The 52,499-nt window shown below is 69.6% G+C and carries 44 protein-coding genes and 2 pseudogenes; 25 read left to right on the top strand and 21 right to left on the bottom strand.

Annotated features, from left to right (window positions below; translation table 11 throughout):
• Positions 1-29 precede the first annotated feature (29 nt).
• Positions 30-239: pseudogene (locus ABB34_RS15675) on the top strand (hypothetical protein); the annotation flags it as partial.
• On the opposite strand, the pseudogene ABB34_RS15205 reads toward ABB34_RS15675, so the two are convergent.
• A pseudogene (locus ABB34_RS15205) lies at positions 236-334 on the bottom strand (IS110-like element ISStma4 family transposase); the annotation flags it as partial. The pseudogenes ABB34_RS15675 and ABB34_RS15205 sit on opposite strands and share 4 nt — an antisense overlap.
• A 382-nt stretch (positions 335-716) precedes the next feature.
• On the opposite strand from ABB34_RS15205, the gene ABB34_RS06585 reads away from it, so the two are divergent.
• Together ABB34_RS06585 and ABB34_RS06580 are read left to right on the top strand one after the other, a co-directional pair.
• Entirely contained in the window at positions 717-1,829 is a 1,113-nt protein-coding gene (locus ABB34_RS06585; RefSeq protein WP_057640455.1) for a glycoside hydrolase family 18 protein, read from the top strand.
• A 67-nt stretch (positions 1,830-1,896) separates the two neighbouring features.
• Complete coding sequence (locus ABB34_RS06580; protein WP_057640454.1) at positions 1,897-2,910, top strand: TIGR00266 family protein; 1,014 nt, start codon at positions 1,897-1,899, stop codon at positions 2,908-2,910.
• Between the two features lie 30 nt (positions 2,911-2,940).
• Here the strand turns inward: ABB34_RS06580 and ABB34_RS06575 are convergent, their stop codons facing one another.
• Positions 2,941-3,498: a hypothetical protein gene (locus tag ABB34_RS06575; protein WP_152979537.1), complete on the bottom strand. Its 558-nt coding sequence runs from the start codon at positions 3,496-3,498 to the stop codon at positions 2,941-2,943.
• Between the two features lie 116 nt (positions 3,499-3,614).
• Between ABB34_RS06575 and ABB34_RS06570 the strand changes: the two genes are divergently transcribed.
• Positions 3,615-4,655: a patatin-like phospholipase family protein gene (locus ABB34_RS06570; protein WP_057640452.1), complete on the top strand. Its 1,041-nt coding sequence runs from the start codon at positions 3,615-3,617 to the stop codon at positions 4,653-4,655.
• 72 nt (positions 4,656-4,727) lie between these two features.
• Here ABB34_RS06570 and ABB34_RS06565 read toward each other — a convergent pair whose 3' ends face one another.
• Both ABB34_RS06565 and ABB34_RS06560 read right to left on the bottom strand, forming a co-directional pair.
• A complete protein-coding gene (locus ABB34_RS06565; RefSeq protein WP_057640451.1) occupies positions 4,728-5,957 on the bottom strand; it encodes an alginate export family protein in 1,230 nt (409 codons plus the stop codon).
• Between the two features lie 89 nt (positions 5,958-6,046).
• A complete protein-coding gene (locus ABB34_RS06560) occupies positions 6,047-6,532 on the bottom strand; it encodes an Lrp/AsnC family transcriptional regulator (protein WP_057640450.1) in 486 nt (161 codons plus the stop codon).
• Positions 6,533-6,662: 130 nt separating this feature from the next.
• On the opposite strand from ABB34_RS06560, the gene phhA reads away from it, so the two are divergent.
• Positions 6,663-7,553: a phenylalanine 4-monooxygenase gene (phhA, locus tag ABB34_RS06555; RefSeq protein WP_057640449.1), complete on the top strand. Its 891-nt coding sequence runs from the start codon at positions 6,663-6,665 to the stop codon at positions 7,551-7,553.
• Positions 7,554-7,640: 87 nt separating this feature from the next.
• Here phhA and ABB34_RS06550 read toward each other — a convergent pair whose 3' ends face one another.
• From ABB34_RS06550 to ABB34_RS06520, 7 genes are all read right to left on the bottom strand, one after another.
• Positions 7,641-9,197, bottom strand: coding sequence for a PepSY-associated TM helix domain-containing protein (locus ABB34_RS06550; RefSeq protein ID WP_057640448.1), 1,557 nt, complete (start codon positions 9,195-9,197; stop codon positions 7,641-7,643).
• Positions 9,198-9,207: 10 nt separating this feature from the next.
• Positions 9,208-9,513, bottom strand: coding sequence for a hypothetical protein (locus ABB34_RS06545; RefSeq protein ID WP_057640447.1), 306 nt, complete (start codon positions 9,511-9,513; stop codon positions 9,208-9,210).
• A complete protein-coding gene (locus ABB34_RS06540) occupies positions 9,510-9,800 on the bottom strand; it encodes a hypothetical protein (protein WP_057640446.1) in 291 nt (96 codons plus the stop codon). The genes ABB34_RS06545 and ABB34_RS06540 overlap by 4 nt, the downstream gene beginning before the upstream one ends.
• 69 nt (positions 9,801-9,869) lie before the next feature.
• Complete coding sequence (locus ABB34_RS06535; RefSeq protein ID WP_057640445.1) at positions 9,870-11,996, bottom strand: TonB-dependent siderophore receptor; 2,127 nt, start codon at positions 11,994-11,996, stop codon at positions 9,870-9,872.
• 1 nt (position 11,997) lies between these two features.
• Positions 11,998-13,722 (bottom strand): enterochelin esterase, encoded by a 1,725-nt coding sequence (gene fes / locus ABB34_RS06530; protein WP_083490092.1) that lies wholly within the window; start codon positions 13,720-13,722, stop codon positions 11,998-12,000.
• A gap of 19 nt (positions 13,723-13,741) precedes the next feature.
• Positions 13,742-14,707: an alpha/beta hydrolase gene (locus ABB34_RS06525; protein WP_057640443.1), complete on the bottom strand. Its 966-nt coding sequence runs from the start codon at positions 14,705-14,707 to the stop codon at positions 13,742-13,744.
• Positions 14,707-16,923, bottom strand: a complete 2,217-nt coding sequence (locus ABB34_RS06520; protein ID WP_245625413.1) for a TonB-dependent siderophore receptor — start codon at positions 16,921-16,923, stop codon at positions 14,707-14,709. Before ABB34_RS06520 ends, ABB34_RS06525 begins: the two co-directional genes overlap by 1 nt.
• A 197-nt stretch (positions 16,924-17,120) precedes the next feature.
• On the opposite strand from ABB34_RS06520, the gene ABB34_RS06515 reads away from it, so the two are divergent.
• From ABB34_RS06515 to ABB34_RS06480, 8 genes are all read left to right on the top strand, one after another.
• Positions 17,121-17,846, top strand: coding sequence for a DUF3348 domain-containing protein (locus ABB34_RS06515; RefSeq protein WP_057640441.1), 726 nt, complete (start codon positions 17,121-17,123; stop codon positions 17,844-17,846).
• 7 nt (positions 17,847-17,853) lie between these two features.
• Entirely contained in the window at positions 17,854-19,944 is a 2,091-nt protein-coding gene (locus ABB34_RS06510; protein WP_057640440.1) for a DUF802 domain-containing protein, read from the top strand.
• Complete coding sequence (locus tag ABB34_RS06505; RefSeq protein ID WP_057640439.1) at positions 19,941-20,588, top strand: OmpA family protein; 648 nt, start codon at positions 19,941-19,943, stop codon at positions 20,586-20,588. The genes ABB34_RS06510 and ABB34_RS06505 overlap by 4 nt, the downstream gene beginning before the upstream one ends.
• Complete coding sequence (locus ABB34_RS06500) at positions 20,578-21,225, top strand: DUF2894 domain-containing protein (RefSeq protein ID WP_057640438.1); 648 nt, start codon at positions 20,578-20,580, stop codon at positions 21,223-21,225. The genes ABB34_RS06505 and ABB34_RS06500 overlap by 11 nt, the downstream gene beginning before the upstream one ends.
• Before the next feature lie 85 nt (positions 21,226-21,310).
• The gene (locus ABB34_RS06495) at positions 21,311-21,685 is read left to right on the top strand and encodes a PadR family transcriptional regulator (protein ID WP_211258176.1); all 375 of its coding nucleotides are present in this window, start codon (positions 21,311-21,313) and stop codon (positions 21,683-21,685) included.
• Between the two features lies 1 nt (position 21,686).
• Complete coding sequence (locus ABB34_RS06490; protein ID WP_057640436.1) at positions 21,687-22,244, top strand: HAAS signaling domain-containing protein; 558 nt, start codon at positions 21,687-21,689, stop codon at positions 22,242-22,244.
• Positions 22,245-22,394: 150 nt separating this feature from the next.
• A complete protein-coding gene (locus tag ABB34_RS06485; protein ID WP_057640435.1) occupies positions 22,395-24,974 on the top strand; it encodes a metallophosphoesterase in 2,580 nt (859 codons plus the stop codon).
• 59 nt (positions 24,975-25,033) lie between these two features.
• Positions 25,034-26,125 carry a DNA glycosylase AlkZ-like family protein gene (locus ABB34_RS06480; RefSeq protein WP_057640434.1) on the top strand — a complete coding sequence of 364 codons (1,092 nt, stop codon included), beginning with the start codon at positions 25,034-25,036 and terminating at the stop codon, positions 26,123-26,125.
• A 99-nt stretch (positions 26,126-26,224) separates the two neighbouring features.
• Here the strand turns inward: ABB34_RS06480 and ABB34_RS06475 are convergent, their stop codons facing one another.
• Positions 26,225-26,680 (bottom strand): hypothetical protein, encoded by a 456-nt coding sequence (locus ABB34_RS06475; RefSeq protein WP_211258175.1) that lies wholly within the window; start codon positions 26,678-26,680, stop codon positions 26,225-26,227.
• 24 nt (positions 26,681-26,704) lie between these two features.
• The gene (locus ABB34_RS06470) at positions 26,705-27,409 is read right to left on the bottom strand and encodes a pirin family protein (RefSeq protein WP_057640458.1); all 705 of its coding nucleotides are present in this window, start codon (positions 27,407-27,409) and stop codon (positions 26,705-26,707) included.
• Between the two features lie 129 nt (positions 27,410-27,538).
• Here ABB34_RS06470 and ABB34_RS06465 point away from each other — a divergent pair, with 129 nt between their 5' ends.
• The 3 genes from ABB34_RS06465 to ABB34_RS06455 all read left to right on the top strand — a co-directional run bounded on the left by ABB34_RS06465 (position 27,539) and on the right by ABB34_RS06455 (position 29,934).
• Positions 27,539-28,471: a LysR family transcriptional regulator gene (locus ABB34_RS06465; protein WP_057640457.1), complete on the top strand. Its 933-nt coding sequence runs from the start codon at positions 27,539-27,541 to the stop codon at positions 28,469-28,471.
• 70 nt (positions 28,472-28,541) lie between these two features.
• Positions 28,542-29,573, top strand: coding sequence for a peptidoglycan recognition family protein (locus ABB34_RS14820; protein ID WP_152979536.1), 1,032 nt, complete (start codon positions 28,542-28,544; stop codon positions 29,571-29,573).
• A 70-nt stretch (positions 29,574-29,643) separates the two neighbouring features.
• On the top strand, positions 29,644-29,934 hold the full coding sequence (locus ABB34_RS06455) for a hypothetical protein (RefSeq protein ID WP_057640431.1): 291 nt from the start codon (positions 29,644-29,646) through the stop codon (positions 29,932-29,934).
• A 78-nt stretch (positions 29,935-30,012) separates the two neighbouring features.
• On the opposite strand, the gene ABB34_RS06450 is transcribed toward ABB34_RS06455, so the two are convergent.
• Genes ABB34_RS06450 through recC form a run of 4 tightly spaced genes read right to left on the bottom strand, consistent with a single transcriptional unit; the run spans position 30,013 to position 39,732 of the window.
• On the bottom strand, positions 30,013-30,765 hold the full coding sequence (locus tag ABB34_RS06450; RefSeq protein WP_057640430.1) for an SDR family NAD(P)-dependent oxidoreductase: 753 nt from the start codon (positions 30,763-30,765) through the stop codon (positions 30,013-30,015).
• Positions 30,762-32,702 carry an exodeoxyribonuclease V subunit alpha gene (gene recD / locus ABB34_RS06445; RefSeq protein ID WP_057640429.1) on the bottom strand — a complete coding sequence of 647 codons (1,941 nt, stop codon included), beginning with the start codon at positions 32,700-32,702 and terminating at the stop codon, positions 30,762-30,764. Before recD ends, ABB34_RS06450 begins: the two co-directional genes overlap by 4 nt.
• Positions 32,699-36,367: a UvrD-helicase domain-containing protein gene (locus ABB34_RS06440; RefSeq protein WP_057640428.1), complete on the bottom strand. Its 3,669-nt coding sequence runs from the start codon at positions 36,365-36,367 to the stop codon at positions 32,699-32,701. The genes recD and ABB34_RS06440 overlap by 4 nt, the downstream gene beginning before the upstream one ends.
• Positions 36,364-39,732 carry an exodeoxyribonuclease V subunit gamma gene (gene recC, locus ABB34_RS06435; protein ID WP_057640427.1) on the bottom strand — a complete coding sequence of 1,123 codons (3,369 nt, stop codon included), beginning with the start codon at positions 39,730-39,732 and terminating at the stop codon, positions 36,364-36,366. Before recC ends, ABB34_RS06440 begins: the two co-directional genes overlap by 4 nt.
• Positions 39,733-39,968: 236 nt before the next feature.
• Here recC and ABB34_RS06430 point away from each other — a divergent pair, with 236 nt between their 5' ends.
• The 6 genes from ABB34_RS06430 (at position 39,969) to ABB34_RS06405 (ending at position 44,110) form a co-directional block, all read left to right on the top strand.
• Positions 39,969-40,757 (top strand): ABC transporter ATP-binding protein, encoded by a 789-nt coding sequence (locus ABB34_RS06430; protein WP_057640426.1) that lies wholly within the window; start codon positions 39,969-39,971, stop codon positions 40,755-40,757.
• Positions 40,757-41,506, top strand: a complete 750-nt coding sequence (locus ABB34_RS06425) for an MlaE family lipid ABC transporter permease subunit (RefSeq protein ID WP_057640425.1) — start codon at positions 40,757-40,759, stop codon at positions 41,504-41,506. The genes ABB34_RS06430 and ABB34_RS06425 overlap by 1 nt, the downstream gene beginning before the upstream one ends.
• A 107-nt stretch (positions 41,507-41,613) precedes the next feature.
• Positions 41,614-42,141, top strand: a complete 528-nt coding sequence (mlaD, locus tag ABB34_RS06420; protein WP_057640424.1) for an outer membrane lipid asymmetry maintenance protein MlaD — start codon at positions 41,614-41,616, stop codon at positions 42,139-42,141.
• Positions 42,138-42,806, top strand: a complete 669-nt coding sequence (locus ABB34_RS06415) for an MlaC/ttg2D family ABC transporter substrate-binding protein (protein ID WP_057640423.1) — start codon at positions 42,138-42,140, stop codon at positions 42,804-42,806. Before mlaD ends, ABB34_RS06415 begins: the two co-directional genes overlap by 4 nt.
• Positions 42,796-43,104, top strand: a complete 309-nt coding sequence (locus ABB34_RS06410) for an STAS domain-containing protein (RefSeq protein ID WP_057640422.1) — start codon at positions 42,796-42,798, stop codon at positions 43,102-43,104. Before ABB34_RS06415 ends, ABB34_RS06410 begins: the two co-directional genes overlap by 11 nt.
• A 1-nt stretch (position 43,105) precedes the next feature.
• A complete protein-coding gene (locus tag ABB34_RS06405; RefSeq protein ID WP_057640421.1) occupies positions 43,106-44,110 on the top strand; it encodes an MlaA family lipoprotein in 1,005 nt (334 codons plus the stop codon).
• A gap of 217 nt (positions 44,111-44,327) precedes the next feature.
• Here ABB34_RS06405 and ABB34_RS06400 read toward each other — a convergent pair whose 3' ends face one another.
• Positions 44,328-44,870, bottom strand: coding sequence for a glutathione peroxidase (locus ABB34_RS06400; RefSeq protein WP_057640420.1), 543 nt, complete (start codon positions 44,868-44,870; stop codon positions 44,328-44,330).
• Between the two features lie 32 nt (positions 44,871-44,902).
• Positions 44,903-46,444, bottom strand: coding sequence for a DNA recombination protein RmuC (locus ABB34_RS06395; RefSeq protein WP_057640419.1), 1,542 nt, complete (start codon positions 46,442-46,444; stop codon positions 44,903-44,905).
• A 120-nt stretch (positions 46,445-46,564) separates the two neighbouring features.
• Between ABB34_RS06395 and ABB34_RS06390 the strand changes: the two genes are divergently transcribed.
• The gene (locus ABB34_RS06390; RefSeq protein WP_057640418.1) at positions 46,565-46,924 is read left to right on the top strand and encodes a DUF488 domain-containing protein; all 360 of its coding nucleotides are present in this window, start codon (positions 46,565-46,567) and stop codon (positions 46,922-46,924) included.
• Positions 46,925-47,151: 227 nt separating this feature from the next.
• Complete coding sequence (locus ABB34_RS06385; protein ID WP_057640417.1) at positions 47,152-48,585, top strand: amino acid permease; 1,434 nt, start codon at positions 47,152-47,154, stop codon at positions 48,583-48,585.
• A 111-nt stretch (positions 48,586-48,696) separates the two neighbouring features.
• On the opposite strand, the gene ABB34_RS06380 is transcribed toward ABB34_RS06385, so the two are convergent.
• Both ABB34_RS06380 and ABB34_RS06375 read right to left on the bottom strand, forming a co-directional pair.
• Positions 48,697-49,935, bottom strand: a complete 1,239-nt coding sequence (locus ABB34_RS06380; RefSeq protein WP_057640416.1) for a dipeptidase — start codon at positions 49,933-49,935, stop codon at positions 48,697-48,699.
• Positions 49,936-50,056: 121 nt separating this feature from the next.
• Complete coding sequence (locus ABB34_RS06375; protein WP_057640456.1) at positions 50,057-51,226, bottom strand: class I SAM-dependent rRNA methyltransferase; 1,170 nt, start codon at positions 51,224-51,226, stop codon at positions 50,057-50,059.
• 274 nt (positions 51,227-51,500) lie between these two features.
• On the opposite strand from ABB34_RS06375, the gene ABB34_RS06370 reads away from it, so the two are divergent.
• The gene (locus ABB34_RS06370; protein ID WP_057640415.1) at positions 51,501-52,460 is read left to right on the top strand and encodes a TerC family protein; all 960 of its coding nucleotides are present in this window, start codon (positions 51,501-51,503) and stop codon (positions 52,458-52,460) included.
• Positions 52,461-52,499 lie beyond the last annotated feature (39 nt).

The raw sequence follows: 52,499 nt of genomic DNA, 5'->3' as shown, positions 1-52,499 counted from the left end.
CCCCGCTTTTGTGAGAGCCAGTACGAACAATGGCAAGCCAGGCGGTCCAGGGATCCGGTTCTCCTGCAGGAGAGAGAGACAGGCAGGTGATAGGCACCGACGTGGGCAAGCCCACCTTCGACATCGCTCTGCCACTGTGGGAGGGCAAGTACCGCACCCGGGGGAAGCTCGGCGACACCGCCGCGGGTTGGGAACAACTGCTGGCCTGGAGACAGGCTCACGCCCCGGAAGCGGCGGTGTTGCCGAGCTTGCCCCGGGTGCGGTACTTGCCCTGCCCCAGTGGCAGAGCGATGTCGAAGGTGGCCTTGGCCACGTCGATGCCTATCACCTGCATGTCTCTGTCTCCTGCTGTCGAACCGGATCCAGTGACCGCCTGGCTTGCCCTTGTTCGTGCTGGCTCTCGCAAAAGCGGGCCGAAGATACCGTTCAAGCTCCAGGGCGGAAAAGGGTTCCGATGTGCCGGATCTACGGTGCGAGCTCGAAGGCTCAAGTGCGGAGACGGCATCATCGGAACCTCCCGGATCACTCCGGGGAAGTCTGCCTGATCGGGGCAGGCTTCAAGACACAAGATGCGGGGCTTGCCCCGCATGAAGCTTTCCCGGCAAAGCACCGTGCGGGGCAAGCCCCGCACCTACCGCAGGTTTCAGGCGTTACCTCGTGCGGCGACGGCCGCCCTGGCGGCTAGAGTGGGGCGCCCAGCTTCGTCGAGGTCTTCCATGCCCACCCCGCGCTTCCGCCTGCGTACGCTGCTGGCCGCCACCCTGCTCGCATTCACCGCCGCCGCACAGGCGCAGCCGCGCCTGATCGGCTACGTCATGGACAGCCCGGCGCCGCTGCAACTGACGGCCACCAAGTTGGACGTGGTGAACTTCGCCTTCGCCAAGGTCGCGGCGGACGGCCGCGTGTACCTGCCCGACACGGTCGATCCGGCGCGCCTGCACGCCGTCGTCGGCAAGCGCACGGACAACCCCGGGCTGAAGGTGCTGCTGTCCATCGGCGGCTGGGGCGCGGGCAACTTCTCCGAGGCCGCGGCTACCGTGGCCGCCCGCGCACGCTTCATCGACAGCGGCGTCGCGCTGGTGCACGAATTCGACCTCGACGGCCTGGACATCGACTGGGAGTACCCGACGCTGGGCGACGCCGACATCAGCCACGCCCCCGGCGACCGTCGCAACTTCACCCTGCTGCTGGAGCAACTGCGCGCGCGGCTGGACGGCGAGGGCAAAGGCCGGCGCCATTACCTGCTGACCATCGCCGCCGCCGAGGGCCGCTTCGCCGCGGGGCTGGAGCTGCCGCGCATCGCCCGGTCGCTGGACTGGATCAACCTGATGACCTACGACTTCCACGGCAGCCTGACCCCGACCACCGGCCACCATGCCGGCCTGTCGCGCTCGCCGCTGGCCGCACCGCAGGACCGCGACACCGAGGCAGCGGTGCGCTACTTCCTCGACGCCGGCGTGCCGGCGGACAAGATCAACGTCGGCGTGCCGTTCTACGGCCGCACCTTCGGCGACGTGGACCCGGCCAACGACGGCCTGTACCGCAGCTTCGCCAGCGACGGCGGTTTCATCACGTGGCAGCAGATCGTCCACACCCGCCTCGGCGCGCCGGGCTGGCAACGGCACTGGGACGACGCGGCGCAGGCGCCGTATTTGTGGAATCCGTCCGAGCGCCGCTTCATCACCTACGACGACCCGCAGTCGCTGGCGATCAAGGCCGGCTACGTCAAGCGCAACGGGCTGGGCGGCATCATGTACTGGGAGCAGCGCGGCGACGACAACGAGCAATTGCTGGACGTACTGCACGAGGCGCTGCACGGCGGTCGTTGAACCGTGCCGCATGCGGCCTCCGTCCTTCATTAGACTTGGCGCTCACCTCCCGCAGCAGGAACCCGCCATGAGCCAGTGGTACTTCCACAATCCCGGCCAGGCCGACCGCGTCGGTCCGCTCGACGACGAGGCCGCGCGCCGCCACGCGCAGGCGCACCGCAACGCACTGGCATGGCGCGAGGGCATGCGGGGCTGGCAGCCGGCCGCGTCGCTGCCGGAATTCGGCGGACAGGCGGCACCCCCACCGACGCCCCCGCCGGTGGGCGGGCACGGCAACCGCGCCGACGACATCGACTTCCGCATCGTCGGCCACGAGATGCAGTTCGTGGAGATCGAGCTGGACCCCGGCGAAAGCGCCATCGCCGAAGCCGGCGCGCTGATGTTCAAGGACGCGTCGGTGCAGATGGACACCGTGTTCGGCGACGGCTCGCATAGCGGCCAGGGCGGCGGCTTCATGGACAAGCTGCTGGCCGCCGGCAAGCGCGTGATCACCGGCGAGAGCCTGTTCGCCACGCTCTATACCCACGTCGGCCAGGGCAAGGCCAAGGTCGCCTTCGCCGCGCCCTACCCCGGCACGGTGATCCCGATGAAGCTGGACGAGCACGGCGGCACGCTGATCTGCCAGAAGGACAGCTTCCTGGCCGGCGCGCGCGGCGTGCAGGTGGGCGTGCACCTGCAACGCAAGGTGATGACCGGGCTGTTCGGCGGCGAGGGTTTCATCATGCAGAAGCTCGAAGGCGACGGCTGGGTGTTCGTGCATGCCGGCGGCTGCGTGGTCGAGCGCGAACTGGCCGCCGGCGAGCGCATCGACGTCGATACCGGCTGCGTGGTCGCCTACCACGCTGGCGTGGACATGGACGTGCGCCGCGTGGCCGGGCTGAAGAGCATGTTCTTCGGCGGCGAGGGCGTATTCCTGGCCACCCTCACCGGCCCCGGCAAGGTGTGGCTGCAATCGCTGCCGTTCTCGCGCCTGGCCGGGCGCATGTACGCGGCCGCGCCGCAGGGGGGCGGCCAGGGCCGTGGCGAGGGCTCGGTGCTGGGCGGGCTGGGACGCATCCTGGACGGCGACAACCGCTTCTGACGGCTGTCGCCGGGCCCTGCCGCGCCGGTTTCAGCGCAGCAGGGCGCGCGCCTCGCGCACGTTCCAGCGGCCGTTGAGCGCGAGCACCACGGCGATGTCGCCGCACAGCAGGACCTCGGCACGGTTGGCGGCGGCCACCGCGCGGTCCGCGCCGGGCAGCATCAGCACTTCCACGTCGCCGATGAAGTCGTGGCGGTCATGGTGCCGGCCACGCACGAGGATGCGGCAGGCGCCCTCCAGTTGCCGCACCACCGGCGCGCGGCCGGCCTCCCGCACCGCGGCCGCGAGGTCGATGACGCTGCCGCGCGGCGCCCGCCAGCTGATCCGCTGCGGTTGCCCGAACCACTCCAGCGCCGTCCGCTCGTGGCCATGCAGGGGCCGCAGCGGCGGTTGCCGCGCCAACACCCGCGCCGCCCGCCGCCGCCGGATCGCAACCCGCAGCATGCTCGCCGCCACCGCAAGCGCAGCGAGTACCGGCACCAGCAATACCAGCCCGAACCAGGCCGACGCATGCGGCACGGCGAACAGCGCCAGCAGGAAGCCGAAGAACAGGGCGAAGCGCCAGATGTCGTGCCGCGGTCCGCGCACGCGGCCTCCTGCCATGAAAACGGTGCCGCCACGCCGCATGTCGCGCCGTGGCCGTTGGCCGCGATTGTGCCAGTTGCGGGTATGCTCTCGCCCTTTCCCGAGCCCGCCGCCCGTCGATGAAACCGCTGCGTCCACGCCTGCTGCTGCCCCTTGCCCTGCTCGGCCTGCTGGCCGCCTGCGGCGGCGGGAACGTCAAGCCCGCCGCACCGGTTGCGACGCCGGTTGCCCCGGCCACGCCGGTCGCGCCGGTGAAGATCGGCGTGGCGCTGGGCGGCGGCGCGGCCAAGGGCTTCGCCCACATCGGCGTGATCAAGATGCTGGAGGCCAACGGCTTCGAGCCGGTGGTGGTGTCCGGCACCAGTGCCGGCAGCGTGGTCGGCGCGCTGTACGCCAGCGGCATGGACGCGTTCGAGATGCAGCAGAAGGCGGTGGCGCTGGACCAGACCAGCATCCGCGACGTGCGCCTGTTTTCCGGCGGGCTGATCGAAGGCCGCAAGCTGCAGGACTACGTCAACGCTCAGGTCGACAACAAACCGGCCGAACGCCTGAGCAAGCCGTTCGCGGCGGTGGCCACGCAGCTGGAGACCGGCGAGCGCGCGGTGTTCGTGCGCGGCAACGTCGGCCAGGCGGTGCGCGCATCCAGTTCGGTGCCGGGCGTGTTCGAGCCGGTCAGCATCGGCGGCAAGACCTACGTCGACGGCGGCGTGGTCAGCCCGGTGCCGGTGGACGCGGCGCGCCAACTCGGCGCCGAGTTCGTCATCGCCGTGGACATTTCCAGCAAGGCCAGCGGCCAGCGCCCGGACAGCCTGCTGGACACGGTCAACCAGTCCATCGCGATCATGGGCCAGCGCCTGGGCGAGCAGGAGCTGGCGCGCGCCGACGTGGTGATCCGCCCGCAGGTGCTGGACATCGGCGCGGCCGATTTCGAGCAGCGCGGCCGCGCCATCCTCGAAGGCGAGAAGGCGGCGATGGCGGCGATGCCGCAGATCCGCGCCGGCGTGCAGCGCTTGCAGCAGGCGCGCCTGCAACAGCTGCGCGACGCGCAGGCCCGCGCCAGCGCCGCCGCGGCCGAGGCGTACCAGCGCTGCCAGGACAGCCGTTCGCGGCTGGAGAAGCTGCGTGGCAAGGAAAAGGACTGCGCCGCGCCGGCACGTTGATTTTCCGTAGATGCGGGGCTTGCCCCGCATGGGGTCTTCCCGGCGCTCCTCCGTGCGGGGCAAGCCCCGCATCTACATCCGGCTGTATTGCACTTGCAGCCAGAGCTTGTCCGCGTCCTTGGTACGCAGGTCGTCACTGCTGCGGTAGCGTGCGGCCTTGAGCAGCACGCTCAGGCCCTTCAGCTGCGGGATGGCGCGCTCCCACGACAGGTCGAATTCGCGCCCGTAGCGGTAGCTGCCGCGGTCGCTGCGGAAGTCGTGGTACCACGCCTGCGCCTTGCCGCCGGCCAGCGGCAGCGCCATGCCGGCATAGGCATCGCGCAGGCCGTCGGCCGGGGTGGTGCCGAACTGGTCGGCCCAGCCCTGGAATGCGTGCTTGGTGGCCAGCGGCGTCTGGAAGGCGCCATTGGCGGCGGTGCCGTGGCCGGCACCCAGCACCTCGACACCGGCCGTGCCCTTGGCACGGGCGCCGGCGTAGCTGGCTTCGCCCAGCCAATAGTGGCTGTCCAGCGCCCACGGGTTGCCGTGGCCGTCCACCTGCCGTGCGTGCTCCAGCACGTAGCCGAGCGCGCCGCGGCCGCCCTGCAGGCGCAGGCCGGTGGTGTCGGCGGACAGGGTGCCGCGCGGTGCGGCGGCGGCCACGGCGATGTTCTCCAGGTCGAGCCGGTAGTGGTAGCCGGTGATCGCCAGCGCGTCGGCGGGCGCGAACGTCGCCTGCAGCAGGTGGCTGTCGCCGTGGATGTTGGCCGGCGCGGTGGCACTGGGCGTGGCCGGTTCGTCCGGGCCGAACACGGTATTGATGTTGGTGACGAAGGCGTAGGCCAGCTTCCATTGCGCGGCCGGCGTCCATTCGGCCAGCGCACCGTCGTAGGTCTGTTCGTTCTGGCGCCAGCCGGAGCCGCCGACGAAGCGCTGGTTGCCGAGGTTGATGCGCTGGCGGCCGAGCTGCACGTTGCCGTGCGCACCGTCGTAGCGCAGCAGCGCCTGGTTGAGTTCGGCGCCATCCGGGTCGGCCACCGTCGGGTATTGGCCGCGGCCGTTGCGGGTGTCGTTGAAGCGCCCGCCGCCGAGGTGGGCGACGCCATCGACCTCGCCCAGCGCCGACCAGCCGTGCCAGCGTACGGTGCGGTACCCCAGCCGCAGGCGCGCGGTGTGCGCATCGGCATCGCGGGCGATCCCGCCCTGCTCCACGTGCTCGTAGCGGTAGCGCAGGTCCAGCAGCGGCTTGCCGCCGTCATCGGCCGCGATGGCCGGCGCGGCGGCCAGCAACAGGGGCAGGACGGGGAGGAGGCGGATCGACATGGGGGTTTCTCGTTGGGGTGTGGCCGGCATGCTCCGCGCCTGCCGCCAGCGCCACCATGATGTCGATCAATCCGCGCGCCTGCTGCGGTTCAACTCCTCCCGAGCTGCGCCAGCGGCAGCGCGCGGAACTCCTTGACCGTGCGCAGCACGAAGCTGGAATTGACGTCGGCCACGCCGGCGGCGTTGAGCAGCTTGTCCAGCAGGAACGCGGAGAAGTGGTCGAGGTCGCGCACATAGACGTGCAGCAGGTAGTCCATGTCGCCGGTGAGCGCGTGGCAAGCCACCACCTCGTCCCACAGCTGCACCGCCTCGACGAAGTGGTCGATGGCCGCCTGCCCGTGCTTGGACAGCTGCACCCGCACGAACGCCTGCAGGCCCAGGCCGATCCGGCGCGGCTCCAGCCGCGCGCCGTAGCCGGCGATCACGCCCTCGGCCTCCAGCCGCTGCACCCGGCGCAGGCAGGCCGAGGGCGACAGGTTCACCCGCGCGGCCAGTTCGGCATTGGTGGCGCGGCCGTGTTGCTGGATCTCCGCCAGCAGGCGCAGATCCGTGCGGTCAAGCGCGATGGACTCCATTATTGTTGCCCCGCAACATCGAAACGACGCAACAATATTGCGCCACGGCGGCATATCGACGCAATTTCGCACACCTGTTGCGCGGCCGGCTTCCTACCATCGGGAATCCACTCCACCGGAAGGCCCCGTCATGGACACCGCCCCGCGCCGCGTCGAACACCAACAGACCGACAAGGGTTACGTGCCGGTCTACACCACCGCCGTGATCGAGCAGCCGTGGGATGGCTACAGCGCCGACGACCATGCCACCTGGAGCACGCTGTACCGCCGCCAGCGCGAGCTGCTGGTCGGCCGCGCCTGCCGCGAGTTCCTCGACGCGCAGGACGAGATGGGCATGAGCGAGCACATGATCCCGCGCTTCGACCAGCTCAACGAGGTGCTGGGCGCGGCCACCGGCTGGACCCTGGTGGGCGTGGAAGGGCTGCTGCCGGAACTGGATTTCTTCGAGCACCTGGCGCACCGCCGCTTCCCGGTGACGTGGTGGATCCGCCGCCCCGAGCAGATCGACTACATCGCCGAACCGGACCTGTTCCACGATCTGTTCGGCCACGTGCCGCTGCTGATGAACCCGGTGTTCGCCGACTACATGGCCGCCTACGGCCGCGGCGGGGTCAAGGCGCACGCGATCGGCCCCGAAGCCTTGCAGAACCTGACCCGGCTGTACTGGTACACGGTGGAATTCGGCCTGATGAACACCGCCGAGGGCCTGCGCATCTACGGCGCCGGCATCGTCTCGTCGAAGGGCGAATCGCTGCATTCGCTGGAATCGGCCGCGCCGAACCGGATTGGCTTCGACCTGGAGCGGATCATGCGCACCCGCTACCGCATCGACACCTTCCAGAAGACCTACTTCGTCATCGACGGCTTCGAGCAGCTGATGGCCGCCACCGCGCCGGACTTCACCCCGATCTACGCGAAGCTGGCGGCACGGGACCACGTCCCCGCCGGCGACGTGCAGGACGGCGACAACGTATTCCAGCGCGGCAGCGGCGAAGGCTGGGCCAGCGACGGCGACGTGTAGGGCACCCCGTAGGAGCGCACCTTGGTGCGCGATGGGGCTCTACCGGGAAAGCTTCATCGCGCACCAAGGTGCGCTCCTGCGGTTCGTTCATTGCGCCCAGACGCTGTCGTTGTGGCCTTGCCGCATGCGCCTGCGGGTGTGGCGTGCCAGATACAGCAGCACCGGCACCGCCAGCAGCGCGGTGGCGTCCACCGGCCAGCTGCCGGGGTGGCTCCACGTGCCGCCGATGTTCCAGTGGCCGGCCAAACTGGACAGGGGAATCAGCAAGGTCAACACCGCGCTGGCCACCAGCAGTTCCACCGCGCCGCGTGATGCGCCGCGCGCGAACGCCCACGCCACCGCCGCCACGAACACCGCGTAGTAGATGCCGGTGTGCCACGCCTTCAGGTCGCCCACCAGCGCCGGCAACCACTTGGCTGCGGCCAACGTGGCGGAAATGCCGGCCACGCAGCCCAGCGACACGCCGACGGTCAAACAGGCCAGCGCCCATGCCGAACGCTTCTGCACCGGCGTTTCCGCGCCCTTGCGCTTGCGCCGCCGCGATTCCACCCACAGCAGGTTGCCGCTGTAGAACAGCACCGCGCCGGCCAGGCCCATCAGCAGGTACAGCCAGCGCACCGGGTTGCCGCCGAAGCTGCCGAAATGCAGGGCGAAGAAGGCGTTGACCGCCTCGTCCCAGCCTTCCATGCGGCCCGGCAGGTCGTGCGGGTCGACCTCCCCGGTGTAGGGGTCGAGGTGGGTCTGCATGTAGGTGCGCGCGCGGGTGCCGCGGCGCACGTCAAGGCCGCTCACGCTGGCCTCGACGTGGCCCTCTTGGTCACGCTGGAAACCGAAGCCGTACACCTCGAAACCCGGCAGCTGCACCTCCACCCGGCGCAGCAGTTCGGCGGCCAGCAGCACGCGCCCACCGGCGGGCGCATCTTCATGCCCGCCCCACTGAATGCCATTGGGATACACCACCGCATCCTGCGCGTCGTAGAACTGGTCGTGGAAGGCGAACACCACGCTGGTCAACGCGATGACGACGTGGAATGGCAGGCTGAACAGGCCCAGCGCGTTGTGCACGTCCAGCCACAGGCGCTTGATGTTCTTGCCGATGCGCAGCGCGAACACGTCGCGGGCGATGGTCGGCAACAGCACGATCAGGCCGGACACCAGCGCCACCGCATAGGCCAGCGCCACCGCGCCCATGATCGGCCGCGCCACCGCGTCGGGGAACGGCAGGCCGACCAGCTGGTGCAGCGTGTCCACCAGCTGCGCCACCGGCGCCTTGCGGGTCTGCTCCACCTGCAGGCTGCCGTCGGCGGCGAAGCTGGCGCCGTACTCCTTGAACTCGCGGCGGCCCTTGCCGCGCTCCTGCCAGTACACGCGCGCCGGCTGGTCGGCGGCCGGTTGCACCGAGACGAAATAACGCGCCGCCGCCTGCGGGTGCGCGGCCAGAACCGCTTCGACCAGCGCATCGGCCCGCTCCAGCGGCGGCGCCGCCGACAGCGTGGACGGCGGCGTGGCCCAGCGTTCCAGCGGCTTCTCGAACATGGTGATCGCGCCGGCATAGAAGGCGATGAACAGCATCAGCCCGCTGGCGATGCCGATCCAGATGTGCACGTCCTTGTAGACCTTGATGATGTCGCTGCGGATCTTCATGCCCTGCTCCTCACGCCATCGTCCAACGCACGCACCACAACGCGGCGAACGCCAGCGCGTTGGCCGCACCCAGCCACAACCACGCCCGCAGGCTGTCGCGGAACAGGTAGACGAAGGACAGCACCAGCGCCCACACCGGCGCCATCAGCCACATGCTGAACTGGACCTTGCCGCCGCCCCCGGCGATGCCGTCCGGCCCCAGCCATGCGAACAGGCCGGACAGCGCCAGCGCCAGGCCGAAGCCCAGCACCGCGCCGGCCATCGTCTTGCCGAACCAGTGGCGGCTCTGCAGCCGCACCCGCGCGTCGTCGTTCATGCCGCCGTCCTCCGCGCACGCACGCGGGCACGCCACGCGCCCAGGAACGGCCACAGCGACCAGAACAGCATCGCCAGCACGCTCCAGCCGGCCACCGCTTCCACCGGCGCCAGCACCCGCAGGAACAGCGGCAACGACAGCAGCAGGCAGGCGATGCCCGGCCACCACGACCGCCGTACCGGCCACGGCCCGGCCGCGCGCAGCTGCTGCTGCGGCGAGGCCAGGTACGACAGCAGCGTGCCGGCCAGGCACGACAGCACGGCGGCGACGGCCAACCACGGGGTCATGCGATCACTCCACGGAAACGGGACGCGCGACGGAAATGCGGATGCGGATGCGGCATGGTCCGGCCCCGGTCAGAAGCGGTAGCGCACGGTGGCGGTGGCGCTGCGCGGCTCGCCGCGGAAGTTGCCCCAGCCGGTGGGGCCGACGGTCTGCCAGTAGTCCTTGTCGAACAGGTTGTCCACGTTCAACGCCAGGCTCCAGCACGCGTCGAAGCGGTAGCCGGCGCGCGCATGCCACAGCGCATAGGCCGGCTGCGCGATGCCGCCACTGGCCTCGGTCTCGGTCTGCCAGCTCGCGCCGAGGCCGAACGACCAGTCCGCCGCGGCCTGCGGCCGCCAGCTGGCCCACAGCCGCAGCATCTGCTTCGGCGCCCAGGTGTTGAACGGCTGGCCCTGCAGGTCCGCGTCGCGCGAATACTCCTGCTTGTTCCACGTATAGCCGGCACTGACGTCCACCCCTTCGGCGATGCGGCCGGCGAGCGTGGCCTCGAAGCCGCGGCTGCTCACCTCGCCCTGGGCGACGTAGCAGTTGTCGCCGTTGCAGGCGCCGGGCAGCTGCGAGGCGTCGAGCTGGGCGCGGTCCTTCTGGCGGATGTCGAACACGGCGAACGAGGCATTGAGCGCGCCGTCGAACCAGTCGCCCTTGACGCCGGCTTCCAGCGCATCGCCCTGCATCGGCGGTAGCTGGCCATCGGTGCCGCGCTCGCTCTGCACCTGGAAGACATCGGCGTAGCTGGCGTAGAGCGACCAGTGCGCGTCCAGCTCGTACACCAGCCCGGCATAGCCGCCGAGGTGGGTGTCGCCGTAGTCGGAGCTGACCCAGGCGACCGGCTCCAGCTCCAGCCCGTCATCGTTCCAGCGGCTGTAGCGCAGCCCCAACAACGCGGTCAGGCGCTGCGCCGGGCGCAGCCGCAGCACGCTGTACACGCCTTCCTGGGTGGTGGTGTAGCGGCCGCTCCAGTAGCTGTCCTGCAGCAGTTGGGTGGGGCGCGGCAATGCGTGGGGATCGAAGGCGTGCACGTCGGCGATGGCCCACGATTCGGCGAAATCCAGGCCGCTGGCGTCGGTGTTGCTGCGGTTCCAGTTGGCGCCGACGATCACGTCGTGCTGCCGGCCCCATGCCTGGAAGCCGCCCAGCACGGCCGCGTCCAGGCTCTGGTTGCCGTAGTCGCGGTATTGCAGTGTCGGGGTGATCGACCAGCCCGAGCCGTCGTCGGCGATCGCGCCCCAGCCGTTGCCGACCAGGTAGCGGCCGTTTTCCCTGGCGTACTGCGCCGACACCCGCAGGCGCCAGTTCTCGCCCAGCCCCTGGTCGAGCTCGGCGAACAGCTGGCGGCCCTGCGTGGTCACGTCCTGCCAGGCCGGCTCCAGCGCGGTGCGCGGCGACACGTCCAGCGCGCGGCCATCTTCGTGGCGCGGCAGCCCGCTCCAGACCGGCGTGGTCTGCAGCTTCTCGTAGCTGACGCCGACGCTGAAGCGGCCGTCGTCGGAAATGTCGGTTTCCAGCACGCCGTAGCCCAGCGTGTAGCGGTAGTCGGCGCCGCGCTGGAACAGGTCCTTGTCCTCGTGCTCGACCACCGCGCGGCCGCGCAGGCTGCCCTCGGCGTTCAACGGGCCGCCGACGTCGCCCAGCACGCGGTAGCGGTTCCACGAACCGGCGGAGAACTCGGCGTTGCCGGCCCATTCGGCAGTCGGGTGCTTGCGCACCAGGTTGACCACGCCGCCGGGGTCGCCGGCGCCGTTGAGCAGGCCGGCCGCGCCGCGCAGCACTTCCACGCGGTCGTACATCGCCAGCCGCGGCTTGGCGCGGCCGAGCGTGGCCGGCAGGCCGTCGAGCTGGTAGTTGGTGATCTCGAAGCCGCGCGCGATGTACTGGGTGTCGATGCTGTCGTACTGGCGCAGGGCCACGCCGGGGACGAACAGGATCGCCTCGTCCAGCCCGTCGGCGGCCAGGTCGTCCAGCAGCGCGCGGGTCAGCACGCTGACCGACTGCGGCGTCTCGCGCTGGCTCACCGGCAGCTTCAGGCCGACGTTGGTGACCGGCGCGGCATAGCCCTGCACGCGCACGCCGCGCACGTCCACCGCATCCAGGGTGCGGGTGCCATCGGCGTCGGCCGGCAGGGTTTCGGCGAAGGCGGCCGCGGGAAGGGAAACGACGATGGCCAGCGCCAGCAGGGCCGGCCGGGGGAATACGCGCATCTCAATAGTCCTTTGCAGAGGTGGGGGCGCTGGCGTCGGCTGGCGTCATGGGGGAAGCGGAAGGCGTGGCCGCGAACAGCGCCAGCAGGCCGTCGGCGAGGGTGCCGCGCCAGTGGTACCAGTCGTGGCCGCCGGAGAATTCGCGGTGCCGCACGTCGTAGCCCCTGGCGCGCAGCACGTCGCGCAGGTGGCGGTTGCTTTCGAGGATGCCGGCCTGGCCGCGCCCGGTTTCGAAGCGGCCGGCCTCCAGCCAGAAGCGGATAGGCTGGCGCGGAACTTCGGCGTAGCGCCGGGCCAGCCATTCGGGTTCTGCCGCGCCCGGCTGGCCCGGCGCCGCGTCCGGCGCCCACCAGAACGAACCGGACTGGCTGAGCACGTTGCCGAAATGCCGCGGGTATTGCAGCGCCATGCAGGCCGACGCCAGCCCGCCATAACTGGCCCCGGCCAGCGCGGTGCGCGACGCCGCCGGCAGCGTGCCGGCCCGGGCCTGCACCCACGGCAGCAGTTCCTGCGCGAGGAAGTCGCCGAACGCGGGGTTGCATGGCAGTTCGCGCGCGCGTGCATCCGCGTCCGGGTTGGAGACGAACACCGCCAGCACCGGCGGTAATGCACCTTCGCCAACGAGGTTGTCGAGGATGACCGGCGTGGGAATCGCGTTCTGGTAGGTGTAGCCGTCGAACACCACCAGCAGCAGGTTGCGCGCATCGCCGGCGCGGTAGCCGGGCGAGCGGTACAGGTGGATGTCGCGGGTGTTGCCCAATCGCGCACTGCCCAACCGATGCGCGCTGATCGTGCCGGCGGGGTGCGTGCCGGGCCGCACCGCGCGCTGCGGCGGTGCGCCGGGCAGTTCCAGGATGGATTCGCGGGCGAAATCATCCGGTGCGTCGGCAGGCCAGAAGCGCGGGTTCAGCGGGTCGCGCTGCACCGTGGCCAGCACCGCACGGCGCGCGGCGCGGCCCCCTTCGGGCAGCACCGGCACGTCCGGGGCGAGCTTGTAGGACATGCGGGTATCGGCCGGCACCTCGTAGGTGGCGAACCACACGTCGCTCCCGTCCAGCCGTTGCAGGTCCTCGATGTCGCCGCTGGGCGCGGCGAACAGGCGCACGTTGCGGCGCGCGCCGCGCCACAGGAAGGTGGCCAGGTGCACGCCATCGACGGTTTCGACCAGCGGTGCACCCTCGCGCGCGACCTGCGCCCAGAACGCCGCGGTATCGCCGCCACTGGCGAGGTGTTCGCCCAGTGCCTGCAGGCGCGGGCTGCGCGGTGGCGGCGGCGTGGTGGACGGTTGCTGCCCGGCCATCGGCAACACACGGGTGACGTGCAGTTCGTAGCGGGCCTTGGCATCGGCTGCACCCTGCAGGCGCAGCACATGGCGGCCATCGTGGCCGGCGACGAACATGAACTCGCCGGCCTGCCACGCATCGAGCAGGCGGCGCAGCGGCCGGCCATCGGCATCGTCCAGCCACAACGCCGGCGCGGCGGCGGCGCGCAGTTCGCCGACGACGTAATCGCCCGCGTGCAGGTCCAGCGCGTGGCGCGCACTCGCACCGGGCTTCAATACGCCCTGCATGGGGGGCATGGCGCTGCCCTCTTCCGCCGCCAATGCCTCGGCGAACGGCACTGCAGCAAGCAGGCAGGCCAGCACCAACCTCCACGGCAGCGCCTGCCCGAGGGAGACGGACGGAACGCGGGAACGGAACGCGGCGGCAGGGCGTCGTGGGGTCATGGTCGGCAGCGGGGGGAGGTCAGGGCGTGGCAACGGAGGCGCCGGACAGCGCCTCCAGCAGCAGCGGCAACGAGGCGCCCAGCGTCTGCCCGTGCGACAGGCCGGGCAGCGGCGTCCAGTGCACGGTCAGGCCACGGGCGCGCAGGCGGGCGGCCATGTCCTCCGTCGCCGTGGCCGGCAGGCTGGTGCGCGCACGTTGGAAGGCACTCGGCGGGGCCGGGGCGCGACCCGGCTCCGGCACGCGCGGCGAAGCCATTGCCGCATCGCCACCACCGGCCCACAGATACAGCACCGCGGCCGGGCCGGGAGCGGCGACGGCTTCGGCCTCCTCGCGCAGCAGTTGGCCATCGCCCCACCACAGCGACGGGTCGGCGGCGGCGTAGACGTTGAACGCATCCGGGCGCGTGAACAGCGCATGCAGCACGAACACGCCGCCGTAGGAGTGACCCCACAGCGCGCGCCGGCTGCTGTCGATCGGCACCATTGCCTCCACCTGCGGGACGATGGTGCGTTCGATCAGCGCAAGGAACGCATCGGCGCCGCCGGTGCGTCGCCCACCCAGCACGTCGCGTTGCGCTGCCTCATCGCCCGGGCGGCGCGGGGTGTAGTCGAACGCGCGTGCATCGCCGTCGATGCGCAGGCCGTTGTCATGGGCGATGAAGACGATCACCGGCGGCCGCGGCGCCGCTGCCAACCGCGTCAGCAACGCCGCATCGGTCGCCATCAACGCGGCATTGCCGTCGAGCAGGTAGGCCACCGGAAAGCCATCGGCCGGTGCCGGCCGCTCCGGCACCGCCACCCGCACGCGGTACGGGCGCAGGCCATCGGTCGAGGTGACGCGGGTTTCCTGCCAGCGCCAGCCCGGTACCTCGGCATCGGCCACGGTGGTGCCCACCGGGCGCGCGCGGCCCGGCTGCGCGGCCGCGGGCGTGGCCATTGCGGCCACGCCCAGCAGCAGCGCCAGGCCGGTGCAGGCAATGCGCATCACCAGCTGAAACGCGCGCTGGCGGTGATGGTGCGCCCCGTGCCGTAAAAGCACGAGGAGGTACCGCTGCAGGTGGACACGAAGGTCTTGCCCGCCACGTTGCTGACGTTGATGGCGAACTGCGTGGCCACCGCACCATGCTGGCCGGCGTCGTAGCGGATGGCCGCATCCCACAACGTGTAGGACGGGATGCGGTACAGGTTGGCGCTGTCACCGTAGCTCCGCCCGTTGTAGCGCACGCCGGCGGCCAGGCTCAGGCCGGACAGCGCCCCTTCCCGGAAGGTGTAGTCGCCCCAAAATGCCGCCGTCCAGTCCGGCACCATCGGCAACTGCTTGCCGGCATAGCCGTTGTTGCTGCGGATCATCTCCGAATCCATGCGGCTGGCCGCGCCGATCACGCTGAAGCCCTCCAGCGGGGTGACGCGTCCCTCCAGTTCGATGCCACGCACCCGACCCTCGCCGTCCTGCACCTGGCACTGGCTTGTCCCGGCCATGCCGCAACCGGTGACATGCAAGGGGTCGTTGGTAAGGATGTTCTGCTGCCGCAAATCGTAGGCGGACATGGTCAGCAGGCCATCGAATGCAGCCGGCTGGTACTTCACGCCGGCCTCCCACTGCTTGCCGGTGACCGGATCGAACGGGCTGCCGTCCCAGCTCATGTTGGCGTTGGAACCCGACGGCTGGAACGATTCGGAGTAGCTCAGGTACGGCGACAGGCCGTTATCGGCCACGTACAGCAGGCCGGCATTGCCGGTGAAGGCTTCATTCTCCACCCGCGTGGGTATCGTCGGGCCGGAAACGTCGGTCACCGCGTTGTAGCTGCGGGTAAACGTATCGTCATCGGTCCAGTCGTAGCGACCGCCGACGGTAAAGCGCCACTTGCCCAGTGCCAGTTGGTCCTGCAGATAGGCACCGGTCTGCTCGTTGACGCCGCCGGAGTAGCCGATGCCGGTGGTGACCGGAGCATAGGCACTGTAGACCGGGTTGAAGATGTCGATGCTGGCGGGGTTGAGCATTGCTCCACGCGCGCCCTCCCAGTCGGCTCTTTGCCAATCCACGCCCAGCAGAACCGTATGCTCAACCGCGCCGGTGGCGAATTTCCCGGTCAACCGGGTATCCACGGTCTTTCCCTTCGATTCGCCTTCGCCCCAGGTGGCGCGGCGATTCTGGGTGCGGCCATCGGCATTGAGGGGCCCACTGGTGACGACGGTCCGGAACACCGATTCCACATGGGTGTAGCGCGCGCTCTGGCTCAACGTCCAGTGGTCATTGAAGCCATGCTCGAACAACCAGCCGGCGGTCCAGATGTCGCGGTCGAAGGTGTTCCAGCCCGGCTCACCGATGAAGGTGGTGTTCTTCATCCGCCCGTATTGTGTTGGGAGCAGCGTGCCGTCCATCGGCAGGAACTGGTAGGTCGAGCCGCCATCGTCCTTCTGGTACAGGCCCAGCAGGGTCAGGCGGGTGCGCTCGGCCAGTTGCAGGGTGTAGCTGGGGGCGAGGAACCAGTGCTGCTGCTCGGTGTGGTCGATCTGGGTCTGGCCGTCGCGGTACAGGCCCACGAGGCGGAACAGGTGGTGGTCATCGGCGGTACCGGCACCGACGTCGAAAGCGGCGTTGTACTGGCCATTGCCGTCGATGCCCACGCGCACCACCTGCGCCTGCCCCGGCTCGGGCGTCTTGCTGACCTGGTTGACCATGCCGCCCGGAGCCACCTGACCGTACATCACCGCCGATGGCCCCTTCAGCACTTCCACCCGCTCAAGGTTCCAGCTGTCCACCATGCTGCGGTTCCACTGGCTGCCCTGCGGCGCGCGCATGCCGTCGATGGTGACGTTGTTGCTCCAGCTGCCGGCATCGTAGCCACGGATGCGGAAATCATCGACGCGGTTGTCGATGCCGCTGCTCTCCAGCGATACGCCGGCGACATAGCGCATGGCTTCGTTCAGGTTCTGCACGCCCCGCGCATCCAGCTCCTCGCGGGCGATGACCGACACCGACTTGGCGGTCTCGGCGATCGGCATGTCGGTCTTGGTGGCGCCGGAGGTGTGGGTGGTGACGCGGTAGGCGTTGACCTGCACCGTGTCCAGCGTCTGCGCGTCGGCCGCCGGTGCGGCTTCGGGCAACGCCGCGCCGGCGGCGAACGAGGACAGGGACAGGGCGACGGCCAGCGACAGCATGGCCGGCCGGAAAGCGGAAGTGGGGGGGAGCGAGCGCACGGAAGCCAACCTGATCGAAGGAGAAGTTGGCTGACTGCGGGCGCAGCGGCTGATGTCACGCATTGTATCAAATGCGAATCATTAACAATACTGCAACATCCTGACGCACCCCGTGCCTGCCGCGGCAGGCAGGTCCCCCGGCACGGCCTTCATCCCCCGTTGCCGTGTAAAATCCGCGGTTTTCCCCAGTCGGCACAATGGCGAAAGCTTCCCCACGGGCGCCCGTGCTGGGCCCGGCGTTCATTCGCCTGCTGGCCCGCTTCGGCGACGCAGACCTGCCCCGCACGCCGCCGGTGCTGACCGAGCGGCTGGCGCAGTGGTTCGACTGGAACCGCGCCATCACCTTGTCGCGCGCGCTGGACAACCGCCTGCCCGACGCCGGGGCCGGCGCGGATTTCGACGCCACCCACGACGCCGAATGCGCGCGGGTGCGCCACGGCCTGCTGGACGCCATCGACGCCGACATCGACCTGACCCCGCCCAGGCGCAAGGACGCCGGCGTAGCGGCCATCGACCCCGGCTTCCTGCCCTACCGCCAGCATTGCCTGGCCATGCAGCGCGCGATGCAGGCAGCCACCGGCCAGCTGCGCGGCCGCCTGCGCGACATGCTGGCCCGGCAATCGCCGGCCAAGGCGCGGCTGGCCGAGGTGGACGCAGTGATGGAGGCCACCCTCAGCCCGCGCGAGCAGGCGCTGCTGGCCATCGTCCCCGGCCTGCTCGGCCAGCATTTCCAGCGCCTGCGTGATGCCGGCGCACCCGATACATCCGCCGATGCCGACACATCGGATAACGACACTCCCGCGACTCCCGCCGGCCCGTGGCTGGCGCGCTTCCGCCAGGACATGCGCAGCGCGCTGCTGGCCGAACTGGAGATTCGCTTCCACCCTATCGACGGCCTGCTCGCAGCGCTGCGCACCCGGTAATTGCCCCATGTCCCGAAACCTCATCGCTTCCGTCGTGTTCCTTTCCGGCCTGCTGGCCGTGGGCTGGATCGGCATCGGCTACGCCGGCACCCACCCGCTGGCGGCAGTGGTCGCCACGGTCATCGCTGCCTGCTATCTCGTTGGCGCCTACGAACTACTGCGCTACCGGCAGGCCACCGCCACGCTGGCGCAGGCGCTGCCGTCCATCGACGAGGCCGCCGGCAACCTCGACGGCTGGCTGGCGCGCCTGCACCCGGGCCTGCGCAACGCCGTGCGCCTGCGCGTGCAGGGCGAGCGCATCGGCCTGCCGGCCCCCGCGTTGACGCCCTACCTCGTCGGCCTGTTGGTGCTGCTGGGCATGCTCGGCACCCTGCTCGGCATGATGGCGACGTTGCGCGGCACCGGCATGGCGCTGGAAAGCGCGACCGACCTGGACGCCATCCGCAGCTCGCTGGCCGCGCCGGTCAAGGGCCTGGGCTTCGCGTTCGGCACCTCGATTGCCGGTGTTGCGACGTCGGCGGCGCTGGGTTTGTTGTCGGCACTGCTGCGCCGCGAACGCGCGCAGGCGGTGCAGCAGCTGGATGCCGGCATCGCTGCGCATCTGCCGCAGCATTCGCGCGCCTTCCAGCACGGGCAGACCCTGCACCTGCTGCAACAGCAGAACGCGCTGATGCCGGTGCTGGTCGAACGCCTGCAAGCGCTGGCCGACACGCTGGAACGCCAGCAGCAAAGCAGCGGCGAACGCCTGCACGCCGAGCAACAGCAATTCCACCAGCGCAGCGAAGCGGCCTACACGCAACTGGCCGACACATTGCAACACGCCTTGCGCGAGGGCATCGCCCAGCAGGCCAACGCCGTCGGCGCGGCGCTGCAACCGGTGGTCGATACCACGATGAGCGGTCTGGCCGAACGCGCCAACGCGCTGCACGCCGCCATCGAAAACGCCGCACAGAAGCAGCTGGCCGGTCTCGACGCTGCCGTGCAGAACACCGCCAATGCCGCGCGCGAAAGCTGGAACGCCGCCATCGCCGAACAGCAACACGGCAACGCCGCGCTGACCGACGGCCTGCAACAGGCGCTGCACCAGTTCACCGGCACCTTCGAACAGCGCTCGGCGGCATTGCTCGATGGCATCGCCACGCGGCTGGAAGACAACACCGCGCGCACCGCCAGCGCCTGGAGTGACGCATTGGCGCAGCAGCACCAAGCGCACGACGCACTGGCACAGCGCCACGAACAGGCGCTGGCCGCCGCGTCGGCCACATTCGAGAGCCACGCCCGCGCACTGGTGGACGCCGTGCAGCACTCGCACGAACACCTGCAAACCACGCTGCAAGAACGCGACGCGCAGCGGCTGCAAGGCTGGTCGCAGGCGCTGGACGCCAGCATCGCCACGCTCGACCGCCAGCTGCAACGCAGCGGCGAGCAGGTCGCCCAGCGCCAGCAGCAGATCTGCGACACGCTGGCGCAGACCACGCAGGCGATCAACGAACAGGCGCAAACCCACGCCCGCGACACGCTGGCCGAAATCGCGCGGCTGGTCGCCACCGCATCGGAAGCGCCGCGCGCCGCTGCCGAAGTGGTCGCCGAACTGCGGGAAAAACTGTCCGACAGCATGGTGCGCGACACCGCCACGCTGGAGGAACGCAGCCGCCTGCTGGACACCGTGCAAACCCTGCTCGACGCGGTGAACCACGCTTCCAACGAGCAGCGCAGCGCCATCGACGCGCTGGTGTCCACCTCCGCCGAACTGCTGGAGCGCGTCGGCAGCCGCTTCACCGCGCAGGTCGAAAGCGAGGCCGGCAAGCTCGATGCCGCCGCCGCGCACGTCACCGGCAGCGCGGTGGAGGTGGCCAGCCTCGGTGAGGTGTTCGGCGGCGCGGTGCAGTCGTTCGGCGCATCCACCGCGGCGTTGAACGAACGCCTGCAGGCCATCGAGGCGGCGCTGGACAAATCGCTGGCGCGCAGCGACGAGCAGTTGGCCTACTACGTGGCGCAGGCGCGCGAGGTGATCGAGCTGAGCATGCTCTCGCAGAAGCAGATCATCGGCGAACTGCAGCAACTGGCCGGCACGCGCGACGGAGCCCCGGGCGCATGAGCGACGAGATCGAGTTCGACGCCGAGTCCAGCGCGACCACGTGGGCCGCGTTCGGCGACCTGATGTCGGTGCTGCTGGGCGCGTTCGTGCTGATCCTGGCCAGCGTCATCGGCATCCAGCTGCTGCTGCACAAGAAGCTGGATGAAGAAGTGCAGCAGCGGCAGGCCGAGGCGGCCAAGCTCAAGTCGCTGGAAGAAGCGCTGGCCGCGCCACTGGCCGCCGGCCGCGTCACCGTCATCGATGGCCGCATCGGCATCAGCGGCAGCGTGCTGTTCGCGCTCAACTCCGACCAGTTGCAGCCGGAAGGCCGCGAACTGCTGCAGAGCATCGCCGCCCCGCTGCGCGACTACCTGCGCGCGCGCGAGGAAATCCTGATGGTCAGCGGCTTCACCGACAACCAGCCGGTGCGCGCCAGCAATGCCCGCTTCGCCGACAACCTCGAACTGTCCGCCGCGCGCGCGCTCACCGTCACCCGCACCCTGATCGCCGACGGCGTGCCGTCGGCATCGGTGTTCGCCGCCGCGTTCGGCGCCGAGCAGCCGGTCAGCTCCAACGACGACGAAGCCGGCCGCGCGAAGAACCGCCGCGTCGAGATCGCGCCGATCCCGCGCCACGCCTCCGATGCCAAGGCCGATGCCCGCTGAAACCACCAGCATCCATGCCCGGCTCGATGCGTGGCGCGCGCAAGGCGCCGATCGCCTTGATCCACCGCGCTTTGCGCTGATGGACGCATTGGCGCGGCGCGCGATGCAGCATGACGGCCTGGTGCGGCAGCACCTGGATGCGCGATTGCAGGCGCTGGCCGATGCCTACGCCACCTTGCTGATCGCCGCGCCGGAAGCGACGTCTCCCCGTAGAGCGGACGCAAGTCCGCTCCGCTTCTTGCTGGAACAACTGGCGAATGCGCCGCGACTGGATGCACGACCGCAGTCCGCATCCACACCGCGACCCAGCGAATCCAGCGAACCAACGCCTGCCGCCGAGCCATCGGCCATGCCGTTGCTGGACGAGTTCCAGCAGCTGTGGAGCCGCATCCGCATCGACAGCCTGCTGCGGCAATGCCTGGACGGCCTGCCCGAAGACGCCGGCCCGCTGCATTCCACTGTGCTGACCTACCGCGCGATGGCGCTGATGCGCGAGGTCTGCCCCGATTACCTGCAGCACTTCGTCGCCTATGCCGACACGCTGACGTGGCTGGAGCAGCTGGGCGGCAGCCATGCCGACGACGTGGCCCCGGCCAGCCCGCGCAAGCCGGCCCGCCGCAGGAAGCCGGCAGCGTAGCCGCAGGCGGCGTCAGGCCGGACAACCCGGCCTGACCCGAGCCCCGAGGAAGCACCGGGCACCGCTGAAGCCCTAAGGCATGGGCATGGACAGCAACGACACACAGGAAAAATGGCAGGTGCAGCTGCGCAAGGGCGCGCTGGAGCTGGTGATTCTTGCCGCCCTGCGCGAACAACCGGTGTACGGCCTGGCCCTGCTGCGCCACCTGCAACGCTTCCCCACCACGGCCATCACCGAGGGCACCTTGTACCCGCTGCTGGACCGCCTCAAGCGTGAGGGGCTGGTGGATGCGCGGTGGGTGCAGGAAGGCGACAGCCGCCCGCGCAAGTACTACCAGCTCACCGATCAAGGCGAGCACAAGCTCACCGCCCTCGTGCAGGCCTGGCAACAGTCGGTGGCCGACATCAACGCCCTGCTGGCCGCCCCCGCCAGCGCCGCGCCCTCCACCCAAGGAAGCTGACATGACTTCGCGCGACCCCATTGGCACCTACATGCGCACGCTCGCCTCGCGGCTTGGCCAGTTGGACAAGGCCGACGCGGAGGAGGTGATGCGCGAAATCGAAGGCCACATCCGCGATGTCGTGGAGCAGGCCCAGGCGCGCGGCAAAACCACCGACATCCACGCCCTGCTGCAAGGCTTCGGCCCGCCCGAGGCGCTGGCCGCCCCGTACGTGGCCCACATCCGCACCGGCGCGCCGCCACCGGCCGGCTTCGGCGTGATCCAGCGCGTCCGGCAGACGGTCACGCGCGGCCTGTATTACTCGGGGCGCGCGTCCGGGTTCGGCGTCGCGCTGGGCTTGCTGCTGCTGGCGTTGGCCAAGCTGGTGCAGCCGTCGCAGGTGGGCGTGTGGTCCACCGCTGGCGGCAATTCCATCGCCATCGCCTGGTCCGGCTCGCCTTATCTGCAAGCGGAAGAATTACTGGGGTACTGGCTGGTGCCGGTGGCCCTGCTGGCCTCGGCGTGGTGCGCCGAGTTGACGCGCCGGGTGCTGCGGGCACTGCGGCGCGGGTTGTCCTGAGCCAACCCCGCTCCCGGGGCGGCAAGCCGTCCCTTCCTTCCATCCGGCGAACGCTGCATGGCGGCTTGCAGGGCGGCAAGGGTTCACTCGTCCCGAAATTGGAGAACCGTCCATAAAACCGCGTGGGCGTATGTCTGGCATTTCCTTGTCATGCTGGTGCTGCTGGCGGTGCTCGCCGCCGGCTTCGGCCTGTGCCACGGGGCCGACTTTTATTACGGGCAGAACGAGGCGGCCTACACACCGGGCGGCGAGGGCCCGCATGTGTTCCAGCAGGGCGATGCGTGGCTGGCGCAGACCATACGCGGCGACGGCAAGCAGGGCTTCCGGGTGGAAGAGCAGCGGCATGCGCTGGCCGGGCCGTTCCCGGTGCAGGTGCTGTTTCCGCTCGACCAGAGCACGTTCACCGTGCAGGCCACGCCGCGTTTCGTCACCCCGCCCACCCGCCACCAGGATGGCCGGGCTGTCCTGGCGCTGTCCGACATCGAGGGCAACTTCCAGGCCTTTCGCGATTTTCTGATCAACGCCAAGGTCATCGACACGGGCCTGAACTGGACGTTCGGCGACAAGCACCTGGTGCTGGTGGGCGATTTCGTCGACCGCGGTGCATCGGTGACGCAGGTGCTGTGGCTGATCCACAAGCTCGAACAGCAGGCCCTGCGCGCCGGCGGGCAGGTGCATTACCTGCTCGGCAACCATGAGATAAAGAGCCTGCAAGGCAACCTGCGCTCCAGCCACGAGAAGTACTTCAACGTCGCGGCCATCCTTGGCAGGCAACACGCCGAGTTGTTCGGGCCGGAGGCCTTCCTCGGGCGCTGGCTGGCCAGCAAGAACACCGCCGAGGTCATCAACGGCGTCCTGTTCGTGCATGGCGGGCTGCACCCGGCGCTGGCCGAAAAGCCGTGGTCGCTGGAAGACATCAACCGCATCGTGCGCGAGCGCTACCGGCAGGTGTGGTACCCGAAGCAGCAAGCGGACGAGGAGGATTTCCTGATCAACCCCAAGACCGGGCCGGCGTGGTATCGCGGCTATTTCAAGGACGACCTCGAACAGGCGCAGGTGGAAAAGACCCTGGCGCGGTTCGGTGCCCGCGCCGTCGTCGTCGGCCACCCGCTGCACTGGCGGGTGAAGCGCTTTCACGACGGCAAGGTTGTACGCCATCGACGTGAAACACCCGCTGGACCACCGCTCCACCCTGCCGACACGCAGTTCGCAGGGGCTGTGGCTGGAAGGCGGCAAGGCGTGGCGCGTGCGCGAGGACGGCAGCCGCGTGGCGCTGTAACCCCGGCGCGCCGTCGTGGCCGGGCGTCACAAACGCCGCTGGCACCCGTCTTCGCAGCAGCAACCCCGCCTGCCGACGACGGCTGCGGCCTTCACCCCGCCACCGAAGGAGTAACGCCGATGCGCCGCATCCTGCTCGCCGCCAGTCTTTGCCTGCTGGCCGCTTTCACAGGTATTCCCGCCCACGCCAGCGCTGCCGGCGCCACGCCCGCCAGTTGGGCCGGGCCGTGGCACGGCACGCTGGAGGCCGGCAAACGGCAGCTGCGGCTGCAATTGACCATCACCGAATCCGCCGATGGCGGTTTGAGTGGCCAGCTCGAAAGCCTGGACCAGGCACCCGGCCAGCCCATCGCGCTGACCACGCTGTCGGTGGCCGATGGCGAACCGCGCTTCGCCCTGCCGGCCCGCAACATCCAGTACGAAGGCCGCTGGGAGCCGGCGGCAAACCGTTTTTCGGGCGTGTTCCGGCAAGGTGGCAGCATGCCCTTGGTATTCACGCGCGGCCCCTTCGCCGTCGCACCGGTGGTGGCCGGGCTGGACGGCACGTGGGCAGGCACCACCCGCCGCAACGGCGCCGACATGACGATGCGGCTGCACGTGCGCACCGGCGCCGGCGGCACCACCGCCTCGTTCGATGCACCCGACATGCTGACCACAGGCATGCCGGTAACGGCGCTGGTGCGCAAAGGCAACCAGGTGCGCTTTTCCCTGCCGATGGCGGGCGTGAGTTTCAGCGGCCAGCTTGATGGCGAAACCCTCACCGGGCGGTGGAGCGATGGCTCGCGCAGCCACTTCCAGTTCATCGGCCACAGCGAGGGCGGCATGGTCGGCCCGCTCGCCACAGTGGACAACCCGCAGGTGGCGTGGATGGTGCTGCTGGCCGCACCCGGCGTGCCCATCGCACAGATGCTGGAGGCCCAGCGCAAGGCATTGGCCACCACGCAAGGCTTGAGCACGGCGGAGCTGGAAGCTTCCGAAGCCCTGCAAGCCGAGCTGATGCGCATTGCCGGCAGCGCGCTGGATACCGAATCCGCACGGCGGGCGCTGGATGCCGTGTTGGACGACGAACGCGCCAGCGCCGTGCGCCGGTCGCCGGCAGCGCGCGAGGCGGTGCAGCGGCAGGTACTGGACCCGTGGTTCCGCTGGTTCCTGCGCTACGACCCCACCCCTGCGCTGGCGCATTTCCGCAACCCCATACTGGCCTTGAACGGCGCGCTGGACCGGCAGGTAGTGCCGCAGCAGAACCTGGCCGGGATCCGCGCCGCCACCGCCGCCAACCGCGACGTCACCACCATCGAGCTGCCCGGCGTGAACCACCTGTTGCAGAACGCGCGCACCGGCGGGCTGGGCGAATACGCCACGCTGGAGGAAACCATCGCACCGGCAGCGCTGAACGCCATTGCAGACTGGATCACCCAGCACACGCACGCCAAGCCGCCCAGCGCACGATGAGCCTTGCCGGCAACACCACCGCACCCACCCGGGCGCGCGGCTGAAGTAGGCTGGCGCGCATGCCCACCCCACTCGACCTTGCCGCACTACGCCGCCATGCGGTGGCGCGCAGCCTGTTCCCGCCCACCACCTTGCTGGCCGCCGTCGAGCGGCTTGGCGGTTTCGTGCAGGCCGACCCACTGCGTGCGCCGGCCCGCGCGCAGGATTTGACCCTGCGCCACCGGGTCAAGAACTACCGCGCCGGCGACCTGGAACGCCGCTACCCGCAACTGCCGTTGCAGGAAGATTTCTTCATCAACTACGGCTTCCTCACCCCGGCGCTGCGCGCGTTGATGCACCCGCGCACTGCGCGCCGCGCGTGGGACAAGCCGCGCTGGAAGCTGGCCCATGCAGTGTTGGCCGAAGTCGAACGGCTCGGCGTGGCGCACCCGGCAACGGTCGATGCCGCGCTCGGCCACGGCCCGGTAAGGAACTGGTTTGGCGGCAACAGCCGCTTGTCCACCGAACTGCTGGATGGCTTGCACTACCGCAGCCATCTTGACGTGGTCCGCCGCGACAACGGTACCCGCGTTTATGCGCTGGCCGCGCCGTGGCAAGCCGCCGCCGACCCGCAGGCGGCGATGGATGCAATGGCCGATGCGCTGGTACGCAAATACGCACCGCTGCCTGCGGCGAGTTTGTCGCAACTGATCAACATGCTGGCCGGTGCTGCGCCACAGTGGGAAAGCTTGCGCAAGCCCACACTGGCGCGCGCCAAACAGCGGCTGGCCCATGCATGCATTGATGGCGTGGACTGGTACTGGCCCGGCGATGAAGCACCGACGCGCGGCTGGCGCAGCCCATCACAAGTGCGTTTGCTCGCCCCGTTCGACCCGGTGGTGTGGGACCGCCGCCGTTTCGAACTGCTGTGGGGCTGGGCCTACCGCTTCGAGGCCTACACGCCGGCGCACAAGCGCGTGCGTGGCCACTACGCGCTGCCGCTGCTGTGGCGCGATGAAGTGATTGGCTGGGGCAACCTGAAGGTCGTCGATGGGTGCTTGCAGCACGACCTCGGCTACGTGGCGGGCCGTGCACCGCGCGATGCCGGGTTCAAGCAGGCGCTGGACGACGAGCTGCAACGGCTGCACGACTTCTTGGGTCTGGGAACCTGAGCGGTTGCTCGTGGCGAAAATGCACCTCGTGCTCGTTCCGGTAATTCTCGACCAAACCGGAAGCGATACGAATCACGGCAGTTACAGCCGCATCGCGGCTTATTTGCGGAACCAGATCTTCAGCGTCACGTACAACGCATAGCCCAGGGCAAGCACCAACCACACCATGAAGAAGACGTTGGCCCAGTACGCACTTGTATTAGTGGCCAAGGTATAGACCTGCCCGGCGCAGCCCTTGCCGACGCATGGCACTTCGCCTCGCACCAATGCGCGCAGGACGGCGAACAGGCAATAGCCCGCCACGCCCGTCGTCATCAGGAAACCCACCGGCCCCACCAGCCCCTGGGTAGGTGCGCCGTTTTCGTCGAAGGGTTCTTTTCGGAGCTGCTGCTGTCCGAACCGGTACCAGGCGAATCCCAGCAGGAGCAGCAATGCGTAGTAGAGAAAGTCGCGCATGTAGTTGCGATACGAAACGGTGGCAGTAGCACCGGAGTATGGCGGCAAAGGCAGCCGCCGCACCTGCGACGGACTGCCCACTTGCAGCCATTGCTTCATCCGCGCCTGCGGCGATGCTGCCGCTCAGGCGGCGGTATCCACCAGCACCAGCTCGGCATCTTCCAGCGCGCGCACGCGGATGCTGTGCACATCGGTGATGGCCGCACCGTCGCGGGCGTCGAGCACCACGCCGTCCACTTCCACCTTGCCGCTGCTCGGCACCAGGTAGCCGTGGCGGGTGCTGTCGCCGAAGTGGTATTCGGCGCTCTCGCCGGCCTTCAGCGTCGCGCCCAGCACGCGGGCGTCGGCGCGGATCGGCAGTGCGTCGTCGTCGCCGGCCATGCCGCTGGCCAGGGTGACGAAGCGGCCGGAGCGCTCGCCCTTGGGGAAGGGCTTGGCGCCCCACGACGGCGCGCCGCCGCGCGCGTCCGGGATGATCCAGATCTGGAAGATGCGGGTCACGCCCGGCTCCAGGTTGTATTCGGCATGGCGGATGCCGCTGCCGGCGCTCATCACCTGCACGTCGCCGGCCTCGGTACGGCCCTTGTTGCCCTGGTCGTCCTGATGGCTGATGGCGCCTTCGCGCACGTAGGTGACGATCTCCATGTCCGCGTGCGGGTGCGGCGGGAAGCCGGTGCCGGGCTGGATGGTGTCGTCGTTCCATACCCGCAGCGCGCCCCAGTGCACGCGCGCCGGGTCGTGGTACTGGGCGAAGGAAAAGTGGTGCTTGGCATCCAGCCAACCGTGGTTGGCACCGCCAAGGCTGGCAAACGGGCGACGCTCGATCATGGCGTTCTCCTGCATGGGTGGTTGCGATGGGGCCAGTCTAGGCAGGCGCTACTATCGATGGAATGGAATTAATTGAAATCCATCATTTCCATTCATGCGATGATCTGCGGACCCACCAAGGCTGCCGCCATGAACCCGCTCCCCGATCTGGAAGCTTGGGCGATCTTCGCCAAGGTCGCCGAGGCCGGCTCCTTCGCCCGCGCCGCCGAAGCGCTGGGACTGTCGCAGGCCACCGTGTCCAAGGCCATCACCCGGCTGGAAACGCGCATCGGCACCACCCTGTTCCACCGCACCTCGCGGCGCATGTCGCTGACCGCCGCCGGCGAGGCGGCGCTGGAGCGCGCCACGCGCATCCTCGACGAGGGCGAGGCGGTGGAAGCCGAGGTGGTCGATCGCTCCACCACCCTGCGCGGGCGGGTGCGGATGGCCGCGCCGATGTCCTTCGGTGTGGCGCGGCTGGCGCCGCTGCTGCCGGACTTCATGCGCCAATACCCGGAGGTGGAACTGGACGTGCAGTTGGGCGACGCGCAGGTGGACCTGGTGGCCGAACGCTTCGACCTGGCGCTGCGCATCGCCACGCTGGCCGATTCCAGCCTGCGCGCACGGCGGCTGTGCCAGGTGCGCATCCTGCTGGTCGGCGCACCGGCCTATTTCGCCGAGCACGGCAGGCCGAAGCATCCGCGCGACCTCGCCCGTCACCGCGGTTTCCACTACAGCCTCGCCCGCGGCGGCAACGGCTGGCGCTTCCGCCACCGCCGCCACGGCGAGTTCGCGCAGACCGTGCCGCACGCATTGCAGGCCAACAACGCCGAGGTGTTCGCCGCCGCCCTGCGCAACGGCCTCGGGCTGGCGCTGCAACCGGAGTTCCTGGTCTGGGAAGACCTGCGCGACGGCAGGCTGGAAACGGCGATGGACGACTGGCAGGTGGAACCGATCGCCCTGCACATCGTCACCCCGCCCGGCCTGCGCCGTCCGGCGCGGGTGCAGCGGCTGATCGACTATCTTGCCGAGCGCCTGCAGCGCGAGCCGTGGGCGACGGGCGGCGACAGCCGGAATGATTGAAGTTTGACCGTACCCACCGCAGGTGATATCTGCTTGGCCTCGGCCGCCATCGACCCAAGGAGGGATCCCAATGGCTGAAGCACCTGCAACGCGCTTTCCCGATGACCCGCTGCATCCGGATCACGCGATGTACCAACGCATCCTGGATGGCGTACGGGAACTGCAGCGCTGGAGCCCGGAACATGGCGCCAACCTCGCAGCCGCGCTGTATGCGGACATCCGCAACCGCCAGCCACATATCGACGCCCGGGACATCGACCGGATAATTGCCGGTGACCCGGCTGCCCCGCAGCCCTCGCTGTTCGCCTTGCCGCGAGAGGGATACCACAGCCACAGCGCCGATCCGGCGGCATTCCGCTTCCGTACTTCATTGGAAAGCGCCAATCGTCCGGCCCGGCAATCGCTGTCGGCCTACGGACTGAAAACCAGTGTTGGGCAGGACGGCTTCCTGACGGATCCGGGCATCCTCCACACCCCCGTCCCGCAGATCCAGCATGGCGCGATGTCCCGGCCAAACGGCATCGTCCTGCACCGCACCGAATCCGGCAGCGCCGCCAGCACCTTGAACGCATGGCGCACCGGTCCTGGCGGCACCGGTGCGCATTTCCTGATCGACAAGGACGGCACCATCCACCAGACCATCCGCGTGGACCGACAGGCCTGGCATGTGGGAGCCATCCGTTCACGAGGAGAAGTGGAGGGCACCCTCGTCCCCGGGGACCAAGGCGAGCTTGAACACGCACGTGCCGGCCAGGCGGAATGGCGAGCCGGAGCGGTCAAGGCCGTCAGCCGCGTGGAAACGACCCGTCCCTATCCCGAGCGCTACCCCACCAATGGCGACAGCCTCGGCATCGAGGTCGTCGCCCGTTACGTCCCGGCCACGCGGACCTGGGAAGCCCCGACGCCTGAGCAGACCGCTTCGATCCAACAACTGGTAGGCATCCTGCAACGCAACTTCGGACTGACTGACCATGACGTTTATCACCACGATGCCATCTCGCGCAAAACGCCCGGCGAGGGTGCTGACCTGTATGCGCCGGCCCTGCCTCCTGCTCCTGCTCCCGATACTCCCGGCATGCCAGCAGCCGGCCCGCATCGATGACATCCCTGCACCCGTCAACGTCATCGAAGTCTCGACATCGGTCTATCAACCCGCGCCCGGTACCCCGTACATGGCCAGCGAAGAGGCGGCCTGCCGGACATGGTCGCTGGACAAGCAGCAGGTAGCCTCGCTGTTCCAGCTGAGTACGAGGCTGCGCGAAGGACAGCTGCATGACTACGACTGGCTGCCATGTTCAATCAAGGGGCAAGCTCAGGCCGAGGGAAAGGTGTGGGAGTTCGAGATCAATGCCGCCGCCACCAGCATCTGGCGCAGTGGCGATGAAACACGCCTGATGGGTTGTGCGCAGGCTGCATGCGCGCCACTGGTGATCCTGATGATGCCGGGACGACAAGGCGACTGACCGTGGGCGGCGGCAGCCGGCATCACGGACTGAACATTCATCGCCGCAAGCCTGCGCCGATGCCTTTCGGCAGGGCTCCTACAGGCCACCGCTGACGTTGACGATGCTCCCGGTGACGTACGAGGCATCGGCGGACAGCAGCCATGCCACCGCGCCGGCGATCTCCTCCGGTTGCCCGGGGCGCTTCAGCGGGATCCGCTCGGCCACCCGCCACGCGCGATCCGGCTGCCCGGCCTTGGCGTGGATGGTGGTGTCGATGGTGCCGGGCGAGACGGCGTTGACGTGGATGTTCGCGGGCGCAAGTTCCCTGGCCAACCCGATGGTGAGGGTTTCCAGCGCGGCCTTGGTGGCGGCGTAGGCGACATATTCGCCGGGGGAGCCGGTCCGCGCGGCGACGGAGGAAAGGTTGACGATGGTCGAGCGCGCCGCGCGGCCCGCCCAGCGTCTCGCCGCCTCCCGGCACAGCCGCACCGGGGCGAGCAGGTTGACCGCGACGACCCGTTGCAGGTCGTCGTCGGCAAGTTCGTGGATCGGCCCGATCCGACCGGTCACGCCGTCGTTGTTGACCAGCGCGACGACGTCGCCGAGTTCCTCGGCGGCGGCGAAGATCCGCGCCGGGGCATCATCGGCGGTCACGTCGAGCTTCAATCCCCGGCAAGGCTGGGCGGGCCGGTGCAGCTCCGCTTCCAGCACGTTCGCATCGTCGTCGGAAGCCGAATGCGTGAACAGGATGCCGTGGCCATCCCGGTGCAGCCGCTCGACGATGCTGCGGCCGATGCCGCGGGTGCCGCCGGTGACGATTACGATGGGAGCGGGGGATGCTGCGTTCATGGCGGTGTCCCGGTTGGAGGCGGATTGCTGGCCAGGCGCTGCGCGAGGCCGGACAGGCGGCTGGCGTGGCGCGACAGCGCGGCCTCTATCACCCCGGCATCGCCGGCAAGATGCAGTGCATGGCGGGCGCGGGTGATGCCGGTGTAGAGCAGTTCGCGGCTGAGCACGCGGTTGTCGCGCGGTGGCAGTTGCAGCCATACCTCGTCGAACTCGGAGCCTTGCGCCTTGTGCACGGTCATCGCGAAGGCGCTTTCGTGCGCGGGCAGGGCGGCCGGGTGGAACGGGCGCGGGTGGTCGGGGTCGTCGCCGGGGAACCAGGCGGTGGTGGTGTGGGCGGTTCCATCGCTTAGACAAATGCCGACGTCGCCATTGAACAGGCGGTGGCGGTAGCTGTTTTCGGTGACCAGCAACAGGCGGCCGTGGAAGTGCGCCGGCGCGCCGCCGCGCGGGGTGATGCCGCCGAGCAGTTCCTCGATGCGGGCGTTGAGGCCGCGCGCGCCCTGCGGGCCTTCGCGCACGGCGGTGAGCAGGCGCAGGCGACTTGCCAGTGCGAGCGCCTGCGCCGGGGTCTGCGTGGCGGCCAGTGCGTCCCAGTAGCGTTGCAGCGGTTCGCGCCAGGCTTGCAATGGATCGCCTTCGTTCTCGTGGAACTGCACGCCGGGAAGTTCGCCGCCGCGCAGCAGCGACAGCGCGCGCGCGGCGTCGCCTTCGCGCATCGCCGCGGCCAGTGGCGCCAGTTGCAGGGCGTCGCTCTGGCGGTAGCCACGGTGCAGGTGCACGCGGGTGCCGGCGAAGACGGTGGCGGGTGCGGCGGTGGCCGGCAGCTTGCCGAGCAGGGGTTGCAGGGCCTGGGTGTCGGCCGCGGCGATGTGGGTGCCATCACCGGCGGCACGCAGGATCGCGCCAAGCACGTCGCCGGCTTCCACCGAGGGCAGCTGGTCGGGATCGCCCAGCAGCACCAGCCGGGTGCCGCTGGCGACGGCCTCGACCAGCTTGGCCATCAGCGGCAGGTCGATCATCGAGGCTTCATCGACCACCACCACGTCGAATGGCAGCGGGTTGTCGGCATGGTGGCGGAAGCGCGGCGAATCCGGGATCACGCCGAGCAGGCGATGCAGGGTGGTGCCGGTAGTGGGTAGTTGCGCGCACAGTGCGGGGTCCACGCCCAGTTGCGGCAGTTGCTGCGCGGCGTTGCGCAGGCTTTCGGCCATGCGTTCGGCGGCACGGCCGGTGGGTGCGGCCAGCGCCACGCGCGGTGGCGGGTGGCCGGCGTTGTTTGCCTGTGCGGCGAGCAGCACCAGCAGGCGGGCGATGGTGGTGGTCTTGCCGGTGCCGGGGCCGCCGGTGACCAGCAGCAGGGCATGGCGCAGCGCGAGGGCGGCGGCGCGGGCCTGCGGGTCCGCGTTGCCGCCCGGTTCGCCCGTCCCGTCGAAAGGCGCCTGCGCGAACAGGTCGCTCTGCATGGAAGGTGCGTGCGGTGCGGCCAGTGCATTGCCGGGAAACAACTGCGCGAACAATGGCGCCAATGTGGCCGGCTCGCCGCTTTCCACCGGGGCCTGGCCGATGCGTTGCAGGCCCCGGGCGAGGCGGCGTTCGTATTCGCGGTAGCGGCGCAGGTAGAGCAGGCCGTGTTCCCATGCCAGCGGGGCTTGTTCGGCCTCGGCGCTGTCTTCGTCCGGGGTGGCGACCCAGCGTGAGGTCTGCAGTCGTGCAATCCACTCCCGTGGCTCGGGCCACGGCAGATCGGTTTCGATCAGGCGTGCGGGTTGGGTAGGGTCGAAGCCGGCGTGGCCCTGGGCGACGGCCAGCGAGGCCAGGGCGGCGGCGGCCAGCACTTCGTCCGGGGTGGTTGGGTCCAGGCGGCGCAGGCTTTGCGCGAGGGCGTGGTCGAGCGGGCGAAGAACTTGAGTTTTGGTGAGGGCGGTCAGCAAATTCATGGTTCTGTTCCCACTGACTCCGTTTGCCCCTCACCCCAACCCCTCTCCCGGAGGGAGAGGGGCTTTGAAGGCTTGCCGCCTGCGAACAGTTCGTCCACGGCCTGCACCAGCTCCGGGGTGAAGCGGTGGGCATGCAGGCCGGGCGATGGGCTGCGGGTGGCGTCCAGGCCACGGCAGAACAGGTAGCGGATGCCGCCGAAGTTGCGGGCGTAGTCGTAGCCGTCGCCGAGGCGGAAGCGCAGCCAGCGGTGCAGGGCCACGGTGTAGATCAGCGCCTGCAGGTCGTATTCGCTGTGGCGCATGGCCGCTTCCAGTTGCGCCGGGGCGTAGCCGGGCAGGCGGTTGGATTTGTAGTCGAGCACGTACCAGCGGCCGTCCCGCACGTAGGTGAGGTCGATCTTGCCGGTCATCAGCCCTTCCAGCCGCTGCCGTGTGCCGAAGCCGTGGCGGTGGCCGGCAACGCCGTGTTCGTGCAGCACGCGCAGCAGCGCCGGCACCGCGGTGGGCTGCATGGCGAAGTGGAATTCGATTTCGGCGCGGCGCTCGCCTTCGTCCAGCGCATGCAGTGCGCCGCCCTCGGGCAGGGCCACGGTCAGGGTCTGGCCGACCAGTGCGGTGAGCAGGGCCACGCCATCGGCGATGTCGGTTTCGGCGTAGCTTTCCTTGCGCAAGGCCGCGGCGATGATGTCGCCCTGCCCTTGCGGCGCAGCGTCGCCCGGCTGCCAGCCGGACCAGGCGGCGAAGTCGGTGTTTTCCAGCGCGGCATGCAGCACGTTGCCGAAACGGCTGCCGGCAAAGCGCGGGTCGAAGGTGTCCGGCTGCGCGGCGGCATCGGTTTCGACTTCGGGTTGTGCCGGCTCGTCGGTGGCGCCGCCGCTGTCCTCGGTGGCGGCGGCGGCGGTGTCGTGGCCGGCTTCGGCGTGGGCGAGCTGGGTGAAGCTGTAGACCCACCAGTCGTGCGACAGCGCGCGCTGCACGTTGCGCACCGGTGGCAAGGCTTGTTCGCGTTCGGGCGGCAGCCGTGCCGGCAGGGTTTCGATGCTGCCTTCGACGATGCGGATGTCCGGGTGCGCGGCCAGTGCGTCCATGTCGCCCAGCATCGGCCCCAGCCGCGAGGCGGGCAGGCCGGCCACTGCGCCGGCGGCCATCCACAGCGCGTGTTCGGCGCGGGTCAGGCCGACGTAGAGCAGGCGCGCGGTTTCGGCGGCCTCCTCGGCATTGGCCTGCGCGGTGGCGGCCTTCCAGCTTTCGGCGTCCTTGTCGATCTTCCAGTGCAGCACGCGCCGGTCGCCATCGTGCACGGTCTTGTGCGCATCGGTGTCCGGGGCCTTGCCGTCGATGCCGACGAACGGCAGATAGACCAGCGGGTATTCCAGCCCCTTGCTCTTGTGCAGGGTGATGACCTGCACCCGGCGCGCGTCCGATTCCAGCCGCAGCAGTTGGGTGTCGTCGCCCGCATCGGCGTGGGCGATGCGCGCCTGCAGCCAGTCGAGCAGGCCATGCAGGCCGATGCTGCGGTGGCCGGCTTCCTGCAGCAGTTCGCCCAGTTGCAGGTAGTTGCTCAGGCGGCGCTCGCCGTCCGTCAGTGCCAGCAGGCGCGGCGCCTGTTCGGCGCACAGTTCGGACAGCATCGCCAGCACGCCGCCGCGCTGCCAGCGCTCGCGCCATTGCAGCAGGCGTTCCTGGTGCCGGCGCTGGCACTCGCCCTCGTGTTCCAGCGCGGCGATGGCGGCGGCGCTTTCGCCCAGCAGCACGGTGGCCAGCGCGGTGCGCAGGCGGCCTTCGTCGGCTGGTTGCAGCAGGGCCAGCAGCAGCAGGCGCAGTTCGTGCGCCTCGGTGGTGGCGAACAGGCTGTGTTTGCCGGCGGCGACCGCCGGGATGCCCACCGCCGCCAGCGCCTGCTGGATGCGCGCGGCCTCCTTGTGCGAGCGCACCAGCACGGCGATGTCGCCCGGCTGCACCGGCTTGCCGCCGATCAGCGCCTTGCCCTCGCGCGCGGCGGACAGCACGCGGTGGATGTCGGCCACGCAGGCCAGGGTGGCGGCGTCGCGCGAGTCGTCGGCCTTGAGCGGCTTGCCTTCGGCATCGGCGGCGATGAGATGCAGGGTCAGCGCCGGGGCCGGGGCGCCGTCGAGCAGGTAATCGGCATCGTTGCGCTTGCTGCCCGGCTCCACTTTCCCGAAGCGGATGCGTGGGTCGAGGAAGGCCTGTTCGCCGGCGTTGGCATACAGCGCGTCGATGGCGCGCAGCACCGCCGGGCGCGAGCGGAAGTTGTGGGCCAGCCTCGGCGCCTCCTCGGCCAGTGCGCGGGCGTGCAGGTAGGTGTGCACGTCGCCGCCGCGGAAGCCATAGATGGCCTGCTTGGGGTCGCCGATCAGGAACAGCGCGGCGGCCTCGGCCGGTTCGGCGAACACGCGGCGGAAGATATCCCATTGCCGTGGGTCGGTGTCCTGGAACTCGTCCACCAGCGCGAAGCGGTATTGCGCGCGCAGCCGCGCGGCCAGTTCGGTACCGCCCGCGCCGGCCAGCGCGGCGTGCACGCCGTCGATCAGGTCGTCGTAGGTCTGCACGCGGTATTGCTGCTTGTGGTGGGCCAGGCGCTGGCGGGCCTCAAAGCGCAGGTGGTGTAGCAGTTCCACTCGCTTTTGCTTCAGCCACTGCTGCCGGAAGTCGTCGGCATCGAACCATGCTTGCAAGGCGTCGAACAGCGGCGAGGCCGGTGCCTGCTGGCCTTCCTTGCAGAAACCCTGCAACTGGTCGGGTGCCAGTTTGTCGATGTGCAGGGTTTTTTCCTTGCCGTTGACCTTGATCTTGCCGCGCGGCCATTCGCCCGATTCGCCACCGTTGATCAACTCCGCAAACGCCTGCTCGAAGCTGGGCTGTTTGGCGCGGCGACCATCGAACACTTTCTTTTGGAAGGCGTCGGCGATGGCTTGGCGCGCGTCGGGCAGGTGTTGTTCGATGGCTTGGCGCAGTGCCTGCGCGGCGGCATCGCGCAGCGGGCGCGGGTCGTCCGGCAAGCCGACCGGCATTTCCGGCAGCAGCGGCAGGTCGGCAAGCAGCGCCGGCAGGTCGGCGGCCAATGCTTCCGGGTTCTTCCACAGCCCCAGCAGGGCATCCAGCGCCTCACCGCGCGCGGCATGCAGGCGCCACAGGTCGGCGGCCAGTTCGGCATGCAGCGGACGGGTATTGGTGAGCAGTTCCGGCGTGGCGAAGCCGTGGCCGCTTTCCAGCGCGTGCTCGCCCAGCACGCGGGTGCAGAAGCCGTGGATGGTGAAGATGACCGCCAGGTCGGTCTCCTCGGCGGCGATGCGCAGGCGCCGGGCCAGTTGCGCGGTGCTTTCCCCGCCCTGCGCCAGGTGGCGTTGCAGGATGGCGCGGGTCAGCACGGTTTCCGCATCGCCGCCTTCGGCCGGCTCGGCTTCGGCCAGCCGCGCGGCCAGGTCCAGCCGCTCGCGGATGCGCTTGCGAAGTTCCTGGGTGGCCGCGTCGGTGAAGGTGACGGCCAAAATCTGGCCCATGCGCAGACCCTGTTCGACCACCAGCCGGGTGAACAGCGTGGCCAGGGTGAAGGTCTTGCCGGTGCCGGCGCTGGCCTCGATCAGGCGCAGGCCGGACAGCGGCAGGTCGAGATAGGGGTCTTGCGGCGGCTGGGCGGCGTTCATGCCTCGTCCTCCATGCCTGACTCCATTTCGGGCAGCACCCGGCCTTCGCGCAGCGCGGTGAATACCAACAGGCTGTTGTGGATAAATCTGTTGGCAGTTGTGCTTGATGCGAACGGGTCGGCCCCGCGCAGGGCCAGTTGCAGGGCTTCGCCGCTGCGCTCGCCCCAACTGTGGTCGCCGCCGTTCCACTTGTCGCGGCCGGCTTTTTCGCGCTTGTCGGCCTCGGCGTTGTAGATCGCCCAGCCGCTGTAGGGGGCGAACGGCAGCGGTGCCTGCAATCCCTGCAAACGCAGGTGCAGCAAGGCTTTCAAGGCATTCTTCGCCTGTTCGGCGGGCAGTGCCGGCAGCGGGTGCGGGCCGTGGTTGCCCTGGCCGTCGTCGAAGAACTGCAGCAGCGGCAGCGCGGTGCCGGCGGCGTTGGCCAGCAGCCAGTCCAGCCCGCTGCGCAGCACCCAGGCCACGCCGGGTGCGCCGGCCTGCAGCCGCGGCAGGCCCTGTGGATGGATTTGCGCGATGCGCCCGTGCACGGTGGTGCCGTCGATCTCCACCTCGTGGCGCTGGCTGTGCAGCGCGGTGCCGTCGTACCAGCGCGCGTAGCCCTGCGCGCAGGGGCGGATCTGCCCGAGCAGGCGCTCGAACTGTTGCCGCCCGAGCGCACCGGAGGGCAGCAGCGCGCGGGCGCGCAGACGTTCGTACAGACCGGCTTCGTCGCCGTGCAGCAGCGCGGCGAGCAGGTGTTGCTGCAGCGAGGAATGCGCGCGGCCCTTTTCCGGCAGCACCAGCGGTTCGATGTCGTCGCTGGCGTCGATCTCGCCAGCCAGGCGCAGGCCGAGGCGGTGTTCGAGGAACTGCCCGGCGGGGTCGATGAGGAAGCGGCGCAGGGCATCCAGCGACAGGTGGGTTTCCCGGAGGGCATCGGGCGGCGGCGCGGCCAGTTCGCCTTCGATCCACGCCGGCAGCCGCTGGCGCTGGCCGCCGACCGCGCCGGCGGCCGGGTGCCATTGCCGCTGGTAGCTGAAGCGGCGCGGTTCGCCGTCGCCACCGAACGCGGCCGGGGCGAACGGCTGCAACGGGTGCCTGACCACCATCGCCCGGCGCGCGGCGGCGGGATCGTCATGGCAGGCGGCGGCCGCGTCGAGCAGTTCGCTGACCAGTACCGAGGGCTCGCGCGCGCTGCCGTCGCGGGCGTCGGCGCCGAGGTAGCTCAGGTAGAACACGTCCTGCGCCGAGGCCAGCAGTTGCAGGAACAGGAAGCGGTCGTCCTCGCGGGTGGAGCGGTCGCCCGGCTTGCGTTTGCCGCTGGCGATTTCCGCGGTGAGCCTGCTCAGGCCGGCGGCCGGATCGCGGCGTGGGAAATCGCCGTCGTTCAGGCCGAGCACGCAGATCACCCGGAACGGCAGCAGCCGCATCGGCACCATGCGGCCGAAGCTGACGCCGCCAGTGAGCAGCGGCGCGCGGGTGTCGGCCTCGGACAGCACCGTGGCGAAGTGCGCGCGCACCACCTCGGCCGGCACCGGGGTGTCGAAGCCGGCCTTTCCGGCCTCTTCGGCGAAGTCGTTGACCAGCTTGCGCAGGCGCTCCAGCGCACGCGCGGTGGCCGGGTCGGCCGGAGTTTCCGGCAGCAGCGCCTTCAACAGTGCAAGCAGGCGTTCGCGCCATTGCGCCGGGGGCAGCGCCTCGGCCAGCAACTGCTGGTGGCGGGCGAGCACGCGCAACAGGCGGATCAGCGCGTCGAGCGCGGCCAGCGCGCTGCCTTCCAGCTCCGGCCACGGCGCCACACCGCACAGGTCGCCGTCGCTGCCGCTGGCGTGGCCGAGCAGCAGCCGGTCCAATGCGAACTGCCAGGTACAGGCGTCGTCGGCCGGCGCCTGATGCTGGCCGCGATGCGCGGCATCCAGCCCCCAGCGCGCGCCGGCGGCCTGCAGCCAGCCGTGCAGGCGCTCGAACGCGGCCGCGTCCAGGCCGGCGGTGGCGGCCAGCGGCGGGCTGGCGAGCAGGTCGAGGATTTCGTTGAGGCCGAAGCGCGACACCGGCAGCCCCAGCAGTTGCAGGAACACCTCGGCCAGCGGCTCGCCCTGCAACGGGCTGGCGTCGGCCAGCGCCCACGGGATCTGGCCCTGGCCGGCGCCGCGGCCGCCGAACACCGCCTCCAGGTACGGCACGTAGGGGTCGATGTCCGGCGCCAGCACCGCGATCTCGCGCGGTTGCAACGGCGGGTCGAAGCGCTCGTCGTCAAGCAGCGCGCGCAGCTGGTCGTGCAGCACCTGCATCTCGCGCAGGCGGGTATGGCAGGCGTGCACCTGCACGCTGGGGTCGTCCGGCCGCAGTACTGGACGCAGCGGCAGCGAAGGCCGGGCGCGGCGATGGAACAGGTCGGCCTGCAGCCGGTGCAGCAGACTGTCGCGCAGGCCGCCTTCGTCCAGCGTCCTGCCGGTGCGCTGCTCGGGGTCGGCATAGGCGGCGATCTCGCCGCTCGGGTGCACCACCTCGTAGCTGCCCAGTACTGCCATGAAGTCACGCCCGGCCGCGCCCCACGCCTGCAGCAGCGGGTTTTCGCCGGCGGCTTCGCCGAACGGATCGTCGCTGCCGCCGCGCAGCTTCTCGGCCAGCGTCTGCAGATCGCCCCAGTACGCGCGGGTCGGCGTGGGCAGGTAGAAATGCAGCGTGCCGACGCGGGCCTGGGTGGCGATGACGCGCAGCACGTCCGGCGAGACGTTGAGCGTGGCGAAGGCGAACAGCCGCGATGGCAAACCCTGTGGCAATGGCCGGTCGGCACCCTCGAAGCGGGCGAGGTAGTCGTTGATGCGGCGCGCGCGATGCTGGCGGCCAGCGGCGATGCGGCGCCAGAGGATGGCCTGCGGGTCGTCGGCATCGGCGCCGGCCTCCCAGCGCAGCAGCCAGTCGCGGCGCCATGCCTGGTACTTCTCGAACGCGCCGCCCAGCTCGGCGGCCAGCGACCACGGCCGCAACGGATCGTCGCGATCGAGCCAGGCATGCAGCCCGGCCATCGCCGGCTGCCGCATCAGGGTTTCGTCGGTCAGCGCCGCATACAGGCGCCAATGCAGGCCGGCCGCGCCGAGGTCGTCGTGCTCGCCGGGAACATTGGCTTCGGGCACGTTTTCTTTCAGCGCGCGGGCAACGAACTCGCCGGGCGTCAGGAATTCCAGGTTGGCGGCGATGCCGTATTCGGCCGCCAGCGTCGATTGCAGCCAGCGCCGCATCGCCACCTGCGGGATCAGCACCGTGTCGGCGGCCAGCAGCGGCTGCCCCGGCGCTGGTTCGCGCAGTTCGCGGGCCAGCAGCGAGGCCAGCACGTCCAGTGCGTTGGAGTGGTAGAGGCGGAAATCCGGGGTGGCGTCGGGCATGGGGGAATTGTGCCGGAGCGGGATCGCAATGGCCGCGACGGGTGCGCTCCCCCCCGTGGGCGGAAGCGCATGCAGGCCACTGATTCCCTGCCTTTCGCGGGGTCCGGAAGATGCGCTGTTCCGCCAGCGGCACTGACGGCGGGCCGCGATGCGGCGACAATACTGCACGGTCCGGTTTTATTTTGTTCAGGCCGACTCGATAATCCTGCCACGTTAGCTTTCCGTAAAAGGCCGCTATGTCCCCTCCCCGGACGCCCCTGGTGCAGTTGTCCGACGTGCGCATCGACCGCGGCGGGCGCACGATCCTGCGCGACGTTTCGCTGGAGGTGCCGCGCGGCAGCATCACCGCCGTGCTCGGTCCTTCGGGCAGCGGCAAGTCCACGCTGCTGGCGGCGCTGACCGGCGAACTGCGGCCGGTGGCCGGCCACGTGCGCCTGTTCGGCGAGGACATCCCGCATGGCAGCCGCGCGCTGCTGGAGATGCGCAAGAACGTCGGCGTGCTGCTGCAGGGCAACGGCCTGCTGACCGACCTCACCGTGGCCGAGAACGTCGCCCTGCCGCTGCGCACCCATACCCGCCTGCCCGAGCCGGTGCTGCAGCGGCTGGTGCGGATGAAGCTGCACGCAGTGGGCCTGCTGGCCGCCGCCGAGGCGTGGCCGCGCGAACTGTCCGGCGGCATGGCGCGGCGCGTGGCGCTGGCCCGCGCGCTGGCGCTGGACCCACCGCTGATGATCTACGACGAGCCGCTGACCGGGCTCGACCCGATCGCCTCCGGCGTCATCATGAGCCTGATCCAGCGCCTGAACGACAGCCTCGGCCTGACCAGCATCATCGTCAGCCACCACGTCCACGAAACCCTGCCGATCTGCGACCAGGCGGTGGTCATCGCCAATGCCGGCATCGTCTTCTCCGGCACACCGGACGACCTGCAGGCCAGCACCGACCCGCTGCTGCGGCAGTTCCTGCACGGCCAGCCCGACGGCCCGATCCCGTTCGACGCTGCCCCACGCGCGAGGGTCGCCTGATGCCGTTCACCGCCTCGATCCGCTCGCTGGGCCGCGCCGGCCTGTTCTCGCTGACCGTGCTGCGCGGCTCGCTGCCGACCCGCGACTTCCTCGCCGAGCTGGTCCGCGAGATCTACAAGATCGGCGCGCGTTCGCTGCCGATCATCGCCGTCGGCGGCGCCTTCGTCGGCCTGGTGCTGACCCTGCAGGGCTACCGCACGCTGACCACCTTCGGCGCCGCCGACGCGCTGTCCACCCTGCTCGGCCTGTCGCTGTACCGCGAGCTGGCACCGGTGCTGACCGCGCTGCTGTTCATCGGCCGCGCCGGCAGCTCGATCGCCGCCGAGCTGGGGCTGATGCGCGCCACCGACCAGATCAAGGCGCTGGAGCTGATGGCCATCGACCCGGTGGCCAAGGCGGTGGCGCCGCGCTTCTGGGCGGCGGTGCTGACCGTACCGCTGCTGACCGGCGTCTTCTGCTCGCTGGCCATCACCGGCGGCTGGTTCGAGGCGGTGCAGGTGCTGGGGCAGGACAACGGCACGTTCTGGTCGGGGCTGCGCGGCAGCGTCGATTTCTGGGACGACTTCGCCGTGGCCCTGCTCAAGTCGGCCATTTTCGGCGGCACCGCGGCGCTGGTGGCAGCCTACGTCGGCTTCCATGCCGAACCCACCATCGAAGGCACCTCGGTGGCGACCACCCGCGCGGTGGTGAACGCCTCGCTGCTGGTGCTGATGTTCAACTTCGTGCTCTCCGCACTGCTGTTTCAATGACGCGAATCCTTCGCAACAGCCCGCACATCCCTGTGCGGGGATCAAACGAAAAACCCGCTTCGATCTTCACGACGAAGCATTTGCCGGATCAGGAGTGAGACAAAAACATGGCCATCCGTGGACCTCGACTCGAATTCTCCGTCGGCGCCTTCCTGCTGCTGGCGCTGGCCTCGCTGCTGGTGCTGGCGGTGGCCTCCACCAACCAGCGCTTCGGCATGGGCGGTGGCGACTACGTGCTGAAGGCCCGCTTCAGCCAGGTCGGCCAGCTGCGCAAGCAGGCACCGGTGAAGGTGGGCGGCGTGACCATCGGCCAGGTGGCCGATATTCAGCTGGACCCGGTTAAATACGACTCCGTCGTGACCCTGGCGCTGGACGGCAGGTTCAAGGACCTGCCCGCCGACACCTCGGCCGGCATCTTCACCAGCGGGCTGCTGGGCGAGAGCTACATCGGCCTGCAACCGGGCGGCGACCCGGACGTGCTCAAGTCCGGCGACGAAATCGTCTTCACCCAGCCGGCGGTGGACCTGATCCAGCTGGTCGGCAAATACATGTTCAGCGGCGGCGGCAACACTCCGGGCGCCAATGCCGACGAAACCCACGGCGCCGACGCGCCCGCAACGGAACCGCAACCATGAAGACCAGACTGCTCGCCACCGTGCTCGCCTCCCTCCTGCTGGCCGCCGCCCCGTCGCTGGTGCAGGCGCAGGCGCGCCCGGCCGCCACCGCCGCGCAGCCCTCGGCCGCGGCACGCACCGTGCTCGACGCCAGCACCCGCATCCTCGCCACGCTGGAAACCCGCCGCAACGAGTTCCGCGCCAGCCCGGCGGCGCTGCGCGGCTTCATCGACAGCGAGATGAGCCGCAGCTTCGACCGCGACTACTCGGCACGGCTGGTGCTGGGCGTGCACGGCCGCGGCGCCTCCGACGCCGACGTCAAGCTGTTCGCCGACGCGATGGCCGACAATCTGATGGCGCGCTACGGCTCCACCCTGCTCGACATCCAGGGCAAGCCCAGCTTCCGCTACCGCAGCGAGGCCGCGCTGCCGGGCAACCGCGGCGTCAAGGTCAGCACCGAGCTGGTGCGCGCCGGCAGCGAGCCGACCCCGGTCGAATACCTGATGCGCAACGTCGACGGCCAGTGGAAGGTGTTCGACGTGATGATCGAGGGCATCTCCTACGTGCAGACCTTCAAGAACCAGTTCGACACGCCGCTGCGGCAGAAGTCGATCAAGGACGTGGCCGCCGAACTGCGCGGCGGCAGCCTGCAGGCCGGCGCGGGACCGGCACCCCGTGGCAAGTGACGCCAGCGCGCGCATCGAAGGCGATGCACTGTTCCTGGCCGGTACCCTCGACCGCGCCGCAGCGGTGACGCTGTGGCCGCAGCTGGCCCGCCAGGCGGGGCAGTTGCGGCGGCTCGACCTGCACGCGGTCGAGCGCGTGGACAGCGCCGGCGTGGCGTTGCTGGCCGAACTGGCCGCGCGCCTGCGCGGCAACGGCGGCGGCGCCATTACCGGCACCCCGGCCAGGCTGGACGAACTGCGCGCCGCCTACCGGTTGTCGCCGTCCCTCGATTTCAATGCATCCACGGCAGGAAGCTGACATGAACCCCATCCGCACCCTTCTCCTCCTGGCCTCCATCGCGCTGCTGTCCGCCTGTGCCGGCAAGCAGGTGCGCGACGCCACCCCGCCGCAAGCGACCGTGGTGGCCCCCGCCCCGGCCGAGGCCACCAGCGAGGCGGAAGTTGCGACGACCGAGGTTCCGCAGGCTGCCGTAGACGCGGTTGCCGGGCCGGCTACCAGCGCGCAGGACGGCGCCATCGTTGCCGCCAGCGCGGACAACGGCGCCCCCACCGACGCGGAAGACGACTTCGCCGCGCTGTATGGCGGCACTCCGGAAGCCAACGCCAATGGCAGTGGCGCGGCCACCTACGACCCGTGGGAGGGGTTCAACCGCAAGGTGCACCGCTTCAACAACGCGGTGGACCGCGGCGTCGCCCGCCCGCTGGCCACCGCCTACGTGCACGTGGTGCCGCGCTTCGCCCGCACCGGCATCAGCAACTTCTTCAGCAATCTGCGCTCGCCGCTGACCATGGTCAACCAGCTGCTGCAGGGCCATGCCGACGACGCTTGGGACACGCTGGGCCGTTTCCTGATGAATTCCACGCTGGGCCTCGGCGGCCTGTTCGACCCGGCCAGCAAGGCGATGGTGCCCAAGCGCAACGAGGATTTCGGCCAGACTCTCGGCGCCTGGGGCTGGCGCCAGTCGCGCTACGTTGAGCTGCCGTTCTTTGGCCCGCGCACCGTGCGCGACGTGTTCGGTCTGGCCGGCGACACCCCGCTCTCGCCCATCCGCGGCATCGAGTCCGACAAGGTCCGCATCGGCCTGCAGGGCCTGCAGCTGGTCGATACCCGCGCCCAGCTGCTGTCGCTGGACGAACTGCGCGGCAGCGCGGTGGACGAATACGCGCTGACCCGCGACGCCTGGCTGCAGCGGCGCAACTACCAGATCGAAAGGGACCTGCGCCACGACCGCCGCCACCACGAGGACGACGAGCAGGCCCCGATCCCGGTCGATGCGATGCCGATGCCGGACTGGGGGCGTTGAGTGTCGGCGCGCTTCGCGTAAGGGAATTTTCGGCAGCACCCCCGGCGGGGCAAGCTCCGCCGCTACGTCAAGCGCGCTGTCGGCGATACGGAAAAGCCCGGGGAAACCCGGGCTTTTCACATCTCCAAAGAGGTAGGTCGGGGTTACGCCCCCGACGCTTCCTGCAGGGCATGCCGAGGGCGTTATCACGACCTGCCCTCGGTGCCCATTGCTCCGGTCAGGCCGCCAGTGCCGCGTCGATTGCCGCACGCAGGCGCGCATCGTCGGCGGTGACGTCCGGTGCGAAGCGGCCGACCACCTGCCCGTCCCTGCCGATCAGGAATTTCTCGAAGTTCCACAGGATGCCCGGCGCCGGGTTCGGCTCGATGTTGAAGCCGGCCAGCTTGCCGCGCATCGGGCCCTCGCCGGTGGCAGCCGGCTGCGCGGCTACCAGCTGCCGGTACAACGGGTGCACGTCGCTGCCGGCCACGCTGACCTTGGCGAACATCGGGAAGGTCACGTCATAGGTGAGCGAGCAGAACTGCCTGATCTCGTCCTCGCTGCCCGGCTCCTGCCCGTTGAAGTCGTTGGCCGGGAAGCCCAGCACTTCCAGCCCGGCAGCCTTCTTCTCGCGGTACAGCTTTTCCAGCCCTTCGTATTGCGGGGTAAGGCCGCATTTTGAGGCGACGTTGACCACCAGCAGTACCTTGCCGGCGTAATCGCCCAGCGTGGCCGCGGCACCGTCGATGGTGGTCAGGGGAATGCTCTGGAGAGCGGTCATTGCGGTTCCTCGGGGTGGGGAAAAGGGTGCCATCAAGCCGAGCCTTCATCGTCCTCGGCGGCCAGCGAGCGTACCGCCTCCGGCTGCAGTTCCGGCGGCAGCGCCTTGCGCGCCTTGCTGCCGAGTTCGGCCAGCCGACGGGCGCGGTTGGACAGCGATTGTGGGGAATCGGTGAGGCGGTTGCGGGCGCGGCCGAAGGCCTGGCTGGCGTCTTCCAGCTTGCGGCCGACGCTGTCGAACTCGGCAAGGAAGGCGGACAGCGCGTCGAGCACCTTGCCGCCGGTATCGCTGATCTCCAGCGCCTGCCGCTGCACCTTGTCGCGCGTCCACAACCGCTCGGTGACGCGCAGCAGCGCCATCAGCGTGTTCGGCGAGGCGAACACGACGCGGCGGTCGAAGGCGTAGGACTGCAGGTCCATGTCCACGCCGAGCGCGGCCGACAATGCGCCTTCGATCGGGACGAAGGCGATGGTCACGTCCAGCGCGTCGCCGCCGATGGCCTTGGGATAGTTCTTGTCGCCCAGCTCCTTGACGTGCTGGCGCAGGCCGATGGCGTGGCGGCGCAGCGCCTCGTCCTGCTGCTCGGGCGTGGCCGCGTTCATCGCCTCCTGCCATGCGACCAGGTTGACCTTGCTGTCGATCACCACGCTGCGCTGGTCGGGGAAGCGCACGACCACGTCGGGGCGCAGGCTGGCGCCCTCGTCATTGGTGGCATGCGCCTGGCGCGCGTAGTGCACGCCTTCCTCCAGCCCGGAGCCGCGCAACACGTTGTCGAGCATCAGCTCGCCCCAGTCGCCGCGCACCTTGGCGCTGCCCTTCAGCGCGCTGGTCAGCGCCGCGGCCTGCGCGGCCATGTCCTGGTTGAGGGTCTTCAGCTCGCCCACCGCGCCGAGCAGGCTGGCGCGCTCGCGCGCCTCCTCGCCGTACAGCGTGTCCACGCGCTGGCGGAATTCGCCGAGCTTGTCGGCGAACGGCTTGAGCATGGCCTCGATGTCGGTACGCGACTGGCCGGTGGCCAGGCGCACGTTTTTCTCGAACTGCTGGCCCTTCTCGTCGAACACCTTGCCGGCCAGCTCGGTGAAGGCGGCCGACAGGTTTTCCCGCGCCGCGCCGACCCACTGGCGCAGTTCTTCCTGCGCTTGGCGCGCATGCTGCAGCTCGGCCTGCAAGCGCGCGTTGCCGGCCTGGGCCGCGTGCAGGGTCTCGCGCTGGCGCTCCAGCGCTTCCTCCAGCTCGGCGATGCGTGCCCGCGCCGCGACCAATGCCGCATCGCGTTCGCCCAGCCGCACCTCGGCCTCGGCCGACTGCGTTGCTTCGCGCTCCACGCGCTGGTTCAACGCAGCCAGCGCGCGCGCCTGCTCGGCCTGCTGGCCACGCTCGTGCGCGATCTCGGCCGACAGCGATTCCAGCCGCCCGCGCAGTTGCCCGGCCTCGACCGCGGCGGCATTGGCACGCTGGCGTTCGGCATCGAGTTCACGGGCCAGCCCGCTGCCGCCGGTACGGCGCAACAGGAACACCAGCAGCACGATGACGGCCAGCAGCAGGCCGGCCAGGATCAGGATTTCGATTTGCATGCGCCGCAGTGTAGCCCCGCGCGTCTCACCGGCTGCGCCGCTTCGGCAAGAAACCCAAGGCGTATGCTTGCACGCATCCGGGGCAGGAGACTCGCCGCCCCGCACCTCACGGAGGCCGGCATGATCATCCACTGCAAACGCGCCTACGAAGCCGCCAGCGCGGGGGACGGCCAGCGCTTCCTCGTGGACCGGCTGTGGCCGCGTGGGGTCAGCCGCGAGCAGCTGCAGGCGCAATGGCTCAAGGACGTGGCGCCCAGCACCGAGCTGCGGCAGTGGTTCGACCATCGTGCCGAGCGCTGGGACGCGTTCCGGCAGCGCTACCAACAGGAGCTGGCCGCGCACCCGCAGTTGCTGGCGCCGCTGCGCGACGCGCTGGACGCCGGGCCAGTGACGCTGGTGTATGGCGCGCGCGACACCGAGCACAACCAGGCCGTGGCCCTGCGCGAATACCTGCTGTCGCATCCGCGCCGCACGCCGTAGGTACGGGGCTTGCCCCGTACGTGGCTTCACCGGGAAAGCTTCGTGTAGGGCAAGCCCCACACCTACGGTGGTCAAGCCATCGCACCCCGGCCGTTTTGTGCCGAATTCTTCATCCTGACTATCGTTCACCGCCAAACCCTGCGGAAACCGCGGGAATTTCTGGCTTTGCTGCGTTGCGTTCGGCGAAACTCGGCCACTTCCGTGTTTTCACCCACCGCGAGGCCCGCATGCAATCCTGGCTCCGGCGCAAGCCCATCGACCAGCTCACCGAACACGAAGAAGGCCGTCGCCTGATCCCCACGCTGAGTTGGCCCCACCTAGTCGCGCTGGGCATCGGTGCCATCGTCGGCACCGGCATCTACACGCTGATCGGCGTGGGCGCGGACAAGGCCGGCCCGGCGGTACTGCTGTCCTTCGTCATCGCCGGGGTGGTCTGTGCCTGCGCGGCACTGGCCTACGCCGAGCTGTCGACGATGATGCCGGCCGCCGGCAGCGCCTACACCTACAGCTACAGCGCGCTGGGCGAAACCATCGCCTGGGTGGTGGGCTGGAGCCTGATCCTCGAATACTCGCTGGTGGTGAGCACCGTGGCGGTGGGCTGGTCGGGCTACTTCACCGGCTTCCTGGAATGGGTGCATACCCAGTTCGGCTGGAATGTGATGCTGCCGCAGGCGCTGGCCGCCGGCCCGCACGTGGAAGGCGGCTTCCTCAACCTGCCGGCCATCGTCATCACCTTCCTCGTCGCCGGCATGCTGATGGTCGGCACCCGCGAGAGCGCCACGGTCAACGCGGTGCTGGTGGTGTTCAAGCTGATCGCGCTGGCGATCTTCGTGGCGGTGGCGCTGCCGGCGTTCGACCCGGCCAACCTGCAGCCGTTCATGCCCTATGGCTTCCCCAAGTCGATCAGCGCCGACGGCGTGGAGCGCGGGGTGATGGCCGCCGCCGCGATCATCTTCTTCGCCTTCTACGGCTTCGACGCGATCTCCACCGCCGCCGAGGAGACCAGGAATCCCGGCCGCGACCTGTCCATCGGCATCGTCGGCTCGATGATCGGCTGCACCATCATCTACCTGGTGGTGGCGCTGGCCGCGGTGGGCGCGATGAACTACACGGTGTTCGGCAAGAGCGCCGAGCCGCTGGCGCTGATCATGCGCGAACTCGGCCACGGCACCGCCGCGCTGGCGATCGGCGTGGTCGCCATCATCGCCCTGCCGACCGTGCTGCTGGCGTTCTTCTACGGCCAGAGCCGCATCTTCTTCGTGATGTCGCGCGACGGCCTGCTGCCGCGCGGGCTGTCGCTGGTGAACAAGCGCACCGGCACGCCGGTGACCATCACCGTGTTCACCGCGGTGCTGGTGGCGGCGCTGGCCGGGGTGGCACGGCTGGACGAGATCGCCGCGCTGGCCAACGCCGGCACGCTGGCCGCGTTCACCGCGGTGGGCCTGTGCCTGCTGGTGCTGCGCAAGCGCGAGCCGGGGCGCGTGCGCAGGTTCCGCACGCCGCTGGCGTGGCTGGTCGGCCCGGTCGCCATCGGCGGCTGCATCTACCTGTTCTTCAGCCTGCCGGCCGCCACCCAGAAGTGGTTCCTGGTCTGGAACGCGGTCGGCCTGGTGGTGTACGTGCTGTACAGCCGGCGCCGCGCGGTGCTGGGGCGCGGCTGATCGCATCCGCCGCTTCATGTTCATGCGGGGCGAGCCCCGCATCTACAAGAGCGTCGTCCTTGTGCGGGTGCCGGGCTTGCCCGGCGCGGGCCTTCCCCCGTGGCGCGGAGTCTACGGGGCCTGCTTCGCCGCGTAGTCCTGCGCCTGGCGCATCACCCGCAGCACGTTGCCGCTCCAGATACCGGCGATCTGCGCTTCGCTCAGGCCGCGCTGCTGCAGCCAGGCGGTGATCCTGGGCAGGTCGGTGACGTCGGCCATGCCCGGCAGGCCGCCGCCGCCGTCCCAGTCCATGCCGATGCCGACGTGCGCGGGGCCGACCACGTCGAGGAGGTGGCCGAAGTGGACGAAGAAGTCGTCCAGCGTCGCGCGCCGGCGCGGGATGCGCTGGTCCAGCTCGGCCATCGCACGGGCCAGTTCCACGCCCTTCTCGATCGGCATGTCGTCCCAGCTGCCCAGCCGCCGTTCGATCTCCTGCTCGGCCTGCCTGCGTTCCTCGCGCGGCGTTTCATCGACGAGGTAGCCGCCATAGGCGTTGACCTGGATCACCCCGCCCTTGGCCGCCAGCTGGCGCAGGCGCGCGTCGTCGAGGTTGCGCGGGTGGTCGAACACCGCCTTCGACGCACTGTGCGAGAGGATGAACGGCACCGGCAGCATCGCCAGCAGGTCGTCGAACACCGCGTCGGAGGCATGTGACTGGTCGATCACGATACCCAGCTTCACCGCCTGCTCGACCAGCGCCTTGCCGGCCGGGCTCAGGCCGTTCCACTCCGCGCCCTTGGGGTCGGTGGCCGAATCGGCGAACTCGTTGTTGGCGAAGTGCACGGTGGACAGCAGCCGCAGCCCGGCGGCGTGGTAGAAGCCCAGCAGCGAGGGGTCGGCCACCAGCGGGCTGGCGTTCTCCATGCTGATGTAGACCACGCGTTTGCCGGCGGCCTTGATCCGCGCCGCGTCATCGGCGGTGAGCGCCAGCTGGAAGCGGTCCGGGTGCGCGGCCAGCATCTCGCGGATATCCATCAGCCGGCGCAGGCCGTGGTCACGCTCGACCAGGTGCGCGGCGTCACTGCGGTCGCCCTGGTCGGTATAGATCGCCCAGAAGCCGCCGTCGAGCGCACCGTCGAGCATGCGCGGGTAGTCCACCTGCGACAGCGCGTTGTGGTCGTGGCGGTGGGTGATGTCGAAACCGGGCCGGGCAAGGTTGGCCGGCGTGTCGAGGTGGCTGTCCAGGGTCAGCAGGCGCTGTTGCAGGGCCTTGGCGCGGGCCAGTTCGGCGGCGCTGAAATCGACGGCATGGACGGACAGCGGCGCGCCCAGCGCCAGTGCAAGCAGCAGGGACAGACGACGCAGCGACATGCGGGCCTCGGCATTCGGGAAAGGCCAAGACCTTACCGCCGCATCTTGCTTCCCGGTAGTGCCGGCCGCTGGCCGGCAACCTCGCATCCATGCGGATGCCGGCCAGCGGCCGGCACTACCGTCAATCCACCACGCGGCAGAACACGGCCTTGAGGTAACGCGATTCCTGCACGTGCGCCATGAACGGGTGGTCCGGGCCGGCGCCGGCCACTTTCAGTATCTGGATGGTGCGGCCGGAATAGAACGCGGCGCGGCGCAGCATGTCCAGGAACTGGTCCTCGGCCACCAGCCCGGTGCACGAGAACGTGGCGAACAGGCCGCCGGGCTTGACCACGCCCAATGCCAGCTTGTTCATGTCCAGGTACTTCTTCAGCGCGGTGATGACCTGGTCGCGGTCGCGGGTCATCTTGGCCGGGTCGAGGATCACCACGTCGTACTGCTCTCCGCGGTTGGCCGCATCGCGCAGCCACGGGAAGATGTCGGCCTGCACGAACTTCGGCTTGACGTTGTTCAAGCGCGCATTGCCCTTGGCGATGGCGATCACGTCCTGGTCGATGTCCACGCCCAGCACCTCGGCCGCACCACGCGCCGCCGCATACACCGCGAAACCGCCGGTGTTGCAGCACAGGTCGAGCACGCTCTTGCCCTCGACCAGCTGGCTCAACCACTGCCGGTTCTCGCGCTGGTCGGCGAAGAAGCCGGTCTTGTGCGCACCGGCCGGGTCGGCGCGGAACTTCACGCCGTATTCGCTGATGACCGCCGGCTCGGTGGTGGTGTTGCCGTGGAAATCGAAGCTCTCCTGCTTCTGCACGTGCTCGTCGGCGAAGCTGTGGAAGCGGCAGCCGGGGAACTGCGCGCGCAGCGCGTCGTAGATCCATTCGCGGTGGCGGAACATGCCGGCGGCGAAGAACTCGACCACGATCAGGTCGCCGTAGCGGTCCACCACCAGCCCGCTCAGGCCGTCGCCCTCGCTGTGCACCACGCGCCAGGCGTCGGAGATTTCATCGAGCCTGAGCACGTCGCGGCGCAGCGATACGGCCTGCGCAATCTTTTCGGCGAACCAGCCGGCATCGATCGTCACTTCCGGGCGGGTTTCCAGGATGCGCACGGCGATGCGCGAGTGGCCGTTGTAGAAACCACGGCCGATCCACTCCCCGTCCACCCCGATCACGTCGACGAGGGTGCCGGATTTGGGCTTGGCGGCCGGCTTTTCGACCAGTTTCTGGAAAATCCACGGGTGGCTGGAGCGCCACGCGTTCTTCAGGCGTACGACGGGCAGGGGGGTATTCATGGGCGCCATTGTAACGGTGGCCGGGCTGGCCCCGCGGCGCATTCATTGACTGTAACGGCGGCAGGCCGCACTATCCGCGCTCGAAGGGGAGTAGCTCCCAGACGTTGTCGCCGTCAATTCGAGCCGCAAGGCTCCGGTGCAACGGCAGTCCCGCGGGGCTGTGAGCAAGACCTTCGCCGTACTGGCGAAGCGTCTGCACCCGGAATCCTTGCATCTTCCGTCGCAGCCCTCGCCGTCCGGTTCGAGGCTCATCTCAATTTCCGACGGAATCGATATGCAAACGATAGGCAATGTGTGGATGTGGGGCGGCTTCGTCGCCGTGGTGGTCGCCGCGCTGCTGGTCGACCTGGTGCTGATGCGCCACGGCGGCCCGCACAAGGTGACGTTCAAGGAAGCGCTGTACTGGTCGGCCGGCTGGGTGGCGCTGGCGCTGGCCTTCAACGCCGGCCTGTGGTGGTACCTGCACGAAACCGCCGGCGCGGCGGTGGCCAACGAGGTCGGCCTGCAGTTCCTGACCGGCTACCTGATCGAGAAGGCGCTGGCGGTCGACAACATCTTCGTGTTCCTGCTGATAATGGGCTACTTCGCGGTGCCCGAGGTGCAGCGCCAGCGCGTGCTGGTGATCGGCATCCTCGGCGCGATCGTGCTGCGCACGGTGATGATCTTCGCTGGCAGCGTGCTGGTCAGCCAGTTCCACTGGCTGCTGTACGTGTTCGGCGCGTTCCTGCTGTTCACCGGCTGGAAGATGTGGTTCGCCGCGGGCGAGGAACCGAGCCTGGACGACAACCCGGCGCTGCGCTTCATGCGCCGCCACCTGCGCATCACCCACGAGTACAACGGCAACCGGTTGCTGGCCGAGAAGGACGGCGTGCGCTGGTTCACGCCGATGTTCGTGGTGCTGGTGCTGATCGCGGTGACCGACGTGATCTTCGCGGTGGACAGCATCCCGGCGATCTTCGCCATCACCACCGACCCGTTCATCGTGCTGACCTCCAACGTGTTCGCGGTGCTGGGCCTGCGCGCGATGTTCTTCCTGCTGGCCGGCATGGCCGACCGCTTCCACCTGCTGCCCTACGGGCTGGCGGTGATCCTGGGCTTCATCGGCGCCAAGATGCTGCTGATCGACGTGTTCCACATCCCGGTGCCGGTGTCGCTGGGCGTGGTCGCGGCGATCCTGGCGATGACGATGGTGCTGAGCGTGAAGCTGCCGCCGCGCGGCAGCCACGGTACGTAACCGGATCGCCCCCTCTCCCTGTAGGAGTCAACTGTCATT

Source organism: Stenotrophomonas daejeonensis (assembly GCF_001431505.1).
Taxonomy (GTDB): Bacteria; Pseudomonadota; Gammaproteobacteria; order Xanthomonadales; family Xanthomonadaceae; genus Stenotrophomonas; species Stenotrophomonas daejeonensis.
This window is presented reverse-complemented; position numbering and strand designations above follow the sequence as displayed.

What these genes read in the sequence shown, in the direction of transcription:
- ABB34_RS06580 (WP_057640454.1), top strand. Translation starts at nt 1,897, where the DNA reads ATGAGCCAGTGGTACTTCCACAATCCCGGCCAGGCCGACCGCGTCGGT.
- ABB34_RS06500 (WP_057640438.1), top strand. Translation starts at nt 20,578, where the DNA reads ATGCCCGCTGAAACCACCAGCATCCATGCCCGGCTCGATGCGTGGCGC.
- ABB34_RS06370 (WP_057640415.1), top strand. Translation starts at nt 51,501, where the DNA reads ATGCAAACGATAGGCAATGTGTGGATGTGGGGCGGCTTCGTCGCCGTG.
- ABB34_RS06395 (WP_057640419.1), bottom strand. Translation starts at nt 46,444, where the DNA reads ATGCAAATCGAAATCCTGATCCTGGCCGGCCTGCTGCTGGCCGTCATC.
- ABB34_RS06490 (WP_057640436.1), top strand. Translation starts at nt 21,687, where the DNA reads ATGACTTCGCGCGACCCCATTGGCACCTACATGCGCACGCTCGCCTCG.
- ABB34_RS06510 (WP_057640440.1), top strand. Translation starts at nt 17,854, where the DNA reads ATGTCCCGAAACCTCATCGCTTCCGTCGTGTTCCTTTCCGGCCTGCTG.
- ABB34_RS06585 (WP_057640455.1), top strand. Translation starts at nt 717, where the DNA reads ATGCCCACCCCGCGCTTCCGCCTGCGTACGCTGCTGGCCGCCACCCTG.
- ABB34_RS06455 (WP_057640431.1), top strand. Translation starts at nt 29,644, where the DNA reads ATGGCCAGCGAAGAGGCGGCCTGCCGGACATGGTCGCTGGACAAGCAG.
- ABB34_RS06425 (WP_057640425.1), top strand. Translation starts at nt 40,757, where the DNA reads ATGCCGTTCACCGCCTCGATCCGCTCGCTGGGCCGCGCCGGCCTGTTC.
- ABB34_RS06565 (WP_057640451.1), bottom strand. Translation starts at nt 5,957, where the DNA reads ATGTCGATCCGCCTCCTCCCCGTCCTGCCCCTGTTGCTGGCCGCCGCG.
- ABB34_RS06525 (WP_057640443.1), bottom strand. Translation starts at nt 14,707, where the DNA reads ATGCGCATTGCCTGCACCGGCCTGGCGCTGCTGCTGGGCGTGGCCGCA.
- ABB34_RS06465 (WP_057640457.1), top strand. Translation starts at nt 27,539, where the DNA reads ATGAACCCGCTCCCCGATCTGGAAGCTTGGGCGATCTTCGCCAAGGTC.
- ABB34_RS06380 (WP_057640416.1), bottom strand. Translation starts at nt 49,935, where the DNA reads ATGTCGCTGCGTCGTCTGTCCCTGCTGCTTGCACTGGCGCTGGGCGCG.
- ABB34_RS06560 (WP_057640450.1), bottom strand. Translation starts at nt 6,532, where the DNA reads ATGGAGTCCATCGCGCTTGACCGCACGGATCTGCGCCTGCTGGCGGAG.
- ABB34_RS06485 (WP_057640435.1), top strand. Translation starts at nt 22,395, where the DNA reads ATGCTGGTGCTGCTGGCGGTGCTCGCCGCCGGCTTCGGCCTGTGCCAC.
- phhA (WP_057640449.1), top strand. Translation starts at nt 6,663, where the DNA reads ATGGACACCGCCCCGCGCCGCGTCGAACACCAACAGACCGACAAGGGT.
- ABB34_RS06475 (WP_211258175.1), bottom strand. Translation starts at nt 26,680, where the DNA reads ATGAAGCAATGGCTGCAAGTGGGCAGTCCGTCGCAGGTGCGGCGGCTG.
- ABB34_RS14820 (WP_152979536.1), top strand. Translation starts at nt 28,542, where the DNA reads ATGGCTGAAGCACCTGCAACGCGCTTTCCCGATGACCCGCTGCATCCG.
- recC (WP_057640427.1), bottom strand. Translation starts at nt 39,732, where the DNA reads ATGCCCGACGCCACCCCGGATTTCCGCCTCTACCACTCCAACGCACTG.
- ABB34_RS06550 (WP_057640448.1), bottom strand. Translation starts at nt 9,197, where the DNA reads ATGAAGATCCGCAGCGACATCATCAAGGTCTACAAGGACGTGCACATC.
- ABB34_RS06375 (WP_057640456.1), bottom strand. Translation starts at nt 51,226, where the DNA reads ATGAATACCCCCCTGCCCGTCGTACGCCTGAAGAACGCGTGGCGCTCC.
- ABB34_RS06450 (WP_057640430.1), bottom strand. Translation starts at nt 30,765, where the DNA reads ATGAACGCAGCATCCCCCGCTCCCATCGTAATCGTCACCGGCGGCACC.
- ABB34_RS06470 (WP_057640458.1), bottom strand. Translation starts at nt 27,409, where the DNA reads ATGATCGAGCGTCGCCCGTTTGCCAGCCTTGGCGGTGCCAACCACGGT.
- ABB34_RS06570 (WP_057640452.1), top strand. Translation starts at nt 3,615, where the DNA reads ATGAAACCGCTGCGTCCACGCCTGCTGCTGCCCCTTGCCCTGCTCGGC.
- ABB34_RS06515 (WP_057640441.1), top strand. Translation starts at nt 17,121, where the DNA reads ATGGCGAAAGCTTCCCCACGGGCGCCCGTGCTGGGCCCGGCGTTCATT.
- ABB34_RS06495 (WP_211258176.1), top strand. Translation starts at nt 21,311, where the DNA reads ATGGACAGCAACGACACACAGGAAAAATGGCAGGTGCAGCTGCGCAAG.
- mlaD (WP_057640424.1), top strand. Translation starts at nt 41,614, where the DNA reads ATGGCCATCCGTGGACCTCGACTCGAATTCTCCGTCGGCGCCTTCCTG.
- ABB34_RS06540 (WP_057640446.1), bottom strand. Translation starts at nt 9,800, where the DNA reads ATGACCCCGTGGTTGGCCGTCGCCGCCGTGCTGTCGTGCCTGGCCGGC.
- ABB34_RS06480 (WP_057640434.1), top strand. Translation starts at nt 25,034, where the DNA reads ATGCCCACCCCACTCGACCTTGCCGCACTACGCCGCCATGCGGTGGCG.
- ABB34_RS06400 (WP_057640420.1), bottom strand. Translation starts at nt 44,870, where the DNA reads ATGACCGCTCTCCAGAGCATTCCCCTGACCACCATCGACGGTGCCGCG.
- ABB34_RS06545 (WP_057640447.1), bottom strand. Translation starts at nt 9,513, where the DNA reads ATGAACGACGACGCGCGGGTGCGGCTGCAGAGCCGCCACTGGTTCGGC.
- ABB34_RS06505 (WP_057640439.1), top strand. Translation starts at nt 19,941, where the DNA reads ATGAGCGACGAGATCGAGTTCGACGCCGAGTCCAGCGCGACCACGTGG.
- ABB34_RS06430 (WP_057640426.1), top strand. Translation starts at nt 39,969, where the DNA reads ATGTCCCCTCCCCGGACGCCCCTGGTGCAGTTGTCCGACGTGCGCATC.
- ABB34_RS06415 (WP_057640423.1), top strand. Translation starts at nt 42,138, where the DNA reads ATGAAGACCAGACTGCTCGCCACCGTGCTCGCCTCCCTCCTGCTGGCC.
- ABB34_RS06535 (WP_057640445.1), bottom strand. Translation starts at nt 11,996, where the DNA reads ATGCGCGTATTCCCCCGGCCGGCCCTGCTGGCGCTGGCCATCGTCGTT.
- ABB34_RS06385 (WP_057640417.1), top strand. Translation starts at nt 47,152, where the DNA reads ATGCAATCCTGGCTCCGGCGCAAGCCCATCGACCAGCTCACCGAACAC.
- ABB34_RS06390 (WP_057640418.1), top strand. Translation starts at nt 46,565, where the DNA reads ATGATCATCCACTGCAAACGCGCCTACGAAGCCGCCAGCGCGGGGGAC.
- fes (WP_083490092.1), bottom strand. Translation starts at nt 13,722, where the DNA reads ATGACCCCACGACGCCCTGCCGCCGCGTTCCGTTCCCGCGTTCCGTCC.
- ABB34_RS06405 (WP_057640421.1), top strand. Translation starts at nt 43,106, where the DNA reads ATGAACCCCATCCGCACCCTTCTCCTCCTGGCCTCCATCGCGCTGCTG.
- ABB34_RS06440 (WP_057640428.1), bottom strand. Translation starts at nt 36,367, where the DNA reads ATGAACGCCGCCCAGCCGCCGCAAGACCCCTATCTCGACCTGCCGCTG.
- recD (WP_057640429.1), bottom strand. Translation starts at nt 32,702, where the DNA reads ATGAATTTGCTGACCGCCCTCACCAAAACTCAAGTTCTTCGCCCGCTC.